The sequence below is a fragment of the Pelomonas baiyunensis genome (assembly GCF_043555935.1).
GTDB classification, from domain to species: domain Bacteria; phylum Pseudomonadota; class Gammaproteobacteria; order Burkholderiales; family Burkholderiaceae_C; genus Pelomonas; species Pelomonas baiyunensis.
Window position 1 is genome coordinate 113,039 of record NZ_JBIGIB010000007.1, and the last position, 57,018, is coordinate 170,056.

At 68.5% G+C, this 57,018-nt stretch carries 48 protein-coding genes and 3 riboswitches (2 of these 51 only partly in view); of the genes, 28 read left to right on the forward strand and 20 right to left on the reverse strand.

The features are described from left to right. The 10 genes from ACG01O_RS20820 to ACG01O_RS20865 all read left to right on the forward strand — a co-directional run. Window positions 1-2,667 carry the 3' portion of a type VI secretion system Vgr family protein gene (locus ACG01O_RS20820; protein WP_394387369.1) on the forward strand. Its footprint begins 498 nt before the window's first position, so only the last 2,667 of its 3,165 coding nucleotides appear in the window; its start codon lies off the left edge, out of view; it ends in the stop codon at window positions 2,665-2,667. A 3-nt stretch (window positions 2,668-2,670) separates the two neighbouring features. Beyond that, window positions 2,671-3,558 carry a DUF4123 domain-containing protein gene (locus tag ACG01O_RS20825; RefSeq protein WP_394387371.1) on the forward strand — a complete coding sequence of 296 codons (888 nt, stop codon included), beginning with the start codon at window positions 2,671-2,673 and terminating at the stop codon, window positions 3,556-3,558. Next, a complete protein-coding gene (locus tag ACG01O_RS20830; protein ID WP_394387373.1) occupies window positions 3,551-4,015 on the forward strand; it encodes a DUF3304 domain-containing protein in 465 nt (154 codons plus the stop codon). The genes ACG01O_RS20825 and ACG01O_RS20830 overlap by 8 nt, the downstream gene beginning before the upstream one ends. Before the next feature lie 8 nt (window positions 4,016-4,023). Next, window positions 4,024-4,500 (forward strand): DUF3304 domain-containing protein, encoded by a 477-nt coding sequence (locus tag ACG01O_RS20835; protein ID WP_394387374.1) that lies wholly within the window; start codon window positions 4,024-4,026, stop codon window positions 4,498-4,500. Next, entirely contained in the window at window positions 4,497-6,146 is a 1,650-nt protein-coding gene (locus ACG01O_RS20840; protein WP_394387375.1) for a T6SS phospholipase effector Tle1-like catalytic domain-containing protein, read from the forward strand. Before ACG01O_RS20835 ends, ACG01O_RS20840 begins: the two co-directional genes overlap by 4 nt. Before the next feature lie 260 nt (window positions 6,147-6,406). Further along, on the forward strand, window positions 6,407-6,658 hold the full coding sequence (locus ACG01O_RS20845) for a hypothetical protein (RefSeq protein WP_394387377.1): 252 nt from the start codon (window positions 6,407-6,409) through the stop codon (window positions 6,656-6,658). Further along, on the forward strand, window positions 6,655-7,365 hold the full coding sequence (locus ACG01O_RS20850; RefSeq protein ID WP_394387378.1) for a hypothetical protein: 711 nt from the start codon (window positions 6,655-6,657) through the stop codon (window positions 7,363-7,365). Before ACG01O_RS20845 ends, ACG01O_RS20850 begins: the two co-directional genes overlap by 4 nt. A gap of 161 nt (window positions 7,366-7,526) precedes the next feature. Then, window positions 7,527-7,916 carry a hypothetical protein gene (locus ACG01O_RS20855; RefSeq protein WP_394387379.1) on the forward strand — a complete coding sequence of 130 codons (390 nt, stop codon included), beginning with the start codon at window positions 7,527-7,529 and terminating at the stop codon, window positions 7,914-7,916. Between the two features lie 164 nt (window positions 7,917-8,080). Next, window positions 8,081-8,914 carry a universal stress protein gene (locus ACG01O_RS20860; RefSeq protein WP_394387381.1) on the forward strand — a complete coding sequence of 278 codons (834 nt, stop codon included), beginning with the start codon at window positions 8,081-8,083 and terminating at the stop codon, window positions 8,912-8,914. Window positions 8,915-9,180: 266 nt separating this feature from the next. Then, on the forward strand, window positions 9,181-10,056 hold the full coding sequence (locus tag ACG01O_RS20865) for a S1C family serine protease (protein ID WP_394387383.1): 876 nt from the start codon (window positions 9,181-9,183) through the stop codon (window positions 10,054-10,056). Between the two features lie 33 nt (window positions 10,057-10,089). On the opposite strand, the gene ACG01O_RS20870 is transcribed toward ACG01O_RS20865, so the two are convergent. The 4 genes from ACG01O_RS20870 to ACG01O_RS20885 form a co-directional block, all read right to left on the reverse strand. Next, window positions 10,090-10,797: an ABC transporter ATP-binding protein gene (locus tag ACG01O_RS20870; protein ID WP_394387384.1), complete on the reverse strand. Its 708-nt coding sequence runs from the start codon at window positions 10,795-10,797 to the stop codon at window positions 10,090-10,092. 116 nt (window positions 10,798-10,913) lie between these two features. After that, window positions 10,914-12,143 (reverse strand): ABC transporter permease, encoded by a 1,230-nt coding sequence (locus ACG01O_RS20875; RefSeq protein ID WP_394387385.1) that lies wholly within the window; start codon window positions 12,141-12,143, stop codon window positions 10,914-10,916. Then, a complete protein-coding gene (locus ACG01O_RS20880) occupies window positions 12,140-13,330 on the reverse strand; it encodes an efflux RND transporter periplasmic adaptor subunit (RefSeq protein ID WP_394387386.1) in 1,191 nt (396 codons plus the stop codon). Before ACG01O_RS20880 ends, ACG01O_RS20875 begins: the two co-directional genes overlap by 4 nt. Then, the gene (locus ACG01O_RS20885) at window positions 13,330-13,926 is read right to left on the reverse strand and encodes an NAD(P)H-dependent oxidoreductase (protein ID WP_394387387.1); all 597 of its coding nucleotides are present in this window, start codon (window positions 13,924-13,926) and stop codon (window positions 13,330-13,332) included. The genes ACG01O_RS20880 and ACG01O_RS20885 overlap by 1 nt, the downstream gene beginning before the upstream one ends. Before the next feature lie 150 nt (window positions 13,927-14,076). On the opposite strand from ACG01O_RS20885, the gene ACG01O_RS20890 reads away from it, so the two are divergent. The 11 genes from ACG01O_RS20890 to ACG01O_RS20940 all read left to right on the forward strand — a co-directional run bounded on the left by ACG01O_RS20890 (window position 14,077) and on the right by ACG01O_RS20940 (window position 29,758). Next, window positions 14,077-14,946 (forward strand): lysophospholipid acyltransferase family protein, encoded by an 870-nt coding sequence (locus ACG01O_RS20890; RefSeq protein WP_394387388.1) that lies wholly within the window; start codon window positions 14,077-14,079, stop codon window positions 14,944-14,946. A gap of 17 nt (window positions 14,947-14,963) precedes the next feature. After that, window positions 14,964-15,863: an aspartyl/asparaginyl beta-hydroxylase domain-containing protein gene (locus ACG01O_RS20895; protein ID WP_394387547.1), complete on the forward strand. Its 900-nt coding sequence runs from the start codon at window positions 14,964-14,966 to the stop codon at window positions 15,861-15,863. A gap of 100 nt (window positions 15,864-15,963) precedes the next feature. Then, window positions 15,964-19,260 carry an amidohydrolase family protein gene (locus tag ACG01O_RS20900; protein WP_394387389.1) on the forward strand — a complete coding sequence of 1,099 codons (3,297 nt, stop codon included), beginning with the start codon at window positions 15,964-15,966 and terminating at the stop codon, window positions 19,258-19,260. A 72-nt stretch (window positions 19,261-19,332) separates the two neighbouring features. Continuing rightward, complete coding sequence (locus ACG01O_RS20905) at window positions 19,333-20,595, forward strand: MFS transporter (protein WP_394387548.1); 1,263 nt, start codon at window positions 19,333-19,335, stop codon at window positions 20,593-20,595. A 2-nt stretch (window positions 20,596-20,597) separates the two neighbouring features. Then, a riboswitch (glycine riboswitch) is annotated at window positions 20,598-20,704 on the forward strand. Between the two features lie 32 nt (window positions 20,705-20,736). Next, window positions 20,737-20,851: riboswitch (glycine riboswitch) on the forward strand. A gap of 27 nt (window positions 20,852-20,878) precedes the next feature. Continuing rightward, window positions 20,879-21,991 (forward strand): glycine cleavage system aminomethyltransferase GcvT, encoded by a 1,113-nt coding sequence (gene gcvT, locus ACG01O_RS20910; RefSeq protein WP_394387390.1) that lies wholly within the window; start codon window positions 20,879-20,881, stop codon window positions 21,989-21,991. Window positions 21,992-22,010: 19 nt separating this feature from the next. Continuing rightward, window positions 22,011-22,385, forward strand: a complete 375-nt coding sequence (gcvH, locus tag ACG01O_RS20915; RefSeq protein ID WP_394387391.1) for a glycine cleavage system protein GcvH — start codon at window positions 22,011-22,013, stop codon at window positions 22,383-22,385. A gap of 27 nt (window positions 22,386-22,412) precedes the next feature. Continuing rightward, on the forward strand, window positions 22,413-25,295 hold the full coding sequence (gene gcvP, locus ACG01O_RS20920) for an aminomethyl-transferring glycine dehydrogenase (RefSeq protein WP_394387392.1): 2,883 nt from the start codon (window positions 22,413-22,415) through the stop codon (window positions 25,293-25,295). Window positions 25,296-25,308: 13 nt separating this feature from the next. Continuing rightward, window positions 25,309-25,692: a hypothetical protein gene (locus ACG01O_RS20925; protein ID WP_394387394.1), complete on the forward strand. Its 384-nt coding sequence runs from the start codon at window positions 25,309-25,311 to the stop codon at window positions 25,690-25,692. 24 nt (window positions 25,693-25,716) lie between these two features. Further along, complete coding sequence (locus tag ACG01O_RS20930) at window positions 25,717-27,105, forward strand: L-serine ammonia-lyase (RefSeq protein WP_394387395.1); 1,389 nt, start codon at window positions 25,717-25,719, stop codon at window positions 27,103-27,105. 15 nt (window positions 27,106-27,120) lie between these two features. Then, window positions 27,121-27,927, forward strand: coding sequence for an NRDE family protein (locus ACG01O_RS20935; RefSeq protein ID WP_394387396.1), 807 nt, complete (start codon window positions 27,121-27,123; stop codon window positions 27,925-27,927). A gap of 205 nt (window positions 27,928-28,132) precedes the next feature. After that, window positions 28,133-29,758, forward strand: a complete 1,626-nt coding sequence (locus tag ACG01O_RS20940; protein WP_394387397.1) for a hypothetical protein — start codon at window positions 28,133-28,135, stop codon at window positions 29,756-29,758. Between the two features lie 27 nt (window positions 29,759-29,785). On the opposite strand, the gene ACG01O_RS20945 is transcribed toward ACG01O_RS20940, so the two are convergent. After that, window positions 29,786-30,808: a zinc-binding alcohol dehydrogenase family protein gene (locus ACG01O_RS20945; protein ID WP_394387398.1), complete on the reverse strand. Its 1,023-nt coding sequence runs from the start codon at window positions 30,806-30,808 to the stop codon at window positions 29,786-29,788. A gap of 90 nt (window positions 30,809-30,898) precedes the next feature. Here ACG01O_RS20945 and ACG01O_RS20950 point away from each other — a divergent pair, with 90 nt between their 5' ends. Continuing rightward, window positions 30,899-31,822 (forward strand): LysR family transcriptional regulator, encoded by a 924-nt coding sequence (locus ACG01O_RS20950; RefSeq protein WP_394387399.1) that lies wholly within the window; start codon window positions 30,899-30,901, stop codon window positions 31,820-31,822. Between the two features lie 39 nt (window positions 31,823-31,861). On the opposite strand, the gene ACG01O_RS20955 is transcribed toward ACG01O_RS20950, so the two are convergent. The 10 genes from ACG01O_RS20955 to ACG01O_RS21000 all read right to left on the reverse strand — a co-directional run bounded on the left by ACG01O_RS20955 (window position 31,862) and on the right by ACG01O_RS21000 (window position 44,921). Then, complete coding sequence (locus tag ACG01O_RS20955; RefSeq protein ID WP_394387400.1) at window positions 31,862-33,409, reverse strand: bifunctional hydroxymethylpyrimidine kinase/phosphomethylpyrimidine kinase; 1,548 nt, start codon at window positions 33,407-33,409, stop codon at window positions 31,862-31,864. Window positions 33,410-33,420: 11 nt separating this feature from the next. Further along, complete coding sequence (locus ACG01O_RS20960) at window positions 33,421-34,209, reverse strand: thiazole synthase (protein ID WP_394387402.1); 789 nt, start codon at window positions 34,207-34,209, stop codon at window positions 33,421-33,423. 2 nt (window positions 34,210-34,211) lie between these two features. Continuing rightward, a complete protein-coding gene (thiS, locus tag ACG01O_RS20965) occupies window positions 34,212-34,415 on the reverse strand; it encodes a sulfur carrier protein ThiS (RefSeq protein ID WP_394387404.1) in 204 nt (67 codons plus the stop codon). After that, complete coding sequence (locus tag ACG01O_RS20970) at window positions 34,397-35,422, reverse strand: FAD-dependent oxidoreductase (RefSeq protein ID WP_394387406.1); 1,026 nt, start codon at window positions 35,420-35,422, stop codon at window positions 34,397-34,399. The genes thiS and ACG01O_RS20970 overlap by 19 nt, the downstream gene beginning before the upstream one ends. 5 nt (window positions 35,423-35,427) lie before the next feature. After that, window positions 35,428-37,278, reverse strand: coding sequence for a phosphomethylpyrimidine synthase ThiC (gene thiC / locus ACG01O_RS20975; RefSeq protein ID WP_394387408.1), 1,851 nt, complete (start codon window positions 37,276-37,278; stop codon window positions 35,428-35,430). A gap of 84 nt (window positions 37,279-37,362) precedes the next feature. Next, window positions 37,363-37,483: riboswitch (TPP riboswitch) on the reverse strand. 94 nt (window positions 37,484-37,577) lie between these two features. Beyond that, entirely contained in the window at window positions 37,578-38,087 is a 510-nt protein-coding gene (locus ACG01O_RS20980) for a PEP-CTERM sorting domain-containing protein (RefSeq protein WP_394387409.1), read from the reverse strand. 261 nt (window positions 38,088-38,348) lie between these two features. After that, window positions 38,349-41,588 carry an efflux RND transporter permease subunit gene (locus ACG01O_RS20985; RefSeq protein ID WP_394387411.1) on the reverse strand — a complete coding sequence of 1,080 codons (3,240 nt, stop codon included), beginning with the start codon at window positions 41,586-41,588 and terminating at the stop codon, window positions 38,349-38,351. A gap of 10 nt (window positions 41,589-41,598) precedes the next feature. Further along, the gene (locus ACG01O_RS20990) at window positions 41,599-42,795 is read right to left on the reverse strand and encodes an efflux RND transporter periplasmic adaptor subunit (RefSeq protein ID WP_394387413.1); all 1,197 of its coding nucleotides are present in this window, start codon (window positions 42,793-42,795) and stop codon (window positions 41,599-41,601) included. Window positions 42,796-43,255: 460 nt separating this feature from the next. After that, window positions 43,256-44,353 carry a chorismate synthase gene (gene aroC / locus ACG01O_RS20995; RefSeq protein WP_394387415.1) on the reverse strand — a complete coding sequence of 366 codons (1,098 nt, stop codon included), beginning with the start codon at window positions 44,351-44,353 and terminating at the stop codon, window positions 43,256-43,258. A 100-nt stretch (window positions 44,354-44,453) separates the two neighbouring features. Beyond that, window positions 44,454-44,921 carry a CBS domain-containing protein gene (locus tag ACG01O_RS21000; RefSeq protein ID WP_394387417.1) on the reverse strand — a complete coding sequence of 156 codons (468 nt, stop codon included), beginning with the start codon at window positions 44,919-44,921 and terminating at the stop codon, window positions 44,454-44,456. 73 nt (window positions 44,922-44,994) lie between these two features. On the opposite strand from ACG01O_RS21000, the gene ACG01O_RS21005 reads away from it, so the two are divergent. From ACG01O_RS21005 to ACG01O_RS21015, 3 genes are read left to right on the forward strand one after another with little or no spacing between them, the layout of a single operon-like run. Beyond that, the gene (locus ACG01O_RS21005; protein WP_394387420.1) at window positions 44,995-46,299 is read left to right on the forward strand and encodes an O-acetylhomoserine aminocarboxypropyltransferase; all 1,305 of its coding nucleotides are present in this window, start codon (window positions 44,995-44,997) and stop codon (window positions 46,297-46,299) included. Beyond that, the gene (locus ACG01O_RS21010; RefSeq protein ID WP_394387422.1) at window positions 46,296-47,084 is read left to right on the forward strand and encodes an alpha/beta fold hydrolase; all 789 of its coding nucleotides are present in this window, start codon (window positions 46,296-46,298) and stop codon (window positions 47,082-47,084) included. Before ACG01O_RS21005 ends, ACG01O_RS21010 begins: the two co-directional genes overlap by 4 nt. A 56-nt stretch (window positions 47,085-47,140) precedes the next feature. After that, window positions 47,141-47,449: an Mpo1-like protein gene (locus ACG01O_RS21015; protein ID WP_394387424.1), complete on the forward strand. Its 309-nt coding sequence runs from the start codon at window positions 47,141-47,143 to the stop codon at window positions 47,447-47,449. Between the two features lie 54 nt (window positions 47,450-47,503). On the opposite strand, the gene ACG01O_RS21020 is transcribed toward ACG01O_RS21015, so the two are convergent. The 3 genes from ACG01O_RS21020 to kbl form a co-directional block, all read right to left on the reverse strand. Next, window positions 47,504-48,325 carry a MipA/OmpV family protein gene (locus ACG01O_RS21020; protein ID WP_394387426.1) on the reverse strand — a complete coding sequence of 274 codons (822 nt, stop codon included), beginning with the start codon at window positions 48,323-48,325 and terminating at the stop codon, window positions 47,504-47,506. A 71-nt stretch (window positions 48,326-48,396) separates the two neighbouring features. After that, window positions 48,397-49,350, reverse strand: coding sequence for an NAD-dependent epimerase/dehydratase family protein (locus ACG01O_RS21025; RefSeq protein ID WP_394387428.1), 954 nt, complete (start codon window positions 49,348-49,350; stop codon window positions 48,397-48,399). Next, on the reverse strand, window positions 49,347-50,543 hold the full coding sequence (kbl, locus tag ACG01O_RS21030) for a glycine C-acetyltransferase (RefSeq protein WP_394387430.1): 1,197 nt from the start codon (window positions 50,541-50,543) through the stop codon (window positions 49,347-49,349). The genes ACG01O_RS21025 and kbl overlap by 4 nt, the downstream gene beginning before the upstream one ends. A gap of 99 nt (window positions 50,544-50,642) precedes the next feature. On the opposite strand from kbl, the gene ACG01O_RS21035 reads away from it, so the two are divergent. After that, window positions 50,643-51,203, forward strand: a complete 561-nt coding sequence (locus ACG01O_RS21035) for a helix-turn-helix domain-containing protein (RefSeq protein ID WP_394387432.1) — start codon at window positions 50,643-50,645, stop codon at window positions 51,201-51,203. Between the two features lie 24 nt (window positions 51,204-51,227). On the opposite strand, the gene ACG01O_RS21040 is transcribed toward ACG01O_RS21035, so the two are convergent. Beyond that, window positions 51,228-52,493 carry a YihY family inner membrane protein gene (locus ACG01O_RS21040; protein ID WP_394387434.1) on the reverse strand — a complete coding sequence of 422 codons (1,266 nt, stop codon included), beginning with the start codon at window positions 52,491-52,493 and terminating at the stop codon, window positions 51,228-51,230. Between the two features lie 21 nt (window positions 52,494-52,514). Here ACG01O_RS21040 and ACG01O_RS21045 point away from each other — a divergent pair, with 21 nt between their 5' ends. Then, window positions 52,515-52,895, forward strand: a complete 381-nt coding sequence (locus ACG01O_RS21045; protein WP_394387436.1) for a DUF2069 domain-containing protein — start codon at window positions 52,515-52,517, stop codon at window positions 52,893-52,895. Next, window positions 52,892-54,295, forward strand: coding sequence for an FAD-binding oxidoreductase (locus tag ACG01O_RS21050; protein ID WP_394387438.1), 1,404 nt, complete (start codon window positions 52,892-52,894; stop codon window positions 54,293-54,295). The genes ACG01O_RS21045 and ACG01O_RS21050 overlap by 4 nt, the downstream gene beginning before the upstream one ends. On the opposite strand, the gene ACG01O_RS21055 is transcribed toward ACG01O_RS21050, so the two are convergent. After that, on the reverse strand, window positions 54,273-57,018 hold the 3' portion of the coding sequence (locus ACG01O_RS21055; RefSeq protein WP_394387440.1) for an efflux RND transporter permease subunit. Its footprint extends 488 nt past the window's final position; only the last 2,746 of its 3,234 coding nucleotides appear in the window; its start codon lies beyond the right edge, outside the window; the stop codon is at window positions 54,273-54,275. The genes ACG01O_RS21050 and ACG01O_RS21055 overlap by 23 nt on opposite strands.

Sequence of the window (57,018 nt, forward strand, 5' to 3'; positions counted from 1 at the left end):
GGCTGCACCCGCCCCTACGTCGTGCAATACCGTCAGTCGGACCTGGCCTTTGTTCAGCGCCTGCTGCGCGAGGAAGGACTCGTGGCCCGCTTCGAGCGAGACACCGACACCCTGGTCATCCTGGCAGACACCACTTCAGCCGACAGCACACCCCTGGACATGAGCGCTGCGCCGCTCGGGGGCGAACTGCGCTTTCACCGCGCCGACGCCACTGAGGACAGCGACACGGTGCAACAACTCGGGGCGCAAAGGCAACTGGGCCTCGGGCGACTGAGCGCTTTGGCCAGCGCCACACGCGGCGGCCAAAGCTTGGCGGCCGCCGTGGTTTTGGCCGACGACACGCACGGTGCAGACCTGGACCCGACCCCGCTCGAGGGCTATGCCCCAGCGTCGCCCGCGCACGAAGGCGCGACGGTCGAGCAACTGGAACGCGCGCTGGACCTCACTGCCGACGGCATCCAAGCCCACCTCAAGAGCTGGATCGGTCAAAGCGGCGTGCGCAGCTTCACGCCGGGGACCCGCTTCACGCTGACCGGCAGCCCGCTGGACGCCCAACTCGCCCTTCCCGGCGCCGACCCGAAGGGGCTGCGCGAATTCTTGTTGACCGGCGTGATTGCCGTGGGCCTGAACAACCTGCCCGGCTCCCTCAGCCCCGACCTCGTGCAACTGCGCGACGACGCGAACACACCGGCCCGAGGCACACCCAGCCGGCGCCAGCGCACCGCCGCCCGCGTGCTGCCCGAATGGATCAGCCCCGCCCTGCGCCGCCAGGCCACGCAGAGTGGCTATGCCAATCGCTTCGCCGCCACGCGCACCCGTGTGCCCTGGCGGTGCGCGCCCTGCGGCATGGCCTACTTCGCCAACGCGGCCCCTGAGGATGTGGACCGCGCACCCAGCCTGGCGGCCCCTCAGGACCGCCTGCCCGCCTCACTGGAAGACCTGCACCCGCATGCGAGCAGCACCAGCGCGGTTCAGCCCGTGGCCCAGACCCGAGCAGGCCATTGGCCTGACGACTGGAAGCGCCTCATTCCGGCAAGCGCGGTGCCGGTTGGGCAGCCGCTGTACCTCAAGGCAGGCGCCCGAGCGCAAGACCTGCCTGGCGCCTTGCTGGCCACCATCGTGGACGCAGCCGGAAGCGGCACGGACGACCGGGCGGCCCACATGGATGCCCTGGGCCGTGTGCGCGTGCGTTTCGACTTCCAGCAAGGGCTGGACGCCGATGGCAGCACCACCCGCAGCTCACCCTGGGTGCGCGTGGCCCAGGCCTGGGCCGGCGACGGGCACGGTGCGCAATTCGTCCCCCGCCTGGGCCAGCGCGTGCTCGTGCAATGCCTCCACGGCGATATCGAACAACCGGTGGTCGTCGCCAGCGTGTACGACGGCCGTGGCGTGGGTGGCGTGCCGCGCACCCCAGGCGGTGACGCACCCGAGAGCGCCGATGCCCAAGCCTTTGCGTCCAGCCACGACCACCGCAGCAGCGCGCAAGACAACCTCGCGCGTGACGGCCACAGCCCCGTCTGGCATGGCGCCAGCGCCACGGACGACGGCCACCGCAACGCCGCCGGCATCACGGGCCTGCGCAGCCAGGCCTGGGACGGTGCGGGCTACAACCAACTGGTGTTTGACGATGCGCCCACGCAATTGCGCGTGCAACTCGCCTCCACCCAACACACGAGCCAGCTCAACCTCGGCCACATCATCCACACCGCCGACAACCACCGCGGCAGCTTCAGAGGCACAGGGTTTGAACTGCGCACCGACGCCTACGGCGCGCTGCGCGCTGGTCAGGGGCTGCTGATCACCACGGCCATGACGCCGGCGCAAGAGCCCGCCCAGGACAACACACCCGGCATCGCCCTGGGCAAGCAACTTGCGCAGTTGGCCCAATCGTTTGACCAAGCTGCGAACACCCACAAGACACCGACCTTGGCCGCCCAGCAAGGCACGACGAAGGCGGCCTTCAGCGTGATGGCCGGCGCCAAGCCCGAAGGGCCCGTGCCGGCGTTACTCACCTCGCTGAAAGGCGCTGCCGATGCCGCCGATTTCGCCCAAGCGCAGGGAGACGTTGCACAGCGCAGCACCTCCGTGAACGACACAAGGCTGCCCGCAACGGGAGCCAGCGCCCTGCACCTGCAGGGCCAAGCCGGCATCGCGGCCATTGCCGCGCTGGACCACGTGCACAGCGCAGGCCATGCCATCACCGAGGCCGCCGGCCAACACATCGAGCAAGCCGTGGGCGGCGATCTGCGCATCCACACCGGCCAGGCCCTGGCCGTGACTGCCGGCCTGATCAAAGCCGGCTCCGGCGCCGCAGGAACCGGCATCAGCCTGATCGCCGGCCAGCAGGACGTGCAGGTTCAGGCGCAAAGCGACACGCTCACCCTCGCCGCCATGAAGGACGTGACCGTGGGCAGCCAATCAGCCGGGATCGACTTGGCGGCAGCCAAGAAGATCGTGCTGAAGGTCGGCGGTGGGGCCAGCCTCACGATCGATAGCGGTGGGATCAACTTTGAGTGCCCGGGGAATTTGACGGTGAAGGCGGGGAAGAAGGAATTCCAGCGTGGCGGCAGGGTGGACTACGCGATGCCGACCTTGCCGAGTCAGGTCTGTGTGGCGTGTCTGCTGGCCGCCGCTAAGTCGGCAGCGCCTTTTTCGCCCAAGGCCTGACGCATGGACAGTTGGACCAAAAAACCGCGAGAGCAAGCCAGCGCCTGGCAGGCGATGGGCATGCCTCCGCTCGCGGCAGTGCGCGAGGGGGAGCGGCACTACCTGTTGCTGGATGCAGCGCAGGTCGATCAATACAGCCGCTATTTGAGTCGCTGGCTCGGGATCGCCGAACAGCGCCCCCTGCACGGCAGGCCGATTTCGCACGAACGCGCGGATGCCACGCCTCACCTCGTCGTGCTGCGCGAGCCCAGTGCATTGATCGATCACCGAGGCTCAGCACTGACCTCGCACTGCCGCTTCTATGGCGCCCTGGCTTGGCTGGTCTCCCCACTCGATATCGATACGCTGGCCGCGCGCCTGCAGCACAGGCTCGACGCGGAACTTCCAGACGAGTTCGCCTGCATCAACCGCTTCTTTGATGCGCGGGTGGTGCCGCACCTGCATGCCTGCCTCGGGGCCGCACAGCGCGAGGCGTTTTTCTCTGTAGCCCGGCAGTGGTGGGTGGTGAGCCACGAGCACCGTTGGCAGTCATTGAGTTGTGAATTCCAGGTTGATGATCCGTATCGCGGTCCACTTCACCTGGACGCGCGCCAGCAAGCCCACATGGTGGATGCCTGCTACCCCTACTCCGTGATCGAGCACTTCGAGCAGACCGACCCCGAACTGCTGGATGACCTCCTGCCCGCCCAGCGCTACAGCCACTTCTCGCAGGCCCTGCAGCGGGCTGCGGCCTACGGGATTGAAGGCGGCGCCAGCGCCGTGCTGTACTGCACGCTAACCCTGACACGCGGCAGGCGCTTTGACGAAGAAGGTGCCTGGCCTACGCTGCTAAGCCGGGTCAAACGCGGCGAGATCACGCTGCAACAGGCACTCAAGGCACAGCATGATTGACGACATGAAACGCAATTGGTTGAAGTGGCTCGGGCTAGCTGCGGTGAGTGGGTGCGCGCAAGCGCAACCCAAGAGCCGCTCGGTGAGTACGGTCAAGTTCAATTACACGGACCGCTACATCGGCGATGTTGTCGTGGATGGCGCTTGGACCGGGAGCGTCGATGCTTACGGAGGCGGCGGCGGCCTTGCACAGGGGCTGTTGGCGCCATCCGACCCAAATCGAAAGGTCGTGCTCAAAGTGAAGTGGCGTCTATCCGGGTTGTATGACATCGCCTCCAACACTTACTCGCGGCTGCCCGAGGAAGAGTTCGCTGCGGACGTTCCCGTCTCCTTGCCGTACCCGGCCAACCCCAGCTACCTCGTCCTTCACTTCTACCCAAACGGCCTCGTCGAGGCCGAGCTTGAAGCCGACCGACCCAAGCGCCGAGTTCCTCAACCGCCGGGCTATCACCGTTGAGCAGCCCCATGATTGACGACATGAAACGCAATTGGTTGAAGTGGCTCGGGTTGACTGCTCTGGGCGGCTGCGCGCAGGCGCAGCCGAGGAGTCGGTCGGTGACTGCGGTGGTGATTAATTACACGGATCGCTACATCGGCGATGTGTGGGTTGACGGCGTTTGGGTCGGTGCTGCCGACGCTTTTGGAGGCGACGGCAATCGCGTGGAAGGCCTCCTCGCCCCTGCCAACCCGAATCGCAAGGTTGTGGTCAAAGTGAAGTGGCGTCTTTCCGGGCTCTATGACATCGCCTCCAACACGTATTCGCGACTGCCCGAGGAAGAGTTCTCTACGGAAGTTCCGGTCTCTTGGCCCTACCCGCCCAACCCCAACTACCTCGTTCTGCACTTTTATCCGGATGGACGCGTTGAAGCCGAGCTTGAAGCTGACCAAATCAAGCGCCGAATCCCCAAGCCCCCGGGGTACCACCGAAACAGCCGTCAATGAAGAACCTTGACCCCAGCTACATCGAGAACCAGGTCGATTCCCAGCCTGGCCTGACCGAACCCGTTTCCGGAGCCCAGGGCGCGCAGACGGCCCGGCGGGCCCCAGGACAACGATCCTTGTCCGCCAAGGAGCGGGAGCAGCGGCAACTGGCGCTGGGCGCGACCGTGCCAACCAAGGAGGAGGCAATGTGCCAATGCACGAAGGTGCTGCACTTCGGCATGTTCTTTGACGGCACGGGCAACAACCGCAACGAGGAAATGGCAAAGCCTGCGGAAAAGCGCGCATTGAGCAACGTCGCAAAGCTCTGGGCTGCCCACCAGGAAGATCGCGACATTGTTCGCCGCTACGTCCCCGGCCTCGGCACCCCCTACGCCGAAATCGGCGACAGCGGCGGCATGCTTGGCAACGCTATCGGCAAGGGCGGCGAGCCCCGCATCAAGAAGGCCCTGAAACTGCTGGATGAAGAACTCGCCAAGGTGCCCAAGCAGCAAAAGGTCTTGCTCATCAACCTCACGGTGTTTGGCTTCTCGCGCGGCGCGGCCTTGGCCCGCGCGTTCGTACGTGATCTTGCCCAGAAATGCGAGACCAAGGACGAGGCCTACGAGTACCAGGGTATCCCCATCCGTGTGGCCTTTGCCGGCCTGTTCGATACGGTCTGTTCGGCTTACGACAGCCTGATCAGTGCAATGACCACCAGCAACGGTGGCCACAACGGCTGGGCAGCCGGGATGACGCTGCCACCCATGGTCGAGCAGTCCGTCCACATGAATGCCGCGCATGAGCAGCGCCGCCGCTTCCCGCTGGATTCCACCCGCATCGATGCGCGCTACCCCGACAACACGGTCGAGATTTGGTATCCCGGCGTGCACTCCGATGTGGGCGGCGGCTATGCCCCGCAGTTTCAGGGGCGCAACAACGGCATATCGCGCTTTGCGCTGAACCACATGTTCGACCTGGCCTTCGCCGGTGGCGTGCTGTTCAACCGCATAGAAGCCCTTGACCCCAGTCTGCAAGACGAGTTCAACAAGTCCGACCCAGCTTTGCGTGAGGCCTACAACGCCTACATAGATGCCGTGCCGGTCAAGACCGGGCCGATGGAGGAGGTGCAGGCCGCCCACATGCTCATGCTGCACCGCTGGCACAAGAAGCGCGCGCTGGCCAAGGTGGCACTGGGTTCGGTGCAGAGGCTTCAAGCACAACGGGACCGAGCCCGAGGCCTGCGGAACGAGGCGCGTGCCAAACAAGCCGCTCTAATCGCTTCGGTCGGCTGGCAAGACCCTGGCATGCCCGAGTACCTCGACCCGGACACTCGAGCCCGCCTCGACGCACTGCGCAAGGAGGTCAAAGCCCATGACGACGATCTCGACGAAGCAGAGTCCGCACTCAAAGACCTCAAGCAAGAAGAACGCAAGTTCCTGAGTGACATTGCGGAACTGCGGCGATGGCGAGCGGAGGGCAAACAGCTCGGTCTGCGTGACCGAACATTGCTTCAAGCTTGGGATGACGACTCGGAGCTTCCTGAGCAGGTGCAGGTCTTCTTTGATACCTTCGCCCATGACTCGGTCGCGCACTTCAACTACGACACCAGCCGCCTGACAGACTGGCGCACGATCTACTTTGGTGGGACGAAATACAAACCGACGTGAGCCGCAGCGTCAACACAAATCGCCTTCGCATCTCAATATTTGGGCTACTCGCCTGCCTCGTTGGATGTGCCGCTGCGACACCTGCCGCTGCGTCAGGCAAGTCGCCGACCTGCCAAATCGCTCAACCGCCAGATTCGGCCGGATTTGATGTGCTCATGGCGGTCCCCACGCGCGTGCATCCGGCGCCTTCAGCAATAACTTCGACATTCACAGGCTGCCAATCTGTTTGGTCAATCGATGGCACAGCGCTTGAATTGCAGATGCGCGTCGTATTCATCGCGGGCATGACAATTCAGGCAATCGCGACAGAAGAAGGCAAAGCCGTGCCAATGGAACTCTCTTGCACGCGCGTGAAACCTGGTGGAGCGCATGCTTTCGAATGCGAGCCCATTGGGCCCGTGCCTTTTCGCAGCCTCTCAAAAGAGTGCCTGAAGCCGCGTACGACGCCGGCGGACAGTCAGGGATATGTGATTGCTGGCGCCTGCGCAAAGGAAGCCGACGATCGACCATGACGCCACCGGCAGACCGGCTGGAATGCGCCCCGCTGCGGGAAATAGAGGGCGATGCACACAACACCAACGACGATACCAAGCTCTCAACGATGCGCCGCTGTATAGCAATTGCCATCATTCAGCTTGTTTTGTGCAGCCATGCATGGGCCGAGACCTATTGGTTGGCAAGATTTTCCCCAAGCAATCCAAAAAGGCCACCCACTCGCCTCAAGGTTGACCCGCCTACCCATACGGCAGTCGACGTCACCTTCATCACGATCGATGGCGATTTGCTGATCGTTAACGATCACATCTGCCACGCCAGACTGACAACCCCTGACCGACAAAGCCAAATCAAGTTCGACAACTGGGAAGAGGTCGAAGATACCGGCGGCTACGACAAGTTCAGGAACAACCTAATCACCAACCTCAAGAGCGACCCCAACACGTGGACCAAGACCATGTGGATGAAAGAAATAAAATCAGCAGCCCCAAACTACGACGGCGAATGCGGATTGTTCTCTGGAACGAGAAAAATATATTTTGGAAATGATGATGTCATCATTCCACAACCTTTCCATGGGTATTACAGATACATCAAAGGTCCGGCCGCTACTTTCCACACAACCATGAAAGAAGCCGAGCAGCGAAAGATCCTTGCCGCAGAGGACAGCCGAAAGCTTGCAGAACGCTTGCCGAAAACTCCTGGTGTCGCCAAAACAAAGTAAGCCACTGAGCCTTCTGAACGCGGCCTGAAGGCAGCACTGAACGCACTGAAGGCCATTGCCAGACGCTCGTTCGGTGCCTTTGGCCTCTTCACCGTCGCGTTCACTTGCTCGGCACAAGGCGTGGCCACAAATGAGGCGCCAGTGCCCGTTTCCAAACGCGAATGGCCCCGCTGGTTGAAGCGTTGGCCAACCACCGCGAGGTGCTGACCCAAGACTGGCCGGCCATCCGCGCCCTGTTGCCAGCCGGCTGTTTCCGAGACGCCAACAACGGTTCCGTCGCCTGCCCACCGGCCGAGGGTGTCCTTCGCATGTCGGTGGTCCCCGGCCCCTTGGGGCTGATCCACATCGTCTTGCAAACCCCTGCAACCTGCGACGCCCTGTATGAAGTCTTGAGCCAACGTTTCGGCAAGGGCGAACTTGCGAACGGCGACAAGTGCTACGCGAGATGGAAGCTGGGCAAGCGCGTCAGTAGAGGCAGCGTGAACGTCTCGCCCGGCCGCAAGAACCCGGCGGAGCTCCACCTGCAATTCGCCATCCAGCAAGGCCCGTGATGGCGCGTCGGCACGCGGTGCCGACCACATTCACCGACTCCTGAACCGCGTCCGTTTGACGCGCCGCAAAGCGGATCTCTGCAGCCACACCTACCCTGCAGGCACTGTCTGCGGCACCTGTGCTGCGGCTCGCTTCAAACGACATCCATGCTCAGGGAATTGCCATGACTCTTCGCTCGCTGCTGGTGGCGCTGGACGCCACGCCGGCCAACACGGCCCGTACTCGCATTGCTCAGGCCCTCGCCCAAGCGTTTGACGCGCACCTGATCGGCCTGGCGCCGGTGACGAGTCAGGCGGTTCAGTCGTTCCAGACGGCGGCCGCGATGGACGGCTACGTGGCCGGTGCAGCCACCGCCTTGTTGGGTCGGGCGGAAGACTTGGCCCAGCAGTTCCACCTCCAGTGCCGTGACGCCGGCCTGGCATCGTTCGAAGCCGTGGCCGACCGCGAACCCTCGCCCGACACCCTGGCGCGCCACGCACAGGCGGCTGACCTGCTGGTGATGGGCCAGCCGGACCCTTCGCTGCCGAACTACCGCCAAGCCCTCAAGGACTTGGAAGACCTGCTGCTGACCAGCGCGCGCCCGGTGCTGCTGATTCCGTACACCCACTTGGACCCGCTGCACGTGCGCCGCGTGGTGGTGGCGTGGGACGGCAGCCGCGAGTCGGTGCGGGCCATGACCGACGCCCTGCCGCTGCTGCGTCGGGCCACGCACGTCACGCTGGTGCATTGGCGTGCCGACCCGGCCGACGTCAGCGCCCAGCCGGCGCTGGCCAGCCTGCGCCAGTGGCTCGCGTTCCAAGGCGTGGAGGCCACGGTGCGTGACGAGGTCACTGCGCTGGCGGTGGGTGACGCCTTGCTGAATGCCGCGTCCGACCTGGGCGCGGACCTCATCGTCATGGGGGCTTACGGCCACGCCCGCTGGGCTGAGCGGTTGTTCGGAGGCGTGTCGCGCACGCTGCTGCAGTCAATGACCGTGCCTGTGCTGATGGCGCACTGACCCCGCGGTTGACTGCCATCAAGCCGCCCATGCGCGGCTTGCGCTAGCGTGGCGGCATGCATGGATTTCGAGAACGTACGCAGCGGAAGGCGCAGCCCGCCAACGGCGCCTTTCGCAGCTCTGGACGGCCGCTCCACGGGGTGCACCGGGCCCGCCAATCGGCCCACCGCTGGGTCTTGAGTTGGGCCGTCTGCGCCGGGCTGGTCATTGGTCCCGCACCGAGCGCCGTTGCGGCAACCCCAGCGCCCCGGGCCGCGGCGCACAGCTTGGCTGACGCCTTCCAACGCGGCGCGGCGTGGAGCGTGGGGCTGTACATCTATGCCGCAGGTGAAGACGAACCTCGCGTCGGCGCCGGCTTTTTCCTGGACGCACAAGGCCGCATCGCCACGGCGGCGCACGTGCTGGCGGACGCCCAACAGATCATCGCCGCCCTGCCCGACCGGCGACTTGTGGCCGCCACCGTGGAGGGGCAGGACGCCACCACCGACATCGCCGTGCTCCGCATCACGCCGGCACCCGGCGTGCAGCCGGTGTTCGCAGCGCCCGGCAGTGTGCGCGTGGGCGACTGGGTGCTGGCCGTGGGCGAGCCTTTCGGCCTGGAGCGATCGGCGTCGGCCGGCATCGTCAGCGGCAAAGACCGCCACTTTGGGGACGACGGCGAGCTGATGTTCATCCAGAGCGATGTCGCGCTGAACCCGGGCAACTCGGGCGGCCCGCTGCTGGACGCCACCGGCGCCATCGTCGGCATGAATGCCCGCACCATCGTCGGGCCGGCCGGCACGCCGGGCGCCAGCCTCGCCATTGCCATCGACCTCGTGCAGCAAATCGCCGACGAGATTCAGCGCGACGGCAGCGCCAGCGCCCGCCCGCGCTTGGGCGCCCTGTTTGATGACGTGCCCCCACTGGCCGCCTGGCAAGCGGGTCGCCGCGACGCGAGCGGCGCCCTGGTGCTCTCGGTGCCCAAGGGCAGCTTGGCCGAGCGCTTGCAGCTCAAGGCGGGTGACGTGATCACGGCCATGAACGGCCGACCAGTGGGCTCAGCCGCCGACCTGGTGACTGCGCTGCTGGCCTGGCGCGCCGTGCACGGCACGCGCATTCAGGTGCAACGCGGCACCCAGGCCCACACGCTGGCGTTGGACTGAGCCGAGCGCCGCTCGGCAACCCATCGAGGCACGTCACCCGGCCACAGCCGCCTGCGGGTTCACCAAGCCATCCACCACCTCCAGCGTGCGGTCGCAGCGCGCGGCCAGCGCCGGGTTGTGCGTCACGAACAGCACGGCCGTGCCCTGCTCGCGGTTCACATCGCGCAAGAGGCCGAACACCACTTCAGCGGACCGCGTGTCCAGATTGCCCGTGGGCTCGTCGGCCAGCAGCACGGCCGGCCGCATGGCCAGCGCGCGGGCCACGGCCACACGCTGTTGTTCGCCGCCGCTCAGGTGCGTGGCCAGGTTGTCGCAGCGGTGGTTCAACCCCACGCGCCCCAGCAATTCCAGCGCCCGCTCTCGCATGGCGCGCGTCGGGAAGCCCGCATCCCCCAGCATGGGCATCATCACGTTCTCCAGCGCCGTGAAGGCGCCGATCAGGTGGTGGTACTGGAAGACAAAGCCAATGCTGCGGCCTCGCAGGTGCGTGAGGGCGGCGTCGTCCATGTGCGTGGTGTCCTGCCCGCACACGGCCAGCGTGCCGGCGGTCGGACGGTCCAGCAGGCCGATGAGGTTGAGCAGCGTGCTCTTGCCGGAGCCCGACGGGCCCACCACCGCACAAAACTCGCCGCGGCGCAGTTGCAGGTCGATGCCGTGCAGCACCTCCACCTCGCTGGGCAAGCCCGGGTTGAAGGCTTTGCGCACGCCTTGCAGGCGCACCACCACGTCATCACCGGCCATGCCAGTTCCTTGCTGTGAAGGGCCGCCCGCCGACAGGCCGTGAGCCGCCCGAACTCGCTGCGCGTACAGATGCCGCCCGCACTGCATCGGCCAACGCGGCTGATAAATCTCTGACCTCAGCCACGAATCGCCACCACCGGGTCCAGCCGGGCCGCGCGCAGCGCCGGCGCCATGGCCGCCAGCACGCCGGTCACCGTGGCCAGCGCCAGCGCGATCACAAACAGCGGCAACTCCAGCGTCACCGGCACCAGAGGCAGGCCATCCGGCCCGCGAGCCAGCTCGCGCCACAGCACCAGGGCCAGCGCACCCACGGCCGAGCCCGCCATGGAGCCTGCCAGCCCGAGCAAGCCGCCCTGCAGCAGAAACAGCCGCAGGATGCGCTGCCGCGTGACGCCCATGGCCCGCAGGATGCCGATCTCCCGCGAACGCTGCACCACCGACACGAACAGCACGCTGGCAATGCCAAACGCCACCGACAAGCCCACGAAGAACCGAATCGCCGTGTTCGCACTCACCTGCGCTTGCACCGCGCTGAAGAACTGCGCGTTCGTCTGGATCCAGCTGTCGGCCTGCACGCCGGTGCGGGCCGTGATGCGGTGGGCTACGGTGTCGGCGGCGTAGATGTCGCGCACCGTCACGTCCAGGCTCGACACGCCGCCCTGCAGCCCCAGCAAGCTTTGCGCCGTATGCAGGGCCACGTAGGTGGTGCGCTGGTTGGCGCCTTTGTTGCCCAGGTCGAACACGCCGCTGACGGTGAACACCATGTCGGCGCCGGTGCTGGCCGTCACGCGCAGCTTGTCGCCCACGGCCAGACCCAAATCCGAGGCGAGCTCGGTGCCAATCAGGATGTCGCTCGCGTTCAGGCGCGTGCTGCCTTGCACCAGCTTGTCTGCCAGCGAAACGATGCGGAAGTACAGCGCCGGCTCGATGCCCGCAATCGTGATGGCCCGGCTGGCTTCGCCCCGCACCACCAGCGCCGACCCCGCGGCCGTGGGCGACACCGTCACCACCTCGGGCATGGCGCGAATCTGCGCGGCCACGGCCTGCCACTGGTCGATGGATTTCAGCCGCTGCAGCGGCGCCTGCACCGTGGCGGCCGACACCTCACCCGCCACGATGGGGCGCAGAGGGCGAACCACGTCTTTGGGGGGCAGCAGCTGGATGTGGGCTTGCGCCGTCAGCACCCGGCGGATGAAGTTGGCCTGCAATCCGCTGAGCAGGGCCGACATGAACACGATGACCGCCACGCCGATGGCCACGCCACCGATGATGAACACGGTCTGCCAGCGGCCGTCGCGCAGCAGCCGCGACGCAACGATCCACTCGAACGGCTGCCAGGTTTTCATGGGCCGGCGTGCGGCCCCAGTCGCGCGCCTTCGCGCACGCCGCTGGGGGCCAGTTCGTCGCCGGCCTTCAGGCCGTCCATCACCTCCACGCGCCCGCCGCCGCGCAGGCCCAGCGTGACCGCCTGGCGCTGGGCACGGCCGTCCACCCGTTTCAGCACCCAGGGCTGCGAGGTGTCAGCGTCGTGCACCCAGTCCAGCGGCACGGCCAGCACGCGGTTGCGGCGCGCCACTTCCACGTCCACCGACACGGTCATGTTCTGCCGCAGGTAGGCCGGCGGCTGGGCCACCTGCAGCTTCACTTCCACGGAGCCCCGCTGGGCGTCCACCCCGGGGCTGATGTAGACGACCTCGGCGGCAAATCGCTGGTCAGCAAAGGCATCGGCCGAGGCCAGGGCGCGCTGGCCGGCTGCCAGCAGACCCAGGTTCTTTTCATCGAACTGCACCACCAACTGCGTTTCACCGGTGGGCGACAGCACCATCAAGGTTTTGCCGGGCTGCACCACATCGCCGGGCTCCACATCGCGGCTAATCAACACGCCAGCCACCGGCGCGGTCACGGTGGCGTGCTGCAAGCGCGCGCGGGCGGCTTCGGCATTGGCCTGCGCCTGGGCCAGGGTGGTCAGCGCCACGGCCTCATCACTGCCGCCGGCCAAGGTGGTGTCCAGTTGCTGGCGGGCAGCGGCCACCTGGGCGTCGGCCAACTCGGCGGCGCGCCGCGCTTCGTCCAGCGCCGCCTGGCCCACATAGCCCTGGCGAAACAGTTCTTCCTGGCGGCGTTGCTGGGCGCGCGTGGTCTCCAGCGTGGCCTGAGCCTGGCGCAGGGCTTGGGCAGCCACAGGGCGCTGCACCTCCTGCAACTGCCGCACGCGGGCCTGCGCCTGGGCCACGGCGCCTTCAGCCGCGCGCAGGCTGGCCCGCAACTCGCGGTCGTCCAGCTCGATCAACACAGCCCCAGCGGCCACCGTCTGCCCTTCGGCCACCGGCACGCGGGCCACCGTGCCCACCAGGGTCGAGCCCACATCCACCCGATGCGGCGCCTCCACCCGCCCTGTGGCCACCACGGTGCGCACCAGGTCTTGCGGCGTCACAGCCACCGCCGGCACCGCCCCGCCCCACCAGCGCGGCAGCACGAGGTAAGCCACCACGCCCAACACCGCCACCGCGGCACTCAGGTAGGCCCGCCGCATCACTGCGCCTGCCCGCCGAGCTTGCGCAGGCGCGCCTGCCACTGCGCCACGCCCGGCGCGCCGAGCCGGTCCACCAGCCCGATCAAGGTCTCACGCACCGGTGCGAAACCCACAAACCCCAGGATGTTGCGCTCCAGCGACCGCACGCTGTGCGCCCGGAAGTACCAGCGGTACAGCAGCGCTGGCATGCCCATGGTGACCACCACACGCGCCGAGCGGCCAGCCAGCAGCTTGGTGCCCATGGCCTCACTGCCCGCGCGGGGCACGGCAAACCCGGGCCGCGCCACCTGTTCCAAAAACGCCTTCAGCAGCGCCGGCATGTCGCCCAGCCACAGCGGGAAGAACAGCACAACATGCTCCGCCCAGGTCAGGTCGGCTTGCACGGGCAGCAAATCCGCCGGCACCGGGCCGGTCTCCCACTCGTGCTGGCTGCGCAGCAGCGGGAAGTCCAGCCGGGCCACCTCCACCGTGCGCACCGTGTGGCCGGCGGCCACGGCGCCCTCGGCATAAGCCTGGGCCAGCGCATGGCACAGGTGAGGTGTCGAGGCGTCCGGGTGGCCCTGCAGGATCAGGATGCGTCGAGGCGAATTCGTCATGCCTGCAGCGTAGGCAGGCCGCACGCCGGGTGCCTTGCTCTGGATCAATCGTGCTGCACCGCCGCAAATGCCGGCAAGCCACTACGATGCCGCCCCTGGAAACGCAAGGACGTTGGGCATGTTGTTACAAATTTCCGTGGGGGCGCACCGGTGGGATTGAAGCTCTTGGTGGGGGTGGTCTGGCTGCTGAGTTGGCTGCCATTTCGGGTGATTTCAGGGCTGGGCTGGGTGCTCGGCAGCCTGATCTACGCCCTGCCCACTTCTCGCCGGCACATCGGCGAGGTCAACCTGCGCCTGTGCCTGCCCGACATGCCCGCCCCGGAGCGCCGCCGGCTGCTGCGCCGGCACTTCGTGGCCATGGTGCAGATGCTGCTGGAGTACGGCTACGGCTGGTTCGCGTCGCAAGAACGGCTCAAGCGCCTGATGCGCATCGAGGGGCTGGAACACCTGCGCGCGCTGGACGGCCACAACGTCATTTTGATGATGCCGCACTTCACCGGGCTGGACCTGGCCGGCCTGCGTGTGTCGCTGGAGACGCCGCTGGTCAGCATCTACTCGGTGCAGAAAGACCCGTGGCTGGACGCCTTCTTCCGCGCCAAGCGCCTGCGCTTTGGCACCGGCATCATCTTTGCGCGCCAGCAAGGCACCCGCCCCACGCTGCGGGCGCTGAAGGACGGCTACCGGCTGTACTACCTGCCCGATCAAGACTTCGGCCACCGCGACTCGGTGTTCGTGCCCTTCTTCGGTGTGCCGGCCGCCACCATCGGCGGGCTGTCGCGCATGGCAGCCGTCACCAAGGCGGTGGTGCTGCCCTGCTACCCCCGGCGCGAGGCCGACGGCTACACGCTGGTGATCGAGCCGCCGCTGGACAACTTCCCCACCCAGGACCTCGTGGCCGATGCCACCCGCATGAACGCGGTGATCGAAGCTCAGGCCCGTCGACAATTGCACCAGTACTTCTGGCTGCACAAGCGCTTCAAGTCGCGCCCGCCCGGCGAGGCTGATTTCTACGCTCGATGACCCACGACATTCCCTACATCAAGATCGCCATCGTGGCGGTCTTCGTTGCCAGCACGGTCTACGTGCACTTCCGCGGCCGGGTGCGCCTACGCTTCTTCCGCCAGTTGATGGACCACTCCACCTTCATGGCGCCCATCAACTGCTTCATGTACCTGTTCTCGCGGCTGCCGGCCAAGCCTTACCTGCCGGTGTCGGGGTTCCCGGAACTGCAGTTGCTGCAAGACCACTGGCAGGACATCCGCGCCGAAGCCTTCAAACTGGCCGAGGCCGGTGAGATCAAGAAGAGCGACAAGTACAACGACGCCGGCTTCAACAGCTTCTTCAAAACGGGCTGGACGCGCTTTCACCTCAAGTGGTACGGCGACGCCCACCCCTCGGCCCGCCAGCTCTGCCCGGTGACGACCGAGCTGCTGCAGCGCATTCCCACCGTGAAGGCGGCGATGTTTGCCGCCCTGCCCCCGGGCGGCCGACTGGTCACCCACCGCGACCCGTTCGCCGGCTCGGTGCGTTATCACCTGGGCTTGGTCACGCCCAACGACGACCGCTGCTACATCTCGGTCGACGGCGAGAAGTACTCCTGGCGCGACGGCCAGGGCGTCATCTTCGACGAGACCTACCTGCACTACGCCGAGAACCAATCGGAGCAGATGCGCATCATCTTGTTCTGCGACGTCGAGCGCCCGCTGAACAACCCGCTGGCCCGCGCGTTCAACCGCTTCATCAGCCACACCCTGATCCGCTCAGCCGCGGCGCCCAACTCGGACTCCGACGCCACCGGCGGCATCAACAAGGCCTTTGCCTACGTGCAGCAGGTGCGCCTGTTCGGCAAGCGCATCAAGGTCAAGAGCCGCCTGGCCTACTACGGCATCCAGTGGGTGGTGTTCGGCGGCTTGCTCGTGTGGTGGCTCTGGCCCTGATGCCACAGCTCCGGCGCCTGGGGCAAACCCGGGCGTGACGAACGGGCGGGCTCCACGCCGTGACTAGCATCGACGGTTTTGGATCTTCCCCACACCGTCCATGCCCCGTCTGCACGCCGCCCTGAACGCCGCCCCCGCCTTGCTGCTGGCCGCCGCGCTGGCCGCGAACGCGCAAGAAGCGCCCAAGCCCGCTTCATCCGCCTCGTCCGCCGCATCCGCCCCCGCTGCCTGGAACGTCAACACGCCGCCCGGCGTGGCCAAGACGATCAACATCGACGTCAAGACCGGCACCTGGATGAGCCTGGACGTCAGCCCCGACGGCAAGACGCTGGTGTTCGACCTGCTGGGCGACCTCTACACCCTGCCCATCGGCGGCGGTGAGGCCAAGCCGCTGACGCACTCCATCGCGTGGGAACACCAGGCCCGCTTCTCGCCGGACGGCAAGCAGATCGCCTTCCTGAGCGATGCCGCCGGCGGCGACAACCTGTGGCTGATGAACGCCGACGGCAGCGGCGCTAAAGCGGTCACCAAGGAAGACTTCCGCCTGCTGAACAACCCGGTCTGGCACCCCAACGGCAAGTACCTGCTGGCCCGCAAGCACTACACCGGCACCCGCAGCGCGGGCTCCGGCGAGATTTGGCTGTTTGCGGCCGATGCCGACGCCGCCAAGAACAAGGGCGTGCAGCTCAACGAAAAGCCCAACTGGCAAAAGGACCTGGGTGAGCCGGCCATCTCGCCGGACGGCAAGTACCTGTACTACAGCCAGGACACGACACCCGGCCGCGTCTTTGAGTACAACAAAGACGGCACCGCCGGCATCTACACCATCTTCCGGCAAGACCTGAGCGACGGCTCGGTGGAGCCCTTCGTGCAAGGCCCCGGCGGCGCGGTGCGCCCCACGCCCTCGCCCGACGGCAAGTACCTCGCCTTCGTGCGCCGTATCCGCAACCAGAGCACGCTCTTCCTGAAGGACCTGGCCACCGGCCGCGAGTTCGCCGCCTGGGGCGGCCTGTCGCGCGACCTGCAGGAGATCTGGGCCATGTGGGGCGTGTACCCCAGCTTTGCCTGGATGCCGGGCAGCAAGGAACTGGTGGTGTGGGCCGAGGGCAAGATCTGGCGCGTGGACCCGTTCAAGGGCAGTGCGGCCGAGATTCCCTTCCACGTGAAGGACACGCGCGAGCTGCGCGAACCCATGCGCTACGCGCAGGAGGTGGCGCCCGAGAAGTTCGCCGTGCGCCAGCTGCGCAGCGTGCAGGCCTCGCCCGATGGCAAGCGCGTCGTGTACTCGGCGCTCGGCTCGCTCTACATCAAAGACCTGCCCAGCGGCGCGCCGAAGCGCCTGACCACGCAGACCGAGGCCTTCGAGTTCGCACCCAGCTGGTCGCGTGACGGCAAGAGCGTCGTCTACGCCACCTGGCGCGACGACACCCAGGGCACCATCCGCCGGCTGGACGTGGCCACCGGCAAGGAAACCGTGCTCATCAAGGAGCCCGGCAAGTACCTGGAGCCGCGCCTGTCGCCCGACGGGAAGCAGGTTGTCTACCGCAAGGTCAAGGGTGGCGCGCTGACCAGCCCCTGGCACAGCCTGGACACGGGCGTCTACGTCGCCGCGGCCGACGGTTCCGGCAAGACCGAGCGCCTCACCAAGGACGGCAGCGGCGCGCAGTTCGGCGCCCGTTCCGACGAACTCTTCTTCACCCGCGTCAGCAGCACCAGCGAGGTCGAGCAGCGCTACGCGCTGTTCCGCGTGAACCTGCATGACCGCAGCGAGACCGAAGTCGCCCGCAGCGACTCGGCCAGCGAGTACAGCGTGTCGCCCGACGGTCAGTGGCTGGGCTTTGTGGAGCGCTTCCACGCCTACGTGACGCCGCTGCCCAACGTGCAGGGCCAATCGGGCAAGGTGTTGACGGTGGGCAGCAAGATGGACGCCCTGCCCGTGCGCCAGCTCGACGTGAACGCCGGCCACGACCTGCACTGGAGCGCCGACAGCCAGCAGCTGCGCTTCTCGCTGGGCGACGAGCTGTTCACCGCCGCTGTAAATGGCAAGGACAAGGCCACCGCGCAGAAGATTGGCTTCCAGCAGGCCAGCGACAAGCCCGCCGGCAAGGTAGCGATCACCGGCGCCCGCATCGTGACGATGAAGGGCGACGAAGTCATCGAAGGCGGCACGATCGTGGTGGACGGCAACCGCATCGTGGCCGTGGGCAAGGATGTGGCCGTACCGGCCGACGCCAAGCGCGTCAACGCCAGCGGCCAAACCATCGTGCCGGGCTTCATCGACGCCCACTGGCACGGCGCCATGGCCGATGGCGGCCTGATCCCACAGCAGAGCTGGGTCAACCTCGCCTCGCTGGCCTTCGGCGTGACCACCTTCCACGATCCGAGCAACCAGAACTGGGCCATCTTCACGCAGGCCGAGATGCAACGCGCCGGCGTGGTGGTGGGCCCGCGCATCTACTCCACAGGCAGCATCCTGTACGGCGCGCGCACGCCGTTCTCGTCCTACGTCAACAACCTGGACGACGCGCTCACCCACCTCAACCGCCAGAAGGCCGAGGGCGCGATCAGCGTCAAGAGCTACCAGCAACCCCGCCGCGACCAGCGCCAGCAGGTGCTGGAGGCTGCACGCCAGACCGGCATGATGGTGGTGCCCGAGGGCGGCGCGCTGTTCCAGAACAACATGACCATGGTGGTGGACGGCCACACCACGGTGGAGCACGCCCTGCCCATCGCCGAGGTGTGGGACGACGTCAAGCAGCTGTGGGGCCAGAACGCCGTGGGCTACACGCCGACGCTGAACGTCGGCTATGGCGGCCTGGACGGCGAGCACTACTGGTACGCCCGCACCGACGTCTGGAAGCACCCGCTGCTGAGCCGCTACGTGCCCAAGGCCGTGCTGGAGCCGCGTTCCATCCGCCGCCTGACGGCGCCCGAGGAGGACTTCAACATCCTGCGCGTGGCCCGCACCGCCACCGAGCTGCAGCGCGCCGGCGTCAACACCATGATCGGCGCCCACGGCCAACGTGAGGGCCTGGGCGCGCACTGGGAGATGTGGATGTTCGTCAAGGGCGGCATGACGCCGATGGAGGCCCTGCGCACCGCCACCATCAACCCTGCGCGCAACTTCGGCATGGACAAGGACCTGGGCTCGCTGGAGCCGGGCAAGCTGGCCGACCTGGTGGTGATCGACGGCAACCCGCTGGCGGACATTCGCCAGACCGATCGCATCCGCTTCGTGATGCAGAACGGCCGCCTGTTCGAAGCCGCCACCATGAACCAGGTCGCGCCGGTGGCTAAGGCCCGCAAGCCGCTGTTCTTCGAAGGCGCGGGGGCGGCTGGCATGCCGATCGACACCGAGGCATTGGAAGCCGCGCACGGCCACGGCAACGGCGACTGACCCTGCGCCGGCACGGCCAGCAGGGGCTGCCTACACTGGCGCCCCTGCCCCCCGGCCCCCTTTGTGTTCTGAATTCCCTTGTCTGAATCTGCTTCAGCCGCGCCCGCGTCCGCCGGTGCCAGCGTCTACCGCCACGCCGGCTTCACCCAGTTCCTGATCGCCCGCCTGCTGGGCGTGCTGGCCACGCAAATCCAGGCCGTGGTGGTGGCCTGGCAGGTGTATGACCTGACGCGCGAACCCATCGCGCTGGCCTACGTGGGCCTGGCGCAGTTTCTGCCGATGCTGGCGCTGCTGCTGCCCGCGGGCGACCTGATCGACCGCTACAGCCGCAAGCCCATCCTGATTGCCGCCTGGGCTGTGAACGCCGCCTGTGCCGCGGCCCTGTGGTGGCTGGCGGGCCACGGCCAGGCCGGGGTGAGCAGCATCTATGCCGTGCTGGTGGTGTTCGGCTGCGCCCGGGCGTTCTCGGCGCCGGCCTTGCAAAGCCTGCTGCCGCAGATCGTGCCGCGCGAGCAACTGGCCCAGGCCCTGGCGGCCAACAGCATGTTGCTGCGGGTGGCAAGCATCGGTGGGCCGTTTCTGGGCGGCTTGCTGTACGCGGCCGGTGGCGGCGCGTTGACCTACGGGGTCTGCGCCATCAGCCTGACGCTGGCCACGCTGCTGCTGACCCGTGTGCCCGTGGCCCGCACCGTGCTGCTGGCTGCCCAGGGCACGATCTGGCAGCGCTTCGGCGCGGGCATCCGCTTCATCCGCTCGCGGCCCATCATCCTGGGCACCATCTCGCTGGACCTGTTCGCCGTGCTGCTGGGCGGCGTGGTGGCCCTGCTGCCGGTGTACGCCCATGAAGTGTTGAAAGTCGGCCCCACGGGCTTGGGTGCGCTGCGCAGCGCGATGGCCCTGGGCGAGGTGGTGACGGGCTTTTATCTCGCCGCCCGGCCGTTCGACCGTCACGTGGGTCGCCGCATGTTCTGGGCCGTGGCGGTGTTCGGCGTGGCCAACCTGGTGTTCTCGCTGTCGCACTGGTTCTGGCTGTCACTGGCCGCCCTGGCGGTGGCCGGCGCGGCGGACATGGTCAGCATGTACATCCGCGGCGCGCTGGTGCAGTTCTCCACGCCGGACGACATGCGCGGCCGTGTCAACGCCGTGAACATGCTGTTCATCGGCTCCTCCAACGAGTTGGGCGAGTTTCGCGCCGGCAGTGCGGCGCACGCGCTGGGCGCAGTGCCGGCGGCGGTGAGCGGCGCCCTGTGCACTTTGGCCGTGGTGGGCCTGTGGAGTTGGCGATTCACGAGCATTCGCACCGTGGACCGGTTCGAAGAGGCCTCACCCCGCTAGAATGCGCGCCGTCAGGAGAGCGCCCCGGTGCAGTTGGGGGCCGCCGAAGGCGCAGGGTTGCGGTGATGCCGCGATCCGAACGCTCAGGCAAAAGGACTGACAAGCGTCTTGAGTGGCCGCCTCCGGTGGCCGACACTCTCGACGTTCCTCACTGGAGAGAGGCCGGCCCTGGAGTCGGTCCACCGAAGGGGCAAGCTTGGCGCGGACTGCAAACCGCCAGGTCAATCTCTCAGGTACCCCGGACAGCGAGGACATCCAAACCCGAATTCCGTCGGAGCTCTTGATGTCCTCTTTGCTGAAAACCCCGCTTCACGCCCTGCACGTCGAACTCGGCGCCAAGATGGTGCCCTTCGCCGGCTACGACATGCCCGTGCAATACCCCACCGGCGTGATGACCGAGCACAAGCACACCCGGGCCGCCGCCGGCCTGTTCGATGTGTCGCACATGGGCCAGGTGCGCCTGGTGGGCGCCGACGCCGCCGCTGCGCTCGAAACCCTGGTGCCCGTCGACATCGTGGACCTGGGCGTCTTCAAGCAGCGCTACGCCCTGTTCACCAATGACCAAGGCGGCCTGCTGGACGACTTGATGGTGTGCAAGCGCCCGGACGACCTGTTCGTGGTGGTGAACGCCGGCTGCAAGGACCAGGACATTGCCCACATGCAAAAGCACCTGGCCGGCCGCTGCGAGGTCATCCCGGTGCCCGAGCGTGCGCTGCTCGCCCTGCAAGGCCCCGAGGCCGTGACCGTGCTGTCGCGCCTGAACCCCGAGGTCGCCAAGCTCACCTTCATGACCGGCGGCTTCTTCCAGCTCGACGGCATCGACACCTTCCTGACCCGCTCGGGCTACACCGGCGAAGACGGCTACGAAATCTCGGTGCACGAGGACGACGCCGTGGCCCTGGCCCGCAAGCTGCTGGCCCATGCCGAGGTCAAGCCGATCGGTCTCGGCGCTCGCGACTCGCTGCGCCTGGAAGCCGGCCTGTGCCTGTATGGCCACGACATCGACACCACCACCACGCCGGTTGAAGCCAGCATCACCTGGGCCATTCAGAAAGTGCGCCGCGCCGGTGGCGCACGTGCCGGCGGCTACCCCGGTGCGGCCGTCATCGACGCTCAGTTGACCAACGGCCCGGCACGCAAGCGCGTCGGTCTGGTCGGCAAGGAGCGCATGCCCGTGCGCGAAGGCGCCAAGATCGTCACCGCCGATGGCACCGAAATCGGCGTCGTCACCAGCGGCACGCTGGGTCCCACGGTCAACCAACCGGTGGCCCTGGCCTACGTGGCCACCGCCCACGCCGCCGTGGGCACCGAACTCTTTGCCATCGTGCGCGACAAGCGCACGCCCATGGTCGTGTCTTCCACCCCCTTCACCCCCAACCGCTACTACCGCGGCTAATCCACTCGGAGCCTGAACGATGAGCATCAAGTACACCCCCGACCACGAATGGATCGACGTCCACGGCGACGGCACCGCCACCGTCGGCATCACCGTGCACGCGCAGGACGCCCTGGGTGATGTCGTGTTCGTGGACCTGCCGGAAGTGGGCAAGACCTACGCCGAGAAGGAAGTTGCCGGCGTGGTGGAGTCCGTCAAGGCCGCGGCCGACGTCTACATGCCCGTCGACGGCGAGATCACCGAAGTGAACGAAGCCCTGCGCGACGACCCGTCGCTGGCCAACTCCGACCCGCTGAAGGCAGGCTGGTTCTTCAAGGTCAAGCTGAGCAACCCCGCTCAACTCGACCCGCTGATGGACGCCACCGCCTACGACGCCCTGCTCAAGACGCTCTGATCCACCTCCTGCCGCTGTAGCCCTGCCATGCCGACGCCGCTTTCCATCCTTGAAGACGCCACCGAATTCCACGCCCGCCACATCGGGCCGGATGCGGTCGATGAATCCCTGATGTGTGCCGCCATCGGCGTGGCCAGCCGCACCGCGTTGATCGACGCGGTCGTGCCGCCCGCGATCCGCCGCTCCGCCGGCATGAACCTGCCCGCCCCCGTCACTGAGGCGCAGGCGCTGGCCGAACTCAAGGCCATCGCGGGCAAGAACAAGCTCTACAAGAGCTTCATCGGCCAGGGCTACCACGGCGTGCACACGCCGGGCGTCATCCTGCGCAACATCCTCGAGAACCCCGCCTGGTACACCGCCTACACGCCCTACCAGGCCGAGATCTCGCAGGGCCGGATGGAAGCCATCATCAACTTCCAGACGATGGTGTGCGACCTGACCGGCATGGACATCGCCAACGGCTCCATGCTCGACGAGGCCACCTCGGCCGCTGAGGCTGTGACGCTGGCCAAGCGCTCGGTCAAGAGCAAGAGCAACACGCTGATCGTGGCGGGCGATGTGCACCCGCAAACCATCGAGGTCATCCAGACGCGCTGCAAGCCGCTGGGCCTGACCGTGAAGGTCGGTTTCGCCCCTGAACTGATGAAGGACGGCGACTACTTCGCCGTGGTCTGCCAGTACCCGTCCACCAGCGGCCTCATCCATGACCTGAAGGCCTACGTGGACCAAGCCCACGGCGTGCAAGCGGCCTTCATCGTCTGCGCCGACCTGCTGGCGCTGACGCTGCTGCAAGCCCCGGGCGAATTCGGCGCCGACATCGTGGTGGGCAACACCCAGCGTTTCGGCATGCCGATGGGCGCTGGCGGCCCGCACGCCGCCTTCCTGGCCTGCCGCGATGAGTTCAAGCGCTCCATGCCCGGCCGCCTGGTTGGCGTCAGCAAAGACGCGCAAGGCGCCCCGGCCTACCGCCTGGCCCTGCAAACCCGCGAGCAGCACATCCGCCGCGAGAAGGCCACCTCCAACATCTGCACCGCCCAAGTGCTGCCGGCCGTCGTGGCCAGCATGTACGCCGTGTATCACGGCCCCCAGGGCCTGAAGCGCATCGCCGAGCGCGTGGCGAGCTTCACCGCCATCCTGGCGGATGGTCTGAAGAAACTGGGCCTGAAGGTCGTCACGCCAGCCGCGTTCGACACCATCAGCGTGGAGTGCGATGTGGCCGCCGTGATGGGCCGCGCCCTGGCTGCCGGCGCCAACCTGCGCAAGCTGTCGGACACCGTCGTCAGCGTGGCGCTGGACGAAACCACCACCCGCGCCGATGTGGAAGCTCTGTGGTCGTGGTTTGCCCCGGCCAGCACGCTGAAGGTGGCCGACTACGCCGCCGGCGTGGAAAGCCTGATTCCGGCCGCCCTGCGCCGCACCAGCGCCTACCTCTCGCACCCGGTGTTCAACACCCACCACAGCGAAACCGAGATGCTGCGCTACATCCGCAGCCTGTCGGACAAGGACCTGGCGTTGGACCGCAGCATGATCCCGCTGGGCTCGTGCACCATGAAGCTCAACGCCACGGCCGAGATGATCCCCATCACCTGGCCGGAGTTCGCGGGCGTGCACCCCTTCGCCCCGCAAGACCAACTGGCCGGCTACGCCGAGCTGGACGCGCTGCTGCAGCAGTGGCTGTGCCAGGCCACCGGCTACGCCGGCATCAGCCTGCAACCCAACGCCGGCTCGCAGGGCGAGTACGCCGGCCTGCTGGCCATCAAGGCCTGGCACGAGTCGCGCGGCGACCACCAGCGCACCGTCTGCCTGATCCCTGAAAGCGCCCACGGTACCAACCCCGCCTCGGCCCAGATGTGCGGCATGAGCGTGGTGGTCACCAAGTGCGACAAGGAAGGCAACATCGACCTGGCCGACCTCAAGGCCAAGTGCGAGCAGCACGCTGACAAGCTGGCCGCCATCATGATCACCTACCCCTCCACCTACGGCGTGTTCGACACGCACGTGAAGGAGATCTGTGCGGTGGTCAAGGCCCATGGCGGCCGCGTCTACGTGGACGGCGCCAACATGAACGCGCTCGTCGGCGTGGCAGCACCGGGCGAGTTTGGCGGTGACGTCAGCCACCTGAACCTGCACAAGACCTTCTGCATCCCGCACGGCGGTGGCGGCCCGGGCGTCGGCCCCGTCTGCGTGGTGGAAGACCTCGTGCCCTTCCTGCCGGCGCACCGCACGGCCGGCATCGGCAAAGACAGCAACATCGGTGCTGTGTCCGCCGCCCCACTGGGTAACGCGGCCGTGCTGCCCATCTCGTGGATGTACATCCGCATGATGGGTGCCGAGGGCCTCAAGAAGGCCACCGAAGTGGCCATCCTGTCGGCCAACTACATCTCGGCGCGCCTGTCGGAGCACTACGACATCCACTTCAGCGGCGGCATTGCCGGCGTGAAGGGTGGCGGCGTGGCCCACGAGTGCATCCTGGACCTGCGCCCGCTGAAGGACAGCTCCGGCATCAGCGCCGAAGACGTGGCCAAGCGCCTGATCGACTACGGCTTCCACGCCCCGACGCTCTCCTTCCCGGTCGCCGGCACGCTGATGGTCGAGCCCACCGAGAGCGAAAGCCGCGCGGAACTGGACCGCTTCATCGACGCGATGATCCAGATCCGCCACGAGATCGCCGACGTCGAGGCCGGCAAGATGAGCCGCGAGGACAACCCGCTCGTGAACGCGCCGCACACCGCCCTGGTGGTCAGCGCTTCGGAGTGGACCCACGGCTACAGCCGCGAAGCCGCCGCCTTCCCGCTGCCCTCGCTGCGCCGCCAGAAGTACTGGTCGCCGGTGGGCCGCGTGGACAACGTCTATGGCGACCGCAACTTGTTCTGCTCCTGCGTGCCGCTGTCGGAATACGAAGAAGCTTGAGTAGCGCTGACTGATGGGCTTGGGTTCGCTCTTTGCCATCGGGGCAGGCATTGGCGCCTGCCTCCTGGCCTGGTTTTTCTACGGCTTTCAGTACAGCGGCTTTCAGTCGGTTCGATTGCTGTTCCTGGTCTCAGTGTTTCCAGCTTGGTTGGCAGGCAATCGCGCCGATCGGTACAGCAAAGAGGCTCAGGCCCTGTTCAAGCGAATGGGAAAGCGCGTACCCAAAGAATTCCGCCTTGTCTCCGAGGCACTCTCGTCAGGCGCAGCCTGGGCGCGACCCGGCCTGCTGCAGGACTATCAGAGGTGGCAACGAATCCTCGTTCTTCTAGCAGGAATCGCCTTTGCTGGAGTCCCCGGCGCGTTTGTCATCGGTATCGGCGTCTTGCAACGCAGTTGAACTGTTTGGAAAGCGATAGTCGTCATGGCCGTCTCCGTCTTCGACCTCTTCAAGATCGGCATCGGCCCGAGCAGCTCGCACACCGTGGGCCCGATGCGGGCTGCACGGCTGTTCGGCCTGCGTCTGCAGCACGACGGGCTGCTCGACAAAACCGCCCGCGTGCAGGTCATCCTGTACGGCTCGTTGGGCGCCACCGGCAAGGGCCACGGCAGTGACAAGGCGGTGCTGCTGGGCCTGGCCGGGCATGAGCCCGACACCGTGGACGTCGAAGCGATTCCTGCGTTGCTCGATGCGATCCGCGCCGGAGACCTCAACCTCGTCGGCCAGAAGTCCATCGGCTTCGACGAGGCGAAAGACCTGGTCTTCAAGCGCCGTGAAAGCCTGCCCTTCCACGCCAACGGCATGCGCTGCCTGGCCTTCGATGCCGACGGCAACGAACTCGCCAACCGTGTGTACTACTCGGTGGGCGGCGGCTTCATCGTCAGCGACGAGGTGGCGGCGGACGGCAGCAAGCAGAAGGTCATCGCGCCGGACACCACCGTCCTGCCCTACCCGTTCAAGACCGGCGACGAATTGCTGGCGCTGACCCGCAAGTTCGGCCTGTCCATCGCCGAGGTCATGCGCCGCAACGAGGGTCACTGGCGGCCCGAGGCCGAAACGCGCGCCGGCCTGCTGAAGATCTGGAACGTGATGCAGGCCTGCGTGCAACGCGGCTGCAAGACCGAAGGCATCCTGCCCGGCGGCTTCAAGGTCAAGCGCCGCGCGTCCAGCCTCTACGGCAGCCTGACGGCCAACCCCGAACAGGCCCTGCGCGACCCGCTGCAGGTGATGGACTGGGTGAACCTCTACGCGCTGGCCGTGAATGAGGAAAACGCCGCCGGTGGCCGCGTCGTCACGGCGCCCACCAACGGCGCGGCGGGCATCGTGCCGGCGGTGCTGCACTACTACGCCCGCTTCGTGCACGGCGCGACGGAAGACGGCGTCATCGACTTCCTGCTCACTGCTGCGGCCATCGGCATCCTCTACAAGGAAAACGCGTCCATCAGCGGCGCCGAGGTCGGCTGCCAGGGCGAGGTGGGTGTGGCCTGCTCGATGGCCGCCGGCGCCCTGTGTGCCGTCATGGGCGGCACGCCCGAGCAAGTGGAAAACGCCGCCGAGATCGGCATGGAGCACCACTTGGGCCTGACCTGCGACCCGGTCGGCGGCCTGGTGCAAATTCCGTGCATCGAGCGCAACGCGATTGCCTCCGTCAAAGCCATCAACGCCGCCCGCATGGCGTTGCGCGGCGACGGCACGCACTTTGTGAGCCTGGACAAGGTCATCAAGACCATGCGCGACACCGGCGCCGACATGATGACCAAGTACAAGGAAACCGCCCGCGGCGGCTTGGCGGTGAACATCGTCGAGTGCTGATCCGGCAGCGCTGACATGTGCCTGGCCGCCTTCGCGATCCACGCGCACCCGCGCTTCCCGGTCGTCATCGCGGCCAACCGCGACGAGTTCTTTGCCCGGCCGGCCGCGCCGCTGGACTGGTGGGCCGACGCCCCCGATGTGCTGGCCGGCCGTGACCTGCACGCCGGCGGCACCTGGTTCGGCCTTCACCGCAACGGCCGCCTCGGCCTGTTGACCAATGTGCGCGAGCCCCACCTGCAGCGGCCCGACGCCCCTTCCCGCGGCGCATTGATCACGCAGTGGCTGGCCAGCACCGAATCAGCCGAGGCCTTTGCCGCTGGCCTGCCTGCCGGCCCCCAGGGCTACAACGGCTTCAACCTCATCACTGCAGATCTGCGCCACGGAGATTGGCACTGGGTCAGCAACCGCAGCGCCCAGCCCCAGCGCCTGGCGGCGGGCGTGCATGGCCTGTCCAACGCTGCCCTCAACACGCCCTGGCCCAAGACCCGGGGGCTGACGGCTGCGCTCCACCGCGCCCTCGCCACCGCGCCCGATGTCGACGCCCTGATCGCCCAATTGATGGACGACCTGGCCGACGCCACGCCCGTGCCCGATGCTGAACTGCCCGACACCGGCGTGGGCTTGGAGCGCGAACGCGCGCTGGCCCCGCGATTCGTGCGCATGCCGCAGCTCCCGCCACCCGCGCTCGCGGTCTACGGCACCCGCTGCTCGACGGTCCTGGTGCTGTTGGACGACGGTCAGTTGCACCTTCACGAGCGCACCCTGGCCGCCGATGGCCGCGAGCAGGCCACCCGCCGCATCCGCCTGACGGGCTGGCCGTGACGGGCTGGCCGTGACGGGCGGCTCAGTGCAGCGGTTCTCCCTGACGCAGGCCCAGAAGCCCACGCCAAGCCACGCCGCCTCGCGTACGGGAATGGCCGGCGGCCCCGCAGGCGCCTCGTCTGTAGGGACACAGGAAACGCCACCGCGTTGAACCTTCACGCTCGGCACCCGGCAGCGACACAGGCTCGGGCCACAATCGGCCGCCGTGTCTGCCCTGACCCTCCACCGCCGCAACGCGCCGGACCCCAAGCTCCTGCAGCGCTGCCTGCTGCTGGCCGGGCTGTTGCACGTGTGGCTGGTGCTGGTGTTTGGCAACGCCACCGGCACCGCCGCGCCGGGCCAGGGCGTGTGGGGCAGCCTGACCGTGAAGCTGCTGGGCCGCATCGGCAGCGACAGCAACGCCCCGCCCGGTGACCCCAGCCCCGCGCTGGAACACAACGGCGCGCCCGGCGACGGCGCCCAGACCCGCCAGGGCGGCCAGGTTCGCAATGAACCCGCACCGCCGGGCCCGCCGGGCGCCGCCACCCTGGGCCGCTGGAACCCGCAACCGGTGCCGGCCGAAGCCGCCACCACCGACGAGCTCTCGCCGCAGCCGGCAGAGCCGCAGCCCGCCCCGCCACCGGTGCCCTCGCCGCCCACCCGCACGCTGACTGCACCAGAGCGCAGCCCGGCCCTGCAACGCGAAACCGTGCCCGTCCCGGCCGCCCGCCCGGAGGCCGACGCGCCGCTGCCCACCGCCCTGCCGGCTGACCTGCCCAGTGCCGTGCAACGCCTGGAAGCCCGCAGCGACACGCCACGCGCCGCCCTGCCGGCCCCGGCCACGCTGCGGCCCACGCCCCGGCCTTCCGACACGTTCGCCCTGCCGCCCGACCTGACCTTGCCCGCGCCGGTGGCCCGTCTGGACGCCACGCCCGCCGACCGGCGCGACCTCGCCCTGCCGCGCCCGGCGGACCTGCGCCCCGCCCCCCGCGCCGCCGTCACGCCACCGCCCAGCACCGAACTGCCGGCAGCGGTGAACCGCCTGGACGCCCCCGCCACCCCGGCCCGCGCCGCCGCGCTGCCCAAGCCGGCCGACTTGCGCGCCGCGGCGCCGGCCCCGGCCACGCCCGCCCCCACGCCCACCGACCTGCCCGCGCCGGTGCAGCGGCTGGAAGCCCCGAGCACGGACACCCGCCCCGTGCCCGCCCTGCCCCGCGCCAGCGCCAACCTGCGTGCGGCCACGCCGGCAGCCCCGGTGGAGCTGCCCAGCGCGCGCGACCTGCCGGCCCCGGTGCAGCGGCTGGAAGCGGCGGACGCGGGCGCCGCCGCGGTGACGCGCCTGCCGGCGCCCAACGCGGTCTCGCCCACGGCGGCCCCGAGCGCCGCGGCGGCGGCCGTGCCGGAACTCAGCCGCAACCTGCCCGGTGCCGTGACGGCGCCCTCGGCAGCTGCAGCCCCTGCGGCCGCAGCCGGACCGGCGCAGGGCGATCCACAAGCCGCGCTTCGCGGCGAGGTGCCCGCGTCGGGCAGCACGGCCAGCCGGGCGTCGGCCGGGTCGCCCGATGCCGGCTCCCAACTCGGGCCCGACCTGGCCGTGCCGCCCTCGGCGTCCGCCAGCGCGCCACGTGCGCCACTGAACCTGTCACTGCCCCGGGGCAGCGCCATCGCGGCCCGGCGTGGGCCGGGCTTGATGGAACTGCTGCCCCAGCCGCCCGAGCGCAAGTCCAAGCTCGAACAAAGCCTGGAGAACGCCGCCAACCCCGATTGCCGCAAGGCCTACGCCGAGGCGGGCTTGCTCGCCGCCCTGCCGCTGGCGCTGGACGCCGCGCGCGGCAAGGGCTGCAAGTGGTGAGTTGAAGCCCCGGCCGCCTCAACCGATTCAGCCGCCCCAGCCGCCCGTCACCACCAGCTTGCCGCGCATCTGCCCCGATTCCAGTCGGGCATGGGCCGCGCGCAGTTGCGCAGCGTTGATCGGGCTCAGCACCTCGGTCACGGTGCTGCGCAATTGGCCGGCATCCACCAAGTCAGCCACGCGGGCCAGCAGGCGGCCTTGCTCGGCCAGGTCGGGCGTGCCGTACAGCGAGCGGGTGAACATCAGCTCCCAGTGCAGCGAGATGGACTTGCGCTTCAGGGCCATCACGTCCAGCGGCGCGGTGGGGTCGTCAATCAGCGCGATGCGGCCCTGCGGCGCGGTCACCTCCACCAGCTGTGCCCAGTGCTGGTCGGTGTGCGTGAGGCTGGCCACGTGGTGCACCTCGGGCACGCCGGCCGCGGCGAGTTGGGCGCGCAGGGGCTGGTGGTGGTCCACCACGGCATGGGCGCCCAGTTCCCGCACCCAGGCTTGCGTGTCGGGCCGGCTGGCCGTGGCCACAATGCGCAGCTGCGTCAGCTGCCGCGCCAGTTGCACCAGCAGCGACCCCACGCCTCCGGCGGCGCCCACCACCAGCAACGTCTGCCCCGCGCCGCCGCCCTCGGGCACGCCGAGGCGGTCGAACAGCAACTCCCACGCGGTGATGGCCGTCAGCGGCAAGGCGGCGGCCTGGGCATCGGTGGCGTCGCGCGGGGCCCGTGCGGCGATGCGGTGATCCACGCAGTGCAGCTCGGCATTGCTGCCCCGGCGGTCGATGGCGCCGGCGTAGTACACCCGGTCGCCCACGGCGAAGCCGGTCACGGCGGGGCCGATGGATTCGACAACGCCCACGGCGTCCCAGCCCAGCACCTCGGGCTGGCCGGGTTGCGGTGCGCGGTTGCGGCGCACCTTGGTGTCCACCGGGTTCACCGACACCGCCTGCACCCGCACCCGCAGGTCGTGCGGGCGCAGCGGGGGTTCGGGCAGGGTCAGGTCCAACAAGGCCTCGGGGTGCGAGGCCGGCAGGGATTGCAGGTAGCCAACAGCGTGCATGGTTCCGTCCAGATGCGAAAGGGCGCTCATGGTGGCCGCCCGCATTGCCATCAAAAAGCCTATGCTGAGCAATTCAGTTTCACGCTTTACATGAAGATGGACCGCCTGGCCCCGCTGCAACTTTTTTTGGCTGTGGCCGATGCCGGCAGTTTTTCCGCCGCCGCGCGGCGGCTGGACCTGGGCGCCGTGCAGGCCAGTGCCACCATCGCTCGGCTGGAGCGCGAGCTGGGCGTGCGCCTGTTCGAGCGCAGCACACGGCGCCTGCGGCTGACCGAGGCCGGCGAACACTGGCTGCCGCATGCGCGCGCCCTGGTGGCCGCATGGGACGCCGGCCAGGCCGCCCTGCGCGACGCCGCCGGCGGCGACCGCCCGCTGGCCGGCCGGCTGCGGCTGAGCCTGCCCAGCGACCTGGGCCGCCAGCACCTGTGGCACTGGCTGGAAGCCGCGGCCGACCGCGAGGGCGAACCCGACCTGCAACTGGAAGTGCGCCTCAGCGACCGCCTGGCCGACCTGGTGCAAGACCCGGTGGACCACGCCGTGCGCTACGGCACCCCGCCCGACTCCACCCTCATCGCCCTGCCCCTGGCGCCGGCCAACCGGCGCGTGCTGTGCGCCAGCCCGGCCTACGTGGCCCGCTGCGGCGCACCGCAACACCCGAACGAGCTGGCCCACCACGCCTGCCTGCGCTTTGTGCTGGGCGAGAGCGTGCACGGCCGCTGGCGGTTTGACAGCCCCACGGGCGACACCGTGGCCGTGGAGGTGCGCGGCCCCCGCGTGGCCGACGACGGCGGCCTGGTGCGCGAATGGGCCCTGGCCGGCCTGGGCGTGGCCTACAAGAGCCGGCTGGATGTGGCCAGCGACCTGGCCGCCGGCCGCCTGGTGCCCCTGCTGCCCGACTGGCTGGGCGAGCCCGCGCCCCTGCACTGGATGGCCGTGGGCCGCCACCGGCTGAGCCCGGCGCTGCACCGCGTCATCGCGCACCTGCGCAGCCGCTGCGACGAATTGCTGCGCTGACCGCCGCACCGGCCAGCGGCGCCTCGCCATCCGCCCGGGTCAACCCGCCAGCGTGGGCCGCGGCCAGCCGGGCTCAGGGGTCAGCGGCATGCCGGCCCCGCTGCGCCACGCCGCCTGCCAGTCGGCCACCGGGGTGCTCAGCAAGCCCCGCACCACGCAGCCCGCCGCCGCACCCGTGGCGGCCACCTGCACCAACTGTTCTGGCGCGAGCACGCCGCCAATGCCCACCACCGGCATGGGCGCCATGGCCGCCCACCACGCCAGGTTGCCCAGCCCCTGCGGGTGCCAGGGCATGTCCTTGGTGAGCGTGGGCCAAACCGGCCCGCAGGCCACGTAGTCGGGCGCCCAGGCCACGGCGCGCGCCAGTTCCCACAGGCTGTGCGAGCTCAAGCCCAGCCGCAGGCCCTGCGCCCGGGCCTGGGCCAGATCGGCCCGGTCGGCCGCGTCCAGGGCCAGCAAATCCTCCTGGCCCAGGTGCACGAAGTCCACGCCCAGCGCGAGCGCCGCGCGCCAGTGGTCGTTCAAGATCAAGGTGCGCCCCAAGCGCCGGGCCGCGTCGCGCGCTGGCTGCACCTCCGCCGCCAGCCGGGTGCGCCAGGCTGCGCCGGGTTCCTGCGCGCCTCGCTTCATGCGCAGCTGCACGGTGCGCAGGCCAGCCTCGAACAACGCGGCGGCGTGCGCGCCCCGGTCGGTGATGCCGTACACGCCCTCGACGGCCGGAGGCGCAGCTGGGGCGTGCGCCCGACCCGGCCAAGAACTCGGCGCGTGCGAAAACAAGCCCGGCAACAACGCCGGGTCGGTGATGAAGGCGCCACGGGGCCGCACCGGCCCCGCACCGGCACCCGGCGGCGTGCCGAACGACGCGTCCGGCTGCAAGCCCGAGGCGGTCAGCATCTTGGCCAGCACGACGGCGTCGGCGGGCACAAAGCCGCGCGCCAGGCCCGCCGCCAGGGCGGTGGCGAAACAGCAGCCCGTGCCGTGGTGGTGCTGCGCGCTGCGCCGGGGCAAGCCCAGCCAGCCCTGGGCGTGGGGGCTGTGCAACCAGTCCAGCGCCAGCGGGCCGGGCTCGTCGCCGCCGGTGATGCACACCGTCTCCACCCCCAACGCCACCGCCTGCTGCGGTGCGCTGCCCTCGCCCACCAGCCGCGTGGCCTCCCGGCGGTTGGGCGTGACGGCCGTGGCGCGGGGCAGCAACTCCTCGCGGTAGGCGCGCAGCAGTTCCTCGGTGGCAAACGAGGCGCCCGTGGTGGCCCCCAGCACCGGGTCCACCACCAGGGCCACCGGGCCGCGCTCGCGCAAGCGGTCCACCCACCGGGTGACGACGCGCAACTGCGCCACGCCGCCCAGCAGCCCGGTCTTGACGGCCACGGGCGGCAGGTCGTCGGCCAGCGCAGCCAGTTGCGCGTCCAGCTGCTCGGGCGGCACCGGCCACACGGCTTGCACCGCCACGCTGTTCTGTGCGGTCAGTGCGGCCGCCACGGGGCACAGGTGCACGCCGGCCGCATCGGCTGCGCGCTGGTCGGCACTCAAGCCCGCGCCGCCGCCGGTGTCCAGCCCGGCCACGCTCCACACGATGGGGGGCTTCATGCGAGGCGGCGTCATGCGATCAGGAACGGCCGACCGCCCACCGGTGTGCTGGCCACGGCCATGGCCTGCGGCGCCATGACGCCCGCCTCATACCCCAGCCGCCCCGCCTCGATCGCCCGCGCGAACGCGGCCGCCATGCGCACCGGGTCGCCCGCCTGCGCCACGGCCGAGTTCAGCAGCACTGCGTCCAGCCCCAGCTCCATCGCCTGGGCCGCGTGCGAGGGCGCGCCAATGCCAGCGTCCACGATCAGCGGCACGCCGGGCAGGCGCTCGCGCAACGTGCGCAGCGCAAACGGGTTCAGCAGCCCCTGACCCGAGCCGATGGGCGCGCCCCAGGGCATCAGCACCTCGCAGCCCACATCCAGCAGGCGGCGGCAGGTGACGAGGTCGTCGGTGCAGTACGGAAACACCTGGAAGCCGTCCTTCACCAGCGCCTCGGCAGCGGTGACCAGCTCCCACGGGTCGGGTTGCAGCGTGTACTCATCGCCCACCACCTCCAGCTTGATCCAGGCGGTGTCGTACAGCTCACGCGCCATGTGGGCCAGGGTGATGGCCTCTTGCGCGGTGCGGCAACCGGCGGTGTTGGGCAGCAGGTGGCCGCCTTGCACCTGCAGCACCGCGCGGATGGTGGCTACAAAGCCGTTGTCGCCCGCCGCGGCCAGCGTGCGCTTGAGGCCCACGGTCAGCACCTGGGCGCCACTGGCCTGCAGGGCCTGACCCAACACCGCAGGCGACGGGTAGCCGGCGGTGCCGAGCAAAAAGCGGCTGCGCAGTGCGCGGCCATACAAGGTGAAGGACATGGTCATCCGCCCGTGATGGGTTGAATCAAGGTCAGCGCGTCGCCCGGCTCGATCAGCGTCGAGTCGCGCAGGGCTCGGGGCACGAAACGGCCGTTCAGGGCCGTGGCCACGTCGTTCGGCGCACGGCCCTGCTCGGCCAGCAGCGCGGCCACGGTCAGGCCAGCGCGCCACGGCTGGGGGTGGTGGTTCAGGGTGAACTCAGGCATGAGAGGGCTTTCTCGGCCAGCGCCGGGGCCAGCAGCCAGCCGTGGCGGTACAGGCCATTGATGCGCAGCAGGCCGGGCTCGTGATGCAGCACGGGGCGGTGATCCGGCAAGGCCGGGCGCAGCTGGGTGTCCAGGTGCACGATGCGTGCCTCGGCCAGGCCAGGCAGCACGCTGTGGGCCGCGGCCATCAGCTCCACGGCACTGCGCAGGCTGACGGGCGAGCGGTCTTCGCTTTCCACCTCCGAGGCGCCCACCACGATGAGGTCGCCCGGCCGCGGCACGAGGTACACGCGGTGGCGCGGGTGCATCAAGCGCACCGGCCGCTGCAGCACCACGCCGGGCGCGTGCAGCCACACCACCTCGCCGCGCACACCGCGCAGGCGCGGCAGGTCGGGCTGCGCACCCAGGCCCCGGGTGTCGATGGCGAGGTCGGCGTCCAGCACGTGGCCGTCGTCCAGTTCAAGCCGGTTCGGCTGCACGCGGGCCACACGGCGGCCCCAGCGCCAGTCCACCCCTGAGGCGTCTTCCGCCAACGCAGCGAGCATGTCGCGGGGCAGCACCTGGCCTTCGCCCGGCAGTTGCCAGGCTTTGAGGTCGGGCGCGAGATGAGGCTCCAGCGCACGCAAGGCCGCACGGTCCAGCGCCTGGGGCGCGGGCCCGTCATCGGGCTGCACGCGCGCCAGCACCCGCTGCGCCGCGCCCAGGTCGCTGCCATGCGCCAGCAGCAGGCTGCCCGAGGTGCGCACCAGCTCCGGCCGGCCCAGCGCCTGCGCGATCTGCGGCCACAGCGTGAGCGAACGCCAGCCCAGTTCGGCAATGTCGGGCTCGGCGTGCTCGCGCTCGGCCAGCGGGCTCAGCATGCCGGCGGCCGTGAAGCCCGCCGCCGCAGGGTCGCGCGGGCCGCTGGCCGCGTCCACCACGCGCACGCGGTGGCCCGCCCGGGCCAGCTGCCAAGCCAGCAGCCGGCCCATGACGCCGGCGCCGGCCATCGCAATGTCCAGCGGCATGGCGCTCAAGCCGGGTGGATGGGGACGTAGAACTCGCCGCCGCCCGCCTTGAACTCGGCCGACTTGGCCGCCATGCCTTGCTCGGCGTAGTCGCGCACGTCTTGGGTGATCTTCATCGAGCAGAACTTCGGCCCGCACATGGAGCAGAAATGCGCCTCCTTGGACGAATCCTTGGGCAGGGTTTCGTCGTGATAGCTGCGGGCGGTGTCCGGGTCCAGGCCGAGCGCGAACTGGTCGTTCCAGCGGAACTCGAAGCGGGCCTTGCTCATGGCGTCGTCGCGCGCACGGGCGCCGGGGTGGCCCTTGGCGATGTCGGCCGCGTGGGCGGCAATCTTGTAGGCGATGAGCCCTTGCTTCACGTCGTCGCGGTCGGGCAGGCCCAGGTGTTCCTTGGGCGTCACGTAGCAGAGCATGGCCGTGCCCATCCAGCCGATCATGGCCGCGCCAATGGCGCTGGCGATGTGGTCGTAGCCCGGTGCGATGTCAATCGTCAGCGGGCCCAGCGTGTAGAACGGCGCCTCGTGGCAGTGCTTGAGCTGCTCGGCCATGTTGGCCTGGATGAGGTGCAGCGGCACGTGGCCCGGGCCTTCGATCATGGTCTGCACGTCGTGCTTCCAGGCCACCTTCGTCAGCTCGCCCAGTGTGCGCAGTTCGGCGAACTGGGCCTCGTCGTTGGCATCAGCCGCGCTGCCCGGTCGCAGGCCATCGCCCAGCGAAAAGGTCACGTCGTAGGCCTTCATGATTTCGCAGATCTCTTCGAAGTGCGTGTAAAGGAAGTTCTCTTGGTGATGCGTGATGCACCACTTGGCCAGGATGGAGCCGCCGCGCGACACGATGCCCGTGCGGCGCCTCGTGGTCATGGGCACGAACGGCAGGCGCAGCCCGGCGTGGATGGTGAAGTAGTCCACCCCCTGCTCGGCCTGCTCGATCAGCGTGTCGCGGAAGATGGCCCAGGTCAGGTCTTCGGCGATGCCCCCGACCTTCTCGAGTGCTTGGTAGATGGGCACGGTGCCGATGGGCACGGGCGAGTTGCGCACGATCCAGTCGCGCGTGGTGTGGATGTTGCGGCCGGTGGAGAGGTCCATCACGGTGTCGGCCCCCCAGCGGATGCTCCACACCAGCTTCTCGACCTCCTCCTCGATGCTGGAGGTGACGGCCGAGTTGCCGATGTTGGCGTTGACCTTGACAAGGAAGTTGCGGCCGATGATGGTCGGCTCCAGTTCGGTATGGTTGATGTTGGCCGGGATGACGGCGCGGCCCCGGGCGATCTCGTCGCGCACGAACTCGGGCGTGATGACGTCCGGAATCGCCGCCCCCAGCGCATCGCCCTTCAAGCGCTGCTCGCGTTCGGCGTCGGACAGGTAGGCCTGCATCCACTCGCGCTTGCCGTTCTCGCGCAGCGCCACGAACTCCATCTCGGGCGTGACGATGCCGCGCCGGGCGTAGTGCAGCTGGCTCACGTTGGCGCCGGCCTTGGCCCGGCGCGGCTGGCGTTGCAGGGCTGCGGCCTCGGCGCGCAGCGCGGCGATGCGCTCGTTGTCTTCATGCTTGCCGCCATCGTCCAGCGCCACGCGGGGGCGGCCGGCGTAGGCCTCGGTGTCGCCCCGGTCGGCCACCCAGGTGGCGCGCACAGCGGGCAGGCCCTGGCGGACATCCAGCGTGGCGGCGGGGTCGGTGTAGGGACCGGAGGTGTCGTGCACGATCACCGTCTCGCCGTTGGTCAGCGCGATCTCGCGCATGGGCACGCGCAGGTCGGGCCGGCTGCCGGTGATGAAGGTTTTGCGGGAGGCGGGAAACGGCTCCCGCGTGAGCGACAGGCGGTCGGCGAACGAGAGGATGGGGTCGGGGGCATTCACAGCAGCGGTCTCCTGGAGCAAAGGGTTGCGTTTGCTCCGTGGCCGCCTGTGGATGCAGGGCGCGGGTGGCCCCACGCCTGCACGCCTCATGGCATGCGCTCTCCTTACGCCGGTACTAGCCGGTTCAAGTTCACGGGTTCGGTCGGTGACCGTCTCAGCGTCTGGGCTTGGCTTTCGCCACGCCCGAGCACCCCGGAGCGGGCGCGATTCTGCAGGCATTCGCCCGCGCTCGCCAAGCCCGGGCAACAAAAAAGGCCCCGAAGGGCCTTGTCAGTGAACTGCGCTGCGCGCTCGCGGTCTCAGGCGCGGCGGCGAGCCAGACCCAAGCCCAGCAGCGCCAGGCCCACCAGCGCCACGCTGGCCGGCTCCGGCACGGCGTTGGGGTCACGCACGGTGAAGGCCAGCGGGCCGCTGGCGAAGTTGCAGCCGTAGTTCTGCAGGTTGGAGTTCAGGCATTGCCCGGTGGTTTCCACGGTGCCAGAACCGGCCACATCGGCGGTGAAGTCGAGCAGGAACAACGACGGGTCGGTGTCCCAGCTGGCGTTCACGAAGTTGCCCAGCACGAAGTTCTGCAGCGTCAGTTGCGGGGAGCCATCTTGCGTCAGCAGCCCGCCGCCCGAACCGCCACCGTCCACTTCGCCCGGCGTGGTGAAGCCTTGCAGCACCACTTCCACCTGAAACGCCTGACCCAGCACCAGGTTGTTCAGGTCCACGCCACCCACGCCGCGCATCAGCAAGGAAGGCGCGGCGCTGGCAACCAGCGCCGTGGCGGCAAGGGCGAGGCCAACGAGGGTGTTTTTGAACTGCATGTCCGTCTCCGGTGATTTATGACGCAGGGTATGCAATTCCCAGGCCAAGCGCCACCTTCCCTATGAAACATCTGGTTTCCGATGGCGTGGTGTAAAGCCAACCGACACCAAACTAGGGATACCCGCTGCCCAGCCGCTTGTTGCAGTGCAACAGACACCACAAAGAAAAATGGCCGACCCGGTTGGGTCGGCCAAAGCGCAGGAGCGCGCTCGAGGGAGATTCAGAGGCGGCTGGACGCCGCGGCATGGGTGGCTGTGAGCTCAGTCCTTGTCTGCCGGCATGGCGCCGGGCATGCCGTGCACGGGCAGCACGCTGCCGGCGGCATCCGCAGCCGGCGCGGTGGCCTTTTTGTCACGCACGAGGTAGCTGTACAGCACCGGCACTACCACCAGCGTCAGCAACGTGGAGGTGATGACGCCGCCGATGATGGCCCGGCCCATGGGGGCCTGGATTTCGCCGCCGTCGTTCAGCGCAATGGCCATCGGCAGCATGCCGAACACCATGGCGGCGGTCGTCATGATGATGGGTCGCATCCGGATGAGACCCGCCTCACGCAGCGCCTCCGCCACCGTGGCGCCGGCCTTGCGGGCGTGGTTGGCAAAGTCCACCAACAGGATCGCGTTCTTGGTCACCAAGCCCATCAGCATCACCAGGCCAATCATCGAGAACACGTTCAGCGTGGAGCGCCACAGCAGCAGGGCCAGCATCACGCCAATCAGCGCGAGCGGCAGCGAGGCCATGATGGCAATGGGCTGCACGAAGCTGCCGAACTGGCTGGCCAGCACGATGTAGATGAAGATCACCGCCAGGCCCATGGCTGCCAGCAGGCCGTTGAAGGCCTCGGCCTGCTGCTTGCCGGCGCCGTCCACCTTGAAGCTGATGCCCGGGGGCAGCTGCGTGGCCTTGATGAGCTTTTGCACATCGGCGTTCACATCACCGCCCGGGCGGCCTTGCACGCCGGCAAACACGGCCTCGCGGCGCTGCAGGTTTTCGCGGCGAATCACCTCGGGGTTGAACACCGGCTGGATGGTGGCCACCTGGTCCAGCGCGATCGGGCTGCCGTCCTTCGAGAACGCCACTGGCAACTGCGCCATTTGCTCGATGTGCTCGCGCTGCTCACGCGGCAGGCGCAGCAGCACCTCCACCTGGTTGCCGTCCGGCGTGGTCCAGTAGGTGGCCACCTCGCCGTTGACGTAGGCGCGCAGCGACGCGGCAATTTGCGGCGCAGTCAGGCCCAGCTCACGAATGGCGGAGTCCTTCAAGCGCACGGCGTAGGCCGGCACGCCGGGCTTCACGGTCGTGTCCACGTCCACCGCACCCGGGATCTTCTTGATCTTCTCCACCAAGTCGTTCGCGCTCTGCGTCAGCAGTTCGGAGTCCGCACCCAGCAGCGTGATCCAGATCGGACGGTTGAAGCCCACGCTGACCTCCACGCCCGGAATGCGCGAGATGTCGCCACGGATCGCGTCTTCAATTTCCTTTTGCGTGCGGCGGCGCTCGCTGCGCTCCACCAGCGAGATGTTCAGCGACGCCTGGTTGCGGCCGGTGGCCATGCCTTCGCCGGTGCTGCCCACCACGGTGGACACGGTCTTGATCTCGGGGTAGCCCTTCAAGATTTCTTCAATCTGCGCCACCTTGGCGCTGCCGCGCTCCACGCTGGACGCCACCGGCATGCGCAGGTTGATCTGCGTGAAGCCGTTGTCGGTTTCCGGCACGAACTCGCTGCCCACCAGCGGCGCCAGCATCAGCGCCACCACGAAGCTCGCGAACGCACCCCACATCACCAGGCCGCGCGGCGTGAGCGTGGCGAAGCGCCACACCCGGCGGGCGCTCTTGTCACGCTGACCGTTGGCCAGGAAGGGGCGACCGTAGGCCGGCACCGGCGGCACGAACACGCGGTAGCGGCGGCCCGAGAACGCCCAGTCGATCAGGCGCTCGTAGCCGTTGTGCAGGCGGTCCATCGTCCAGTCGGTGGCACGAATGGCGTGGCCCAGCACCGGCCACTGGCGCACGCGCGGGTTCACCGGGTCGTGCCACACCGACGACAGCATCGGGTCCAGCGTGAAGCTCACGAACAAGCTCACCAGCACCGCCACCGCCACCGTGATGCCGAAGGGGTAGAAAAACCGGCCAATGATGCCGCCCATGAAGGCCACCGGCACGAACACCGCGCAAATGGCGAAGGTGGTGGCCATCACGGCCAGGCCAATCTCGTTGGTGCCATCGGCCGCCGCCTGGTGGTGGCTTTTGCCCATGCCCACGTGACGCACGATGTTCTCGCGCACCACGATGGCGTCGTCAATCAACAGGCCGATGCACAGCGACAGCGCCATCATCGTCATGAAGTTCAGCGTGAAGCCGAACGCCTGCACCGCAATGAAGCTGGAGATGACCGCAATCGGCAGCGTCAGGCCGGTGATGATGGTCGAGCGCCAGCTGTGCAGGAACATGAACACGATGGCCACGGTCAGCAGCGCGCCTTCAATCAGCGTGTGCTTCAGCCCGGTGAGCGAGCCCTTCACGAAGTCGGAGTTGGCGTAAATCAGGCGCAGCTCCACGTCCTTGGGCAGCGTCTTGCGCAGCTCTTCCATCGCCTCCTTCACGGCCTCGCCGGTTTGCACGATGTTGGCGTCTTGCTGCTTGAAGACGTTGAAGCTCACGGCTGGCTGGCCGTTGATGCGGGCGATGCTGTCGCGCTCACGCTCGCGCTCCACCAGCGTGCCCAGGTCGTTCAGCGTCAGTGCCAGGTTGCCGCGGCGGGCCACCACCATCTGGCCGAAGGCCTTGGGGTCTTTCACGCGGCCTTCCACCCGCAAGATGGCGTCGGCGTTGGTGTCGCTCAACAGGCCCACGGGCTGGTCGGTGTTGGCATCGGCCAGCGCCTTGGCGATTTCGGCCGGCGTCACGCCGTAGGCGCGCAGGCGCAGCGGGTCGAGGTCGATGCGCACTTCACGCGTCGTCATGCCGCCCACATCCACCTTGGCCACGCCTTCCACGCGGCCCAGCCGCTTGGAGACGATCAGGTCCGCCATCATCGACAGCTCACGCGAGCCGCGCGTGGGGCTCAGCAGCGCCAGCACCACGATGGGCTGCGCGTTGTCGCCCTGAAAGCGCGACACCGTGGGCGGCTTCGCATCCCGCGGAAAGGCCGACTGCGCCAGCGCCACGCGGTCACGCAGGTCTTGCATGGCGCGGCTCATGTCGGTGTTCAGCGTGAACTCCACGCTCGCCTGCACGCGGCCCTCAAAACTGCGCGACTGGATGCGGTCCACGCCGGCAATGGTGTTGATCGCCTCTTCCAGCGGCTTGGCAATTTCACGCTCCACCGCCTCGGGGCTGGCGCCGGGGTAGCGCACGTCGATCCAGGCGCCGGGCAGCGAGATGTCGGGCATCTGCTCCACACCCAGCTTGGCGTACGAAAACAGGCCCAGCACGCACAGGGCCACCATCACCATGGTCGCGAAGACCGGGTTCTGGATGGAAACGCGGGTCATCCACATGGCCGGCTCCTTACTGCTGCGCCGGCGCCGAAGCGGCCGCCACCTTCACGGCGGCCGCAGACCCGGCTGACGACGCAGCCGGCGCGCTCTTCGCCGCCACGAGGTTGGCCTTGTCGCCTTCGCGCAGGTTGTCAAAGCGCGCGGCCAGCACTTGCGAGTCGGCCTTCAGCCCGCTCAACACCTCCACGCGGCCCTCGCGCGCATCGCTGCGGCCGGTGGTGACGATGCGGCGCGCCAGCGCCCCGTTCTCAATCATCCACACCTGCTCTTGGCCCGAATTGCGACTGATGGCCGCCAGCGGCACCGTCAGCCGCGGCGTGTCGTCGCCCAACACCACCTTGGCCACGGCGTACTGCCCGGCGCGGAAGGTCTCCTTCGCATTGGGCAGCACCAGCGTCACGCCAATCGAGCGCGTGCCGGGCTCGGCCGCCGGGGCGATGCGGTCAATGCGCGCCTCCACCGGCGTGTCGGTGCCCTCCACCTTCACCTGCACCTTCATGCCCGGCTGCAGGCGCGCCACCTCGTGCGTGCCCACCAGGCCGGCGAGCTCCAGCTTGGAGAGGTCGACGATGGTCAAGATTTGCTGCTCCGCCGCCAGCTTCTCGCCCGGCAGCGCATGCCGCTTGGACACGATGCCGTTGATCGGCGCCACCAGCGCCGCCTGGCGCAGGGTCACCTGCATGGTTTCCAGCTGCGCCTTGGCGGCCTGCCAGTTGGCGCGGGCGGCCTCATACGCGGCGCGCGAGGTTTCCAGCGCGGTGGGCGCGATGAAGTTGTTGTCTGCCAGGCCCACGTTGGCCTTGTGCGTGCGCTCGGTCTGTTCCATCTGGGCGCGCATGGCTTCCATGCTGGCGCTGCGCTCGGCCACGCGGTGGCGCAGTTCTTCCAGGTCCACCTGGCCCAGCGGTTGGCCGGCGTGCACACGGCTGCCCTCGCCCACCGCCAGGTTCAGCAGCGTGCCGTTGCTCTTGGCCCGCACCACCACCGTGCCCGGCGCCACCAGCGGGCCGCTGAACTCCACCACCGCCGGCATGGCCGCCAACGTGGGCTTCACCACCTCGCCGGCCACAAACTCCAGCGCCGGCTTGGCCGCTTCTTCACCCGGCTTCTTGGGGGCCTCGCCCTTGCTCGCCATCACGGCGAAGCCTGCACCACCCACCAACAGCACCACCGCCGCGATGCCACCCACCTTGAACGACTTGCGCATGACTCCCCCAAACACTTTCTGAAACAGACATTTGCAGTCTAGAAATCGCGCCTCCACAGCGCAGCGCGCTTGTGACGAAACGCGGTTTGCGGGGGCTGAGCTGCACCGGTTGACGGTCAGGCCGCCGCGTGGGGCGACGAAATGCAACGGGCATGGATCAAGCGCCGCAGGGCGCGCATTTCAACGGCCATGACCAATGGCATGGTGCGGGCGGGTTTGGGCATCCGCCGGCTAGAAAGTGGCTCAAGCCGGCAAGATCAGATACTGCGTTGATGCGCCAACCACCCGTTTCTGAGACCGCGCTGCCGCAACAGCGGCTTGGGCCTGCTCGACGGGGCTAACAACATGCTGCAGGGTCGCCCACGGTGGGTTTGGCCTACCGGCAAGGCCAGTTGATCGCTCGCGCGAGCGGGCGCTGCAGACGCCGGGCACCAAGCCCGCCTGAGCCAGCCTGCGCCGCTCAGCGCTGCCCGCGAATGGCTCCGATGGGCAGCACCACGTCGCCGCACTGCGCGCGGTGGCGCAGCGCGTGGTCCATCAGCACCAGGGCCAGCATGGCCTCGGCGATGGGAGTGGCGCGAATGCCCACGCAGGGGTCGTGGCGGCCGAAGGTTTCCACGACTGACGGGTTGCCCGCGCGGTCGATGCTGGCCTTGGGGCTGCGAATGGAGCTGGTGGGCTTGATGGCGATTTCGGCCACGATGTCTTGCCCGGTGGAGATGCCGCCCAGCACGCCGCCGGCGTTGTTGCTGGCAAAGCCCTCCGGCGTGAGTTCGTCGCCATGCTCGGTGCCCTTCTGGGCCACCGAGTCAAAGCCGGCGCCAATTTCCACGCCCTTGACGGCGTTGATGCCCATCAGGGCATAGGCGATGTCGGCGTCGAGCTTGTCGAACAGCGGCGCGCCCAGGCCCACAGGCACGTTCGTGGCTTCCACGCGGATGCGGGCGCCAACCGAGTCGCCAGCCTTGCGCAGCGCGTCCATGTAGGCTTCCAGCGCCTCGATCTGGCTGGTGTTGGCGGCGAAGAAGGGGTTCTCGCCCACGTGCTGCCAGCCTTCGAAGCCGATTTCCACTTCGCCCAGCTGCGTCATGCAGCCGCGGAACTCGGTGCCGTAGGTCTGCTTCAGCCATTTGCGGGCCACGGCGCCGGCGCCCACCATGGGGGCGGTGAGGCGGGCGGACGAGCGGCCGCCGCCGCGCGGGTCGCGCAGGCCGTATTTGCGCCAGTAGGTGTAGTCGGCGTGGCCGGGGCGGAACGTGTCGAGGATGTTGCCGTAGTCTTTGCTGCGCTGGTCGGTGTTCTCGATCAACAGGCAGATGGGCGTACCGGTGGTGAGGCCCTCGTACACGCCCGACAGGATCTTGACCGCGTCGGGCTCGTTGCGCTGCGTGACGTGGCGGCTGGTGCCGGGGCGGCGGCGGTCCAGCTCGGGCTGGATGTCGGCCTCACTCAGCGCCAGCCCGGGCGGGCAGCCGTCGATGACGCAGCCGATGGCCGGCCCGTGGCTTTCGCCGAAGTTGGTGACGCGGAAGAGTTCGCCGAAGGTGCTGCCTGACATAGCCTGCAAGTTTAGGCGGGCCAGAAACACCAAAGCGGCCGCAAAGGCCGCCTTGTCGGGTTGCGAACCGCGGGGTGCGGTGCGCGGGTTGCGCCGGCCGTCAGAGCTTGGGCTCGGCCTCGGCGGCGTTTTCTTCCACCGGCCAGTCGCGGATGTAGGCCTTGAGCATGCGGTTCTCGAAGTCTTGGCTGTCCACCACGGCCTTGGCGACGTCGTAGAACGAGATGACCCCCATCAGCGTTCGGCCGTTCATGACGGGCATGTAGCGGGCGTGGCGGCCCAGCATCATGCGGCGCACTTCGTCGATCTCGGTCTCGGGGGTGCAGGTCAGCGGGTGGTCGTCCATCACGGTGCGAACGACCGTGGTGCCCACGGCGCCACCGTTCTTGACCACGGCTTGGATGACTTCGCGGAAGGTGAGCATGCCGACGAGGTCGCCGTGCTCCATCACCACCAGGGAACCGATGTCGCGCTCGGCCATGACGTCCAGCGCGTCTTTGAGCGCTTGATCGGGCGCGACGGTGAACAGGGTGCCGCCTTTGACACGCAGGATATCGACGACTTTCATGGGGGCCTCCGAGGGAAAAACGCCCGGGCAACATAGCACACAATGCCCGCGACTCCACCCCATAGAAAACACCATGCCAGGTTTCGACACCCTCGCCCTGCATGCCGGCGCCGCGCCCGACCCGGGCACCGGCGCACGGGCAACCCCGCTGCATCTGAGCACCTCGTTCGTTTTTGAGAACGCGGAACACGCGGCCTCGCTGTTCAACATGGAGCGCTCGGGCCATGTGTACAGCCGGCTGTCCAACCCCACCACCGCGGTGTTCGAGGAACGCATGGCGGCGCTGGACGGCGGCATTGGCGCCATTGCCACCGCCAGCGGCCAGGCCGCGCTGCACCTGGCCATTGCCACGCTGATGGGCGCCGGCAGCCACATCGTGGCCAGCACGGCGCTGTACGGCGGCAGCCACAACCTGCTGCACTACACCTTGCGGCGCTTTGGCATTGACACCACCTTCGTCAACCCGCGCGACCTGGACGCCTGGCGCGCCGCCATCCGGCCCGAAACGCGGCTGCTGTTCGGCGAAAGCCTGGGCAACCCGGGCCTGGATGTGCTGGACATTCCCGGAGTCAGCGCGCTGGCGCATGACGCTGGCCTGCCCCTGCTGGTGGATGCCACCTTCACCACGCCCTACCTGCAGCGCCCGGCGAAACTGGGCGCGGATCTGGTCTACCACTCGGCCACCAAGTTCCTGTGCGGCCACGGCACGGCCGTGGGCGGCGTGCTGGTGGATGCCGGCTCGTTCGACTGGGACGCCGCCCACGCCGCCTCGGGCCGATTCGCCACCCTGGCCGAGCCGTATGACGGCTTCCACGGCATGGTGTTCACCGAGGAAAGCACGGTGGGCGCCTTCCTGCTGCGCGCCCGCCGCGAAGGTCTGCGCGACTTTGGCGCCTGCATGAGCCCGCACACCGCCTGGCTGATGCTGCAGGGCCTGGAAACCCTGCCACTGCGCATGGCGCGCCACGTGGCCAACGCACAAGCCGTGGCCGAGTTCCTGGCTGCGCAGCCCTTGGTGGAGCGCGTGAACTACCCGGGCCTGACCTCGCACCCCGACCACGCACTCGCCCAACGCCTGCTGCCACGCGGCGCGGGCGCGGTGTTCTCGTTCGACCTGAAAGCCGGCCGCGAACAGGGCCGCGCGTTCATCGAGTCGCTCAAGCTGTTCTCGCACCTGGCGAACGTGGGCGATGCGAAATCGCTGGTGATTCACCCGGCCAGCACCACGCACTTCCGCATGGACGACGCCGCGCTGCGCCAGGCCGGCATCGGGCCGGGCACGATCCGGCTGTCCGTTGGCCTGGAAGACCCCGCCGATTTGATCGACGACCTGAAGCGCGCGCTCAAAGTGGCAGCCAAGGCCGGAGGTGCCGCATGAAGCTGCAAGTCGATGGCCACGAGGCCTATGCCTACACCGGCGGCAAGCCGTTCAACCCTGCCCTGCCCTGCGTGGTGTTCATTCACGGCGCGCTGAACGACCACAGCGTGTGGACGCTGCTGGCCCGCTGGTGCGCGCACCACGGCTACAGCGTGCTGGCGGTGGACCTGCCCGGCCACGGCCGGAGCGCCGGCCGGCCGCTGACGTCGGTGGAAGACATCGGCGCCTGGCTGCACCGGCTGATGGACGCCGCCGGCCTGGCCGAGGCGGCGCTGGTGGGGCACAGCATGGGCTCGCTCATCGCACTGGAAGCCGCCAGCCGCGCCCGCACGCTGGTGATGGTGGGCACGGCCTACCCGATGAAGGTGTCGGAAGCGCTGCTGACCACCGCGCGCGACAACCCCGAGGCCGCGATGGCGATGGTGAACGCGTTCTCGCACTCGGTGGCCAGCGCCAAGCCGGGCTACCCCGGGCCGGGCGCCTGGTTGCGCGGCGGCGGCCTGGCGCTGATGCGCCGGCTGCAAGCGCGGCAAACCGAGGTGAATCTGTTCGAGAACGACTTCCAGGTGTGTGACCGTTACACCGGCGGCGAGGCCGCGGCAGCCCGCGTGCGCGGCCCGGTGCACTTCATCCTGGGCGCACAAGACCAGATGACCGCCCCCAAGCAAAACGCCGTGCTGGGTGCGCTGCTGAAGCCACGCATCCACACCGTGCCGGCCGGCCACGCGCTGATGGCTGAAGCGCCAGACGCCGTGCTGGCCGCGTTGCGCGCCGCACTGGGCTGACCCCGCTGCGGGCAAGCCCGGTTGCGAGGTGGGCACGGCGCGCGTGCAATCGGCGCATGAGCCCCGCCCGCTTCCACGGCTTTGCCGAGTTCTATCCGTTCTACCTGCAGGAGCACAGCAACCGCACCTGCCGCCAGCTGCACTTTGTGGGCAGCACGCTGGTGCTGCTGTGCCTGTGGCAGCTGTGGGCCACGGGCAACGCGCTGTGGGTGCTGTACGCGCTGCTCAGTGGCTACGGTTTTGCGTGGGTGGGGCACTTCTTCTTTGAGAAGAACCGGCCGGCCACGTTCAAGCACCCGATCTACAGCTTCATGGGCGACTGGGTGATGTACGCCGACATCTGGCGCGGCCGCGTGAAGCTGTAAACCCGCCGAGCCGCTCGGCGCGGCCCACTCGGCGAACTCGGGGCGCCGGGCGCCCTAGTTGCGCCAGGCCACGCCCAGGTTGGCGTACTGGCCGTCGCGTTGCTGCACGAGCGGGCTGTCAGCCGCCGGGCCGAGCAAACGGCTGGCGCCCGCCCCGCCGAACATGAACCAATGCTTGGAAAGCGGCCGCGTGAAGCTCACGCCGGCATGCAAGTCGCGCAGCCCGGCGCCAGGCTCGTACGCAGGCTTGCCACTGGCCGCCACGGCCGACTCCGGCACGCCAAAGTAGCTGCGCAGGTTTTGCGCATTGCCGGCCGACACGCCCGCGCCCGCGGCCCATTCCACCGTGGGGCTGCGGTAGAAGCGCCAGCCCACATCGGCGCCGGCCGTCAGGCCACCGCCGCGGCCCAACAGGTCTTGGGAGAGGTTGCCGCTCAGCGTCCAGTCGGGCGCCAGGTTCAGGCTGGCCGAGAGGCGCGCCCGCAGCGTGCGCTTCACATCGGGCAGGCCCTGCGTGGTGGTGGCGTCGCCGCTGCTGCGGCCGCTGTCCATGCGCAAGGCCAGGCCCACGCGCAGCCGGGTGTTGTCCACCAACAGGGTGCTGGCACCCGCGCCAACACCTTCGCGCCCAAAGCCCAGCAAGGCACTGCCGCCCGAGGTGCTGATGCGCCAGCGCCCCCACTGCACGGCCCACAAAGGCTTGAGCTGGGTCTTGCGAGACGCCGCCCCGTCGTACTCCGGCCGGCTGGCCAGCGAAGCGCCCAACAGGTAGCGGGCGGACTGGGTCTCCGGCTCTTGCTCGGCTTGCTGTGCGCGAGCCGGCAGGGCCGCTGCGCAGGCCAGGCACATCAGAATCTGTGGAACACGCGGTGTCATGCCACGCAGCCTAGCAGCGACGGCTGACCGCGAGCCGTCCGCCCCACGCGACGGGGGCTTTCACCGACGGTTCAGGACGTCAGCTGGCGCTGAAGGTTAGCGAGCATGTCGTCCACCATCGCATCCAGGTCGTACTGGAGCTTCCAGCCCCAGTCGGCTTGGGCCGCGGTGTCGTCGATGCGCTGGGGCCAGCTGGCCGCGATGGACTGGCGGAAGTCCGGCACGCAGTCCATCGTGAACGCGGGCAGGCGGCGGCGGATGCTGGCGGCGATGTCGTCCGGCGTGAAGCTCACGCCCGCCAGGTTGTAGCTGCCACGCTGCTTCACGGCGTCGGCGGGCGCGTTCATCAGCTCGATGGTCGCGCGCAGCGCATCGGGCATGTACATCATGGGCAGCGCCTGACCGGCTTCCAGGAAGCAGGTGTACCGGCCGTCCTTGAGGGCGGCATGGAAGATCTCCACGGCGTAGTCGGTGGTGCCGCCGCCCGGGGGCGTTTTCCAGCTGATGAGCCCGGGGTAGCGCAGGCTGCGCACGTCGACGCCGTGCTTGGCGTGGTACCACTCGCACCAGCGCTCACCGGCGAGCTTGGAGATGCCGTACACGGTGGTGGGGTCCATCACCGTGGTTTGCGGGGTGTCCACGGCCGGCGTGTTCGGCCCGAAGGCGGCAATGCTGCTGGGCCAGAAGATCTTGTCCAGCTTCTCGTGCCGGGCGAGTTCCAGCACGTTGAGCAGGCCCTTCATATTCAGGTCCCACGCCCACATCGGGTGCTTCTCGCCGTTGGCCGAGAGTGCGGCGGCGAGGTGGTAGATCTGCGTGATCTTGTGGCGCTTGACGATGGTGGCCAGCGCACCGGCGTCGGTCACGTCCAGCGCTTCGTGCGCCAGCGTGGGCACGCGGCCCTTGGGGGCCAGGTCGCTGGTGATGACCGCCTCGTTGCCATGCAGCTTGGCCAGTTCGACAGCCAGCTCGGTGCCGATCTGCCCGTTGGCGCCAATGATGAGGATGCGGACGGGCTTGCTCATTTCACCAACCCCAGTTCACGGCCGGCTTGCGTGAAGGCGGCCACAGCCTTTTCCAGGTGCTCGCGCTCGTGCACCGCCGAGATCTGCACGCGGATGCGCGCCTGGCCTTTGGGCACCACAGGGAAGAAGAAGCCCACGGCGTAGATGCCCAGCTCCAGGATGCGCGCGGAGAGCTTTTGCGCCATCACCGCGTCGTACACCATGATGGGCACGATGGGGTGGGTGCCCGGCTTGATCTCGAAGCCGGCCGCCTGGATGGCCTGGCGGAAGTAGGCCGTGTTGGCTTCCAGCTTGTCGCGCAGCGCGGTGGAGCCTTCCAGCAGGTCCAGCACCGCCAGCGACGCTCCAGCAATGCTGGGTGCCAGCGTGTTGCTGAACAGATAGGGACGCGAGCGCTGGCGCAGCAGCTCCACCACTTCCTTGCGTGCGGCCGTGAAGCCGCCCGAGGCGCCACCCAGGGCCTTGCCGAAGGTGCCGGTGATGATGTCGATCTTGCCGAACACGCCGCAGTGCTCAGGCGTGCCGCGGCCGGTTTTGCCCATGAAGCCGCTGGCGTGGCATTCGTCCACGCCCAGCAGCGCGTCGTAGCGGTCGCACAGCGTGCGAATCTTGTCGAGCTGGGCGATGGTGCCGTCCATGGAGAACACGCCGTCGGTGAACACCAGCGTGAAGCGGGCGCCCTTCTCCTTGGCTTCCTTCAGGCAGCGCTCGAGGTCGTCGAGGTTGTTGTGCTCGTAGCGGTAGCGCTGGGCCTTGCACAGGCGGATGCCGTCAATGATGGAAGCGTGGTTCAGCGCGTCGCTGATGATGGCGTCCTGCTCGCCCAGCAACGGCTCGAAGAGGCCGCCGTTGGCATCGAACGCGGCCGCGTACAGGATGGCGTCTTCACAGCCCACGAAACGGGCGATGCGCTGCTCCAGCGTCTTGTGCAGGTCTTGCGTGCCGCAGATGAAGCGCACCGACGACAGACCGAAGCCGTGCGTGCGCAGGGCCTCGTGCGCCGCCTCGATCACCTGCGGGTGCGACGACAGACCCAGGTAGTTGTTGGCGCACAGGTTGATGACCTCGCGGCCATCGGTGGTGTGCACCACGGCGCCTTGCGGCGTGGTGATGATGCGCTCGGCCTTGAACAGCCCGGCGGCACGGATGCCTTCGAGTTCGGCTTGCAGGTGTTGGTAGAACGCTTGGCTCATGGCGCCGCTCCTGGTGCACAATTCGGTAAATTGAACGCGTTCGATATATCGAACTTGCGTGCAGTATCTGAAAAACGTTTACCGCCGTCAAGCATGAACATGGACACCGAACCGCCCCGCGTCGGCGCGGCCTTGCAGACACTGCGCGCCAGCCGGGGCTTGTCGCTCGACGACCTTTCCAAGCGTGCGGGCGTCAGCAAGTCGATGTTGTCGCAGATCGAGCGCAACCAGGCCAACCCCACCGTCGCCGTGGTCTGGCGGCTGGCCAACGCGCTGGGCGTGGACATGGGCGAGTTGCTGGGCGGCGAGCGTGCCGCGGCACCCGCCATCGAGACTGTGCCCGCGCACGCGACGCCCGGGCTGACCAGCCCGGACGGCCTGTGCAAGCTGCGCATCCTGGGCCCCATCGAGCTGGCCGGGCAGTTCGAGTGGTACGAGCTCACGGTTCAACCCGGCGGCGTGCTGGACAGCCAGGCCCACGAGCCGGGCTCGCGCGAGCACCTGAGCGTGCTGACCGGCAGCCTGGAGGTGTCAGCCCAGGGCGTGACGAGCAAGCTCAAGGCGGGTGAGACCGCCCGTTATGCGGTGGACGGCCCGCACGCGATTCGCAACGCCACCAAGTCGGCCGCGACCGCGCTGCTGGTGGTGCTGCACTCCTGACGGGTTACTGCACGGCCGAATCCATCAGGCTTCGGCCACCAGCAGCCGCTCCAGCGTGAGCTGCGACCACTCGGTGTGGGCCCACAGGTTGGCCAGCAAGCCCTGGCGCTCGGCCAGAAACTCGGCCAGCAGGCGCTCGGCCGGCGCTTTCTCTGGCGCGCACAGCAGCACAAAGCGCTGGGCCCCCTCTTCCTCCAGCCGGCCCACCCAGTCCATTGCGAGCAGCTTGTCCACGATGGGGCTCAGTTGCAGCGGGTCCACCCGCAGTGCGCGGGCCAGCGCCAGGTGCGACAGGCCATGCTGCCCCGCCTCCCGCACGCGCCACAGCTCCCGCAGCACCTCCAGCGCCAGCGCCAACGGCTGCCCCGGCGTGCCCGGGCGCAGGTGCAACCGGCCGGTCAGCGCCGGCGTGTTGGCCGCCAGGATGGCGCCCAGCAGCACGATCACCCACCCCAGGTACACCCAGACGAGGAACACCGGCACCGTGGCAAACGCGCCGTACAGCGTCGAGTAGGTGGGCACCTGTTTCACGTACCAAGCCAACAGCGACTTGGCGAGCGAGAACCCCACCGACACGAACGCCCCGCCCAGCAAGGCATGCCGCCAGCGCACATGGGTGTTGGGCACGTAATGGAACAGCCCGGCCACGGCCAGGCCCAAGAGGACGATGTCCACCCCGCCCAGCAAGGCCGCCAGGTCACCCGGCAGCTTGGTGAACAGGCCCTGGCCCACGCTGATGGCGTAACTGGTGAGCGTGAGGCTGCCGCCCAGCAGCAACGGGCCCAGCGTCAGCGCAGCCCAGTACACCAGCACCCGCTGCGCCATCGGCCGCGGGCGCTGCACGCGCCAGATGGCGTTGAGCGTGCGGTCGATGGTGAGCATCAGCGCCAGCGCCGTGAAGCCCAAAAACACCAAGCCCACCGCGCCGAGCTTGCTGGCCTTCGCTGCAAATTGCGTCAGCGCCGCCAGCACCGGCTTGGCGATGTTGGGAGGAATCAAACTCTTCAGGAAGTACTGCTCCAGCGCCGCCTGGAAGTTGGCAAACATCGGAAAGGCCGTGAACACCGCCAGCATCACGGTGAGCAGGGGCACCAGCGAGATCAGCGTGGTGAACGTCAGGCTGCCGGCCGTCAGACCCAGGCGTTCCTCGCGGAAGCGCTGGCGGAAGGTGTGCAGCGTTTGCCACCACGGCCACGCCAGCAGCTCGGTCAGGAAGTCGCTGGCGAAGGCAATGGGGTTGCGGTTCAGAGGCGCGTCGGGGTTGTCTGCGCGCGGCGGGTTCAGGGGCATGGCTTCTATGATGCCGCAGCTATGCCTCACGCCCCCGAAAGAACCGAACCCCGCGCCGCCGAGCGCCTGTCTCGCAACCTCGCGCTGGCCAGTGTGGTGGCGCTGATCGCGCTGTGCCTGGCCTGGGAGTTGTGGCTGGCGCCCACTGGCCGCGGCACGTTGGCGCTGAAGGTGCTGCCACTGCTGCCGGCGCCGCTGGGCCTGTGGCGCTACCGCATGTACACCTACCGCTGGGTGGCCCTGGCCATCTGGCTGTACGTGCTGGAAGGCCTGGTGCGCGCCACCAGCGAGCCGGGCATGGGCCAGGCCCTGGCGCTGGGCGAGGTGGTGCTGAGCGTCATCGCCTTCACCGCCTGCACCGCGCAAATTCGGCTGCGGCTGGCCGCCGCGCGCGACGCATGAACGCCTTCGTCGCCGCGCTTCGGGCCCGCCTCGGCGAGGCCGGCTGCCTGACGGACGGCGACCTCAGCGCCTACGAAACCGACTGGCGCAAGCGCTACCCCGGCCGAGCGCTGGCCGTGGCCCGCCCGGCCAGCACCGACGAGGTGGCCGCGGTGCTGAAGCTGTGCCACGAACACCGCGTGGCCGTGGTGCCCCAGGGCGGCAACACCGGACTGGTGGGCGGCTCCACCCCCGACGACAGCGGGCAGCAACTGGTGCTGAGCCTGCAGCGCATGCGACGCATCCGAGCGGTGGATGGGGCCAACGCCAGCCTCACCGCCGAGGCAGGCTGCGTGCTGGGCGAGGTTCAGGCTGCCGCCGCACAGGCCGGTTGGCTGTTTCCCTTGAGCCTGGCGGCCGAGGGCTCCTGCACGCTGGGCGGCAACCTGGCCACCAACGCCGGCGGCACCCAGGTGCTGCGCTACGGCAATGCCCGCGAGCTGTGCCTGGGGCTGGAGGTGGTCACAGCGCAGGGCGAGGTGTGGCATGGCCTGTCGGGCCTGCGCAAAGACAACACCGGCTACGACCTGCGAGACCTGTTCATTGGCAGCGAGGGCACGCTGGGCGTGATCACCGCGGCCACCGTGAAGCTCTACCCGCAGCCCCGCGAGCGCCTGACCGCGCTGGCCGCCTGCCCGAGCCTGGACGCCGCGGTGGCCTTGCTGAGCCGCGCACGGGCTGCGGCGGGCGACGCGCTGACCGGCTTTGAGGTGATGAGCCGCGCCACCCTGGCGCTGGTGGCGCGTGAGTTGCCCGCGCTGCCGCAGCCCCTGCCGGCGGCGGCCTGGACGGTGCTGTTGGAACTCTCCGACGCGGAAAGCGCGGCCCATGCGCAAGGTGTGTTCGAACGGCTGCTGGAGGGCGCATTGGAGTCGGGTGTCGTGACCGACGCGGCCATCGCGCAGAACCTCCAGCAGGCCCAGTCGTTTTGGCACCTGAGGGAGTCGATCCCGCTGGCGCAAGCCCAGGCGGGCCTGAACATCAAGCACGACATCTCGCTGCCGGTGTCGGCCATTCCCGGCTTCGTGGCCGAGATGGACGCACAGCTGACCGCCTATCAACGCGGCATTGAAGTCATCAACTTCGGGCACTTGGGCGACGGCAACCTGCACTACAACGTGCAGGCCCCGCAGGGTGTGGCACCGGCCGCGTTCCTGGCCGCGCACGAGGCGGCCATCAATGCCCAGGTCTACGACGCGGTGCAGCGCCGGGGGGGATCGATTTCGGCCGAGCACGGCATCGGGCGCCTCAAGCGCGAAGAACTGGCCGCCCGCAAGGACCCGACGGCACTGGCGCTGATGCGCTCGATCAAGCGGGCGCTGGACCCGCTCAACCTGCTCAACCCCGGGCGGGTGCTTTGAACGCGAAGCCCAGCGTCAGCCACTGAAGCAACGTGGCCGGCCGCCGCACCACGCGCATAACCAGGCGGAACACCAGGCGCACCAACACCAGGGTCAGCACCGCCTCCAGCAGCGTCAGCACGAAGCCGCCCAGCGGCGTGAAGCGCTCGGACCGGCGATGGAACTTGGCCAGCGCGCTGTCGCGGGTGACCTCGATGCTGTCGTAGAAGGTCGGCACGATCAGCAGGGTCAGCAGCGTGGACGTGATGGTGCCGCCGATGATGGCCACGGCCATGGGGCGGTAGAACTCACCGCCCTCCCCCACGCCAATGGCCACCGGCAACATGCCGGCAATCAGCGCGAAGGTGGTCATCAAGATCGGGCGGAAGCGCTTGCGGCCTGCGTGCATCAGCGCTTCTTCGCGGTCGATGCCGGCCGCCTCTTCCTGGCGCGTGGCGTCCAGCAGCAGGATGGCGTTCTTGGCCACCAAGCCCATCAGCATGATCACGCCGATCAGGCTCATGAGGTTCAGCGTGCCGCCGGTGATCAGCAGCGCCAGCACCACGCCAATCAGCGACAGCGGCAACGACATCATCACCGCCAGCGGCGCCGTGAAGCTGTTGAACTGGATGACCAGCACGAAGTACATCAGCGCGATGCCCGACAGCAGCGCCGTGATCATGGCGGTGAACACCACCTGCTGATCGCGCGCAGCGCCGGCCAGCTCGATGCCAAAGCCCGGCGGGAAGTCGATCTTTTCCGCCAGTTTCTTGGCTTCCGAGGTGATCTCACCCGGCGAGCGGCCCTGCGCGTTGGCACTGACCGTGATGGTGCGCTTGCCGTCGCCGTGCTGAATCTGGCCCGGGCCCTTGCCCAGCGTCACCTTGGCGATCTGGTCCAGCGGCACCATGCGGTTGGTGCCCGAAACTGCAATGGGCAGTCGCTCGATGTTCGCCGCGTCCACGCGGTCCTTCGGGTGCAGGCGGATGGACACGTCGCGCGTTTCGCCAGTCGGGTCCACCCAGTCGCCCGCTTCCACGCCGGCGAACGCCACGCGGAGCGCCTGGGCGGCGTCGTTGACGGAGATGCCCATCTGGTTGGCCAGGCCCCGGTCGAGTTCGATCTGCAACTCGTTCTGCGGGTCTTGCTCGGAATAGCCGATGTCCACAGCACCCTTGATGCCGGCCATGGTCTTCTGGAAGTCCTGCGTGATCTGCTGCAGCTTGCGCGAATCGGTGCCGTAGAAGCGGATCTGCACCGGCTTCTGCGCGCCGTTGTTCAGGTCGTCCAGGACCACGTACTCCGCCCCCACCAAGCGGGCGACCTTGGCCCGCAGGTCGGTGGCCACCTGCGCGGCGGTGCGTTGGCGCTCCACGCTCTTGCCGATGTCCACATAAATGCGGCCACCGCTGGCGTTCGGGTACGAGGTGGTGGCCTTGGATTCCGGCAAGGTGGCCGCCAGTGCAGCGGCCGCGTCGAGCTTGAGCTTGGAGTAATCTAGGCTGCTGGACGCCGGGCTGCGCACGTCGATCACCAGGAAGCCAGCATCCGCCTGTGGCAGGAAGCTGGAGCCCCCGAACTTCACCTGCAAGGCAATCGCGCCGACGAAGCTCAGCACGGCGAATGCCGTCATCCACCGCCGGTGATGCAGCGCCCACGCGATGACATGGCCGTAAGCGTTGGCCACGCCATCAAACCAATGGTTGAAGCGCTCCAGCAGCTTGCCCAGCCCCTTCTTGGGCATGTGGTGGTAGCCCGGAGGGTCCCCCCAGTAGGCCGACAGCATCGGGTCCAGCGTGAAGCTGATCAAGAGCGACACGATGACCGAGGCCACCACCGTCAGCGCGAACGGCTTGAACCACTGCCCTGGGCCGTTGCCCATGAAGGCCACGGGCACGAACACGGCCACGATGGCGAAGGTGGTGGCCGCCACGGCCAGGCCGATCTCGGCCGTGCCCTCGCGCGCCGCGGTCACGCGGTCGCTGCCCAGCTCCATGTGGCGCACGATGTTTTCCCGCACCACGATGGCGTCGTCGATCAGCACGCCAATCGCGAGCGACAGACCCAGCAGGCTCATGAAGTTCAGCGAGAAGCCCATCAGCCACACCGCGATGAATGCGGCCAGCACCGAGGTCGGCAACGACAGCGCGGTGATGAGCGTGGAACGCCAGCTGTTCAGGAAGGCGTACACGACGAAGATCGTCAGCGCTGCACCGAACACCAGTGCGTCCGTCACGTTGTGCAAGCTGTTCTCGGCGTCCTTGCCGCCGTCCTGGGTGATTTCGAGCGTCGTGCCCTTGGGCAGTTCTTTCTCGATTTCCTTGACCAGCTTGCGGGCGTCGTTGGCCACGCTGACGGTCGACGCATCGCGCGAGCGGGTGATGGAAATGCCCACGTTGGGCCGGCCGTTGCGCAGCGAATAGCCCGTCATTTCGGCAAAGCCGTCTTGCACCTCGGCCACCTGGCCCAGGCGGATCACCATGCCGGCGTTGCGCTTGATGATCATCTGCTCGAACTCGGCCGGCGACTCCAGGCGGCCCAGCAGGCGGATGCTCTGGTCTTCCAGCTGGCCGCGCACCTTGCCGACGGGCGCGGTGGTGTTTTGCGCCCGCACGGCGTTCAGCACTTCGGTGACCGACACGCCGAACTCGCGCAACTTGTCGGCCCGCAGCAGGATGGACAGTTCGCGCTTGAGCGAACCGTTCACCCCCACCGACGACACGCCAGCCACGCCACGGAACCGC

Excerpts from the sequence above, each read along its gene's own strand:
- ACG01O_RS20900 (WP_394387389.1), top strand. The coding sequence starts at position 15,964 with ATGCCCCGTCTGCACGCCGCCCTGAACGCCGCCCCCGCCTTGCTGCTG.
- ACG01O_RS20830 (WP_394387373.1), top strand. The coding sequence starts at position 3,551 with ATGATTGACGACATGAAACGCAATTGGTTGAAGTGGCTCGGGCTAGCT.
- ACG01O_RS20825 (WP_394387371.1), top strand. The coding sequence starts at position 2,671 with ATGGACAGTTGGACCAAAAAACCGCGAGAGCAAGCCAGCGCCTGGCAG.
- ACG01O_RS21010 (WP_394387422.1), top strand. The coding sequence starts at position 46,296 with ATGAAGCTGCAAGTCGATGGCCACGAGGCCTATGCCTACACCGGCGGC.
- ACG01O_RS21050 (WP_394387438.1), top strand. The coding sequence starts at position 52,892 with ATGAACGCCTTCGTCGCCGCGCTTCGGGCCCGCCTCGGCGAGGCCGGC.
- ACG01O_RS21020 (WP_394387426.1), bottom strand. The coding sequence starts at position 48,325 with ATGACACCGCGTGTTCCACAGATTCTGATGTGCCTGGCCTGCGCAGCG.
- ACG01O_RS20945 (WP_394387398.1), bottom strand. The coding sequence starts at position 30,808 with ATGCACGCTGTTGGCTACCTGCAATCCCTGCCGGCCTCGCACCCCGAG.
- gcvP (WP_394387392.1), top strand. The coding sequence starts at position 22,413 with ATGCCGACGCCGCTTTCCATCCTTGAAGACGCCACCGAATTCCACGCC.
- thiS (WP_394387404.1), bottom strand. The coding sequence starts at position 34,415 with ATGCCTGAGTTCACCCTGAACCACCACCCCCAGCCGTGGCGCGCTGGC.
- kbl (WP_394387430.1), bottom strand. The coding sequence starts at position 50,543 with ATGAGCCAAGCGTTCTACCAACACCTGCAAGCCGAACTCGAAGGCATC.
- ACG01O_RS20835 (WP_394387374.1), top strand. The coding sequence starts at position 4,024 with ATGATTGACGACATGAAACGCAATTGGTTGAAGTGGCTCGGGTTGACT.
- ACG01O_RS21000 (WP_394387417.1), bottom strand. The coding sequence starts at position 44,921 with ATGAAAGTCGTCGATATCCTGCGTGTCAAAGGCGGCACCCTGTTCACC.
- ACG01O_RS20985 (WP_394387411.1), bottom strand. The coding sequence starts at position 41,588 with ATGTGGATGACCCGCGTTTCCATCCAGAACCCGGTCTTCGCGACCATG.
- ACG01O_RS21005 (WP_394387420.1), top strand. The coding sequence starts at position 44,995 with ATGCCAGGTTTCGACACCCTCGCCCTGCATGCCGGCGCCGCGCCCGAC.
- ACG01O_RS20970 (WP_394387406.1), bottom strand. The coding sequence starts at position 35,422 with ATGCCGCTGGACATTGCGATGGCCGGCGCCGGCGTCATGGGCCGGCTG.
- ACG01O_RS20840 (WP_394387375.1), top strand. The coding sequence starts at position 4,497 with ATGAAGAACCTTGACCCCAGCTACATCGAGAACCAGGTCGATTCCCAG.
- ACG01O_RS20925 (WP_394387394.1), top strand. The coding sequence starts at position 25,309 with ATGGGCTTGGGTTCGCTCTTTGCCATCGGGGCAGGCATTGGCGCCTGC.
- ACG01O_RS21025 (WP_394387428.1), bottom strand. The coding sequence starts at position 49,350 with ATGAGCAAGCCCGTCCGCATCCTCATCATTGGCGCCAACGGGCAGATC.
- ACG01O_RS20930 (WP_394387395.1), top strand. The coding sequence starts at position 25,717 with ATGGCCGTCTCCGTCTTCGACCTCTTCAAGATCGGCATCGGCCCGAGC.
- ACG01O_RS20850 (WP_394387378.1), top strand. The coding sequence starts at position 6,655 with ATGACGCCACCGGCAGACCGGCTGGAATGCGCCCCGCTGCGGGAAATA.
- ACG01O_RS21035 (WP_394387432.1), top strand. The coding sequence starts at position 50,643 with ATGGACACCGAACCGCCCCGCGTCGGCGCGGCCTTGCAGACACTGCGC.
- gcvT (WP_394387390.1), top strand. The coding sequence starts at position 20,879 with ATGTCCTCTTTGCTGAAAACCCCGCTTCACGCCCTGCACGTCGAACTC.
- ACG01O_RS20950 (WP_394387399.1), top strand. The coding sequence starts at position 30,899 with ATGAAGATGGACCGCCTGGCCCCGCTGCAACTTTTTTTGGCTGTGGCC.
- ACG01O_RS20935 (WP_394387396.1), top strand. The coding sequence starts at position 27,121 with ATGTGCCTGGCCGCCTTCGCGATCCACGCGCACCCGCGCTTCCCGGTC.
- gcvH (WP_394387391.1), top strand. The coding sequence starts at position 22,011 with ATGAGCATCAAGTACACCCCCGACCACGAATGGATCGACGTCCACGGC.
- ACG01O_RS21045 (WP_394387436.1), top strand. The coding sequence starts at position 52,515 with ATGCCTCACGCCCCCGAAAGAACCGAACCCCGCGCCGCCGAGCGCCTG.
- ACG01O_RS20880 (WP_394387386.1), bottom strand. The coding sequence starts at position 13,330 with ATGCGGCGGGCCTACCTGAGTGCCGCGGTGGCGGTGTTGGGCGTGGTG.
- ACG01O_RS20860 (WP_394387381.1), top strand. The coding sequence starts at position 8,081 with ATGACTCTTCGCTCGCTGCTGGTGGCGCTGGACGCCACGCCGGCCAAC.
- ACG01O_RS21040 (WP_394387434.1), bottom strand. The coding sequence starts at position 52,493 with ATGCCCCTGAACCCGCCGCGCGCAGACAACCCCGACGCGCCTCTGAAC.
- ACG01O_RS20855 (WP_394387379.1), top strand. The coding sequence starts at position 7,527 with ATGGCCCCGCTGGTTGAAGCGTTGGCCAACCACCGCGAGGTGCTGACC.
- ACG01O_RS20845 (WP_394387377.1), top strand. The coding sequence starts at position 6,407 with ATGCGCGTCGTATTCATCGCGGGCATGACAATTCAGGCAATCGCGACA.
- ACG01O_RS20980 (WP_394387409.1), bottom strand. The coding sequence starts at position 38,087 with ATGCAGTTCAAAAACACCCTCGTTGGCCTCGCCCTTGCCGCCACGGCG.
- ACG01O_RS20870 (WP_394387384.1), bottom strand. The coding sequence starts at position 10,797 with ATGGCCGGTGATGACGTGGTGGTGCGCCTGCAAGGCGTGCGCAAAGCC.
- ACG01O_RS20885 (WP_394387387.1), bottom strand. The coding sequence starts at position 13,926 with ATGACGAATTCGCCTCGACGCATCCTGATCCTGCAGGGCCACCCGGAC.
- ACG01O_RS20875 (WP_394387385.1), bottom strand. The coding sequence starts at position 12,143 with ATGAAAACCTGGCAGCCGTTCGAGTGGATCGTTGCGTCGCGGCTGCTG.
- ACG01O_RS20955 (WP_394387400.1), bottom strand. The coding sequence starts at position 33,409 with ATGAAGCCCCCCATCGTGTGGAGCGTGGCCGGGCTGGACACCGGCGGC.
- ACG01O_RS20960 (WP_394387402.1), bottom strand. The coding sequence starts at position 34,209 with ATGTCCTTCACCTTGTATGGCCGCGCACTGCGCAGCCGCTTTTTGCTC.
- aroC (WP_394387415.1), bottom strand. The coding sequence starts at position 44,353 with ATGTCAGGCAGCACCTTCGGCGAACTCTTCCGCGTCACCAACTTCGGC.
- ACG01O_RS20990 (WP_394387413.1), bottom strand. The coding sequence starts at position 42,795 with ATGCGCAAGTCGTTCAAGGTGGGTGGCATCGCGGCGGTGGTGCTGTTG.
- ACG01O_RS21015 (WP_394387424.1), top strand. The coding sequence starts at position 47,141 with ATGAGCCCCGCCCGCTTCCACGGCTTTGCCGAGTTCTATCCGTTCTAC.